Origin of the sequence: Streptomyces gelaticus (assembly GCF_014649535.1) — a bacterium.
In the GTDB taxonomy this organism is placed as follows: Bacteria; Actinomycetota; Actinomycetes; order Streptomycetales; family Streptomycetaceae; genus Streptomyces; species Streptomyces gelaticus.
The window spans coordinates 310,407-366,448 of sequence record NZ_BMTF01000001.1 but is presented as its reverse complement, the minus strand read 5'-3'; the positions used below and the strand labels follow the sequence as shown (position 1 = coordinate 366,448).

At 71.4% G+C, this 56,042-nt stretch carries 49 protein-coding genes, 1 tRNA gene and 3 pseudogenes (1 of these 53 only partly in view); 29 read left to right on the top strand and 24 right to left on the bottom strand.

What is annotated here, in order from left to right; genetic code table 11:
* Positions 1-51, bottom strand: the 5' end (the start) of a protein-coding gene (locus IE107_RS01680; RefSeq protein ID WP_189540169.1) for a TetR/AcrR family transcriptional regulator. It extends 546 nt beyond the left edge of the window; 51 of the gene's 597 nt are visible here — the first part of the coding sequence; its start codon is at positions 49-51; its stop codon lies off the left edge, out of view.
* Positions 52-242: 191 nt separating this feature from the next.
* Between IE107_RS01680 and gnd the strand changes: the two genes are divergently transcribed.
* The 4 genes from gnd (at position 243) to IE107_RS01660 (ending at position 5,528) form a co-directional block, all read left to right on the top strand.
* A complete protein-coding gene (gene gnd / locus IE107_RS01675) occupies positions 243-1,685 on the top strand; it encodes an NADP-dependent phosphogluconate dehydrogenase (RefSeq protein ID WP_189540168.1) in 1,443 nt (480 codons plus the stop codon).
* 152 nt (positions 1,686-1,837) lie between these two features.
* Positions 1,838-2,899 (top strand): Dyp-type peroxidase, encoded by a 1,062-nt coding sequence (locus IE107_RS01670; RefSeq protein WP_189540166.1) that lies wholly within the window; start codon positions 1,838-1,840, stop codon positions 2,897-2,899.
* Entirely contained in the window at positions 2,899-3,696 is a 798-nt protein-coding gene (locus IE107_RS01665; protein WP_189540164.1) for a family 1 encapsulin nanocompartment shell protein, read from the top strand. The genes IE107_RS01670 and IE107_RS01665 overlap by 1 nt, the downstream gene beginning before the upstream one ends.
* 455 nt (positions 3,697-4,151) lie before the next feature.
* Positions 4,152-5,528: a helix-turn-helix domain-containing protein gene (locus tag IE107_RS01660; protein WP_189540162.1), complete on the top strand. Its 1,377-nt coding sequence runs from the start codon at positions 4,152-4,154 to the stop codon at positions 5,526-5,528.
* A 452-nt stretch (positions 5,529-5,980) separates the two neighbouring features.
* Here IE107_RS01660 and IE107_RS01655 read toward each other — a convergent pair whose 3' ends face one another.
* The 3 genes and pseudogenes from IE107_RS01655 to panD form a co-directional block, all read right to left on the bottom strand.
* Complete coding sequence (locus IE107_RS01655) at positions 5,981-6,607, bottom strand: arylsulfatase (RefSeq protein WP_189540160.1); 627 nt, start codon at positions 6,605-6,607, stop codon at positions 5,981-5,983.
* 33 nt (positions 6,608-6,640) lie between these two features.
* Positions 6,641-6,794: pseudogene (locus IE107_RS35875) on the bottom strand (GNAT family N-acetyltransferase); the annotation flags it as partial.
* A gap of 27 nt (positions 6,795-6,821) precedes the next feature.
* Complete coding sequence (gene panD, locus IE107_RS01650) at positions 6,822-7,247, bottom strand: aspartate 1-decarboxylase (RefSeq protein WP_189540580.1); 426 nt, start codon at positions 7,245-7,247, stop codon at positions 6,822-6,824.
* Positions 7,248-7,657: 410 nt separating this feature from the next.
* Here panD and IE107_RS01645 point away from each other — a divergent pair, with 410 nt between their 5' ends.
* Complete coding sequence (locus IE107_RS01645; RefSeq protein ID WP_189540159.1) at positions 7,658-8,350, top strand: SDR family oxidoreductase; 693 nt, start codon at positions 7,658-7,660, stop codon at positions 8,348-8,350.
* 416 nt (positions 8,351-8,766) lie between these two features.
* On the opposite strand, the gene IE107_RS01640 is transcribed toward IE107_RS01645, so the two are convergent.
* Positions 8,767-9,042, bottom strand: a complete 276-nt coding sequence (locus IE107_RS01640; protein WP_189540157.1) for a hypothetical protein — start codon at positions 9,040-9,042, stop codon at positions 8,767-8,769.
* 351 nt (positions 9,043-9,393) lie between these two features.
* On the opposite strand from IE107_RS01640, the gene IE107_RS01635 reads away from it, so the two are divergent.
* On the top strand, positions 9,394-10,122 hold the full coding sequence (locus tag IE107_RS01635; protein ID WP_189540155.1) for an SDR family oxidoreductase: 729 nt from the start codon (positions 9,394-9,396) through the stop codon (positions 10,120-10,122).
* 564 nt (positions 10,123-10,686) lie between these two features.
* Positions 10,687-11,145 (top strand): CBS domain-containing protein, encoded by a 459-nt coding sequence (locus IE107_RS01630; protein WP_189540153.1) that lies wholly within the window; start codon positions 10,687-10,689, stop codon positions 11,143-11,145.
* A gap of 338 nt (positions 11,146-11,483) precedes the next feature.
* Here IE107_RS01630 and IE107_RS01625 read toward each other — a convergent pair whose 3' ends face one another.
* Positions 11,484-12,512 carry an alpha/beta hydrolase gene (locus IE107_RS01625; protein ID WP_189540151.1) on the bottom strand — a complete coding sequence of 343 codons (1,029 nt, stop codon included), beginning with the start codon at positions 12,510-12,512 and terminating at the stop codon, positions 11,484-11,486.
* Positions 12,513-12,567: 55 nt separating this feature from the next.
* On the bottom strand, positions 12,568-14,184 hold the full coding sequence (locus tag IE107_RS01620; protein ID WP_189540149.1) for a phosphodiester glycosidase family protein: 1,617 nt from the start codon (positions 14,182-14,184) through the stop codon (positions 12,568-12,570).
* A 514-nt stretch (positions 14,185-14,698) separates the two neighbouring features.
* Between IE107_RS01620 and IE107_RS01615 the strand changes: the two genes are divergently transcribed.
* Entirely contained in the window at positions 14,699-15,262 is a 564-nt protein-coding gene (locus tag IE107_RS01615; protein ID WP_229866637.1) for a fasciclin domain-containing protein, read from the top strand.
* A gap of 525 nt (positions 15,263-15,787) precedes the next feature.
* On the opposite strand, the gene IE107_RS01610 is transcribed toward IE107_RS01615, so the two are convergent.
* Entirely contained in the window at positions 15,788-16,381 is a 594-nt protein-coding gene (locus IE107_RS01610; RefSeq protein ID WP_189540145.1) for a dienelactone hydrolase family protein, read from the bottom strand.
* A gap of 92 nt (positions 16,382-16,473) precedes the next feature.
* On the opposite strand from IE107_RS01610, the pseudogene IE107_RS36030 reads away from it, so the two are divergent.
* Positions 16,474-16,767 (top strand): annotated as a pseudogene (locus tag IE107_RS36030) (diiron oxygenase); the annotation flags it as partial.
* Between the two features lie 234 nt (positions 16,768-17,001).
* Here the strand turns inward: IE107_RS36030 and IE107_RS01600 are convergent.
* On the bottom strand, positions 17,002-17,529 hold the full coding sequence (locus IE107_RS01600; protein ID WP_189540578.1) for a DoxX family protein: 528 nt from the start codon (positions 17,527-17,529) through the stop codon (positions 17,002-17,004).
* A 234-nt stretch (positions 17,530-17,763) separates the two neighbouring features.
* Here IE107_RS01600 and IE107_RS01595 point away from each other — a divergent pair, with 234 nt between their 5' ends.
* The gene (locus IE107_RS01595; RefSeq protein ID WP_189540576.1) at positions 17,764-19,779 is read left to right on the top strand and encodes an NADPH-dependent 2,4-dienoyl-CoA reductase; all 2,016 of its coding nucleotides are present in this window, start codon (positions 17,764-17,766) and stop codon (positions 19,777-19,779) included.
* Between the two features lie 73 nt (positions 19,780-19,852).
* Complete coding sequence (locus IE107_RS01590) at positions 19,853-20,392, top strand: PadR family transcriptional regulator (protein ID WP_189540143.1); 540 nt, start codon at positions 19,853-19,855, stop codon at positions 20,390-20,392.
* Between the two features lie 86 nt (positions 20,393-20,478).
* Here IE107_RS01590 and IE107_RS01585 read toward each other — a convergent pair whose 3' ends face one another.
* Positions 20,479-21,459, bottom strand: a complete 981-nt coding sequence (locus IE107_RS01585) for a DMT family transporter (protein ID WP_189540141.1) — start codon at positions 21,457-21,459, stop codon at positions 20,479-20,481.
* Positions 21,456-22,304: a phosphatase PAP2 family protein gene (locus tag IE107_RS01580; RefSeq protein WP_189540139.1), complete on the bottom strand. Its 849-nt coding sequence runs from the start codon at positions 22,302-22,304 to the stop codon at positions 21,456-21,458. Before IE107_RS01580 ends, IE107_RS01585 begins: the two co-directional genes overlap by 4 nt.
* 162 nt (positions 22,305-22,466) lie before the next feature.
* Between IE107_RS01580 and IE107_RS01575 the strand changes: the two genes are divergently transcribed.
* From IE107_RS01575 to IE107_RS01550, 6 genes are all read left to right on the top strand, one after another.
* On the top strand, positions 22,467-23,090 hold the full coding sequence (locus tag IE107_RS01575) for a TetR/AcrR family transcriptional regulator (RefSeq protein WP_189540137.1): 624 nt from the start codon (positions 22,467-22,469) through the stop codon (positions 23,088-23,090).
* 205 nt (positions 23,091-23,295) lie between these two features.
* Positions 23,296-24,111 carry an SDR family oxidoreductase gene (locus IE107_RS01570; protein ID WP_189540134.1) on the top strand — a complete coding sequence of 272 codons (816 nt, stop codon included), beginning with the start codon at positions 23,296-23,298 and terminating at the stop codon, positions 24,109-24,111.
* Between the two features lie 55 nt (positions 24,112-24,166).
* Positions 24,167-25,180, top strand: a complete 1,014-nt coding sequence (locus IE107_RS01565; protein WP_189540133.1) for an SPFH domain-containing protein — start codon at positions 24,167-24,169, stop codon at positions 25,178-25,180.
* A complete protein-coding gene (locus IE107_RS01560; protein ID WP_189540131.1) occupies positions 25,177-26,076 on the top strand; it encodes a diacylglycerol kinase catalytic domain-containing protein in 900 nt (299 codons plus the stop codon). Before IE107_RS01565 ends, IE107_RS01560 begins: the two co-directional genes overlap by 4 nt.
* Positions 26,077-26,184: 108 nt before the next feature.
* On the top strand, positions 26,185-26,676 hold the full coding sequence (locus IE107_RS01555; RefSeq protein WP_189540128.1) for a nucleotide triphosphate diphosphatase NUDT15: 492 nt from the start codon (positions 26,185-26,187) through the stop codon (positions 26,674-26,676).
* 55 nt (positions 26,677-26,731) lie between these two features.
* Positions 26,732-27,226 (top strand): FBP domain-containing protein, encoded by a 495-nt coding sequence (locus IE107_RS01550; protein ID WP_189540126.1) that lies wholly within the window; start codon positions 26,732-26,734, stop codon positions 27,224-27,226.
* Positions 27,227-27,249: 23 nt separating this feature from the next.
* Here IE107_RS01550 and IE107_RS01545 read toward each other — a convergent pair whose 3' ends face one another.
* From IE107_RS01545 to IE107_RS01535, 3 genes are all read right to left on the bottom strand, one after another.
* Positions 27,250-28,476 (bottom strand): cytochrome P450 family protein, encoded by a 1,227-nt coding sequence (locus tag IE107_RS01545; protein WP_189540124.1) that lies wholly within the window; start codon positions 28,474-28,476, stop codon positions 27,250-27,252.
* Positions 28,477-28,884: 408 nt separating this feature from the next.
* A tRNA-Pro gene (locus IE107_RS01540) sits at positions 28,885-28,958 on the bottom strand.
* A 50-nt stretch (positions 28,959-29,008) separates the two neighbouring features.
* The gene (locus tag IE107_RS01535) at positions 29,009-31,585 is read right to left on the bottom strand and encodes an ATP-binding protein (protein WP_189540122.1); all 2,577 of its coding nucleotides are present in this window, start codon (positions 31,583-31,585) and stop codon (positions 29,009-29,011) included.
* A 107-nt stretch (positions 31,586-31,692) separates the two neighbouring features.
* Between IE107_RS01535 and IE107_RS01530 the strand changes: the two genes are divergently transcribed.
* Complete coding sequence (locus IE107_RS01530) at positions 31,693-32,229, top strand: DUF309 domain-containing protein (RefSeq protein ID WP_189540120.1); 537 nt, start codon at positions 31,693-31,695, stop codon at positions 32,227-32,229.
* A 133-nt stretch (positions 32,230-32,362) separates the two neighbouring features.
* A complete protein-coding gene (locus IE107_RS01525; RefSeq protein ID WP_189540118.1) occupies positions 32,363-32,734 on the top strand; it encodes a hypothetical protein in 372 nt (123 codons plus the stop codon).
* Between the two features lie 7 nt (positions 32,735-32,741).
* Here the strand turns inward: IE107_RS01525 and IE107_RS01520 are convergent, their stop codons facing one another.
* Genes IE107_RS01520 through IE107_RS01510 form a run of 3 tightly spaced genes read right to left on the bottom strand, consistent with a single transcriptional unit; the run spans position 32,742 to position 36,878 of the window.
* Positions 32,742-33,974, bottom strand: a complete 1,233-nt coding sequence (locus tag IE107_RS01520; RefSeq protein WP_189540116.1) for an FAD-dependent oxidoreductase — start codon at positions 33,972-33,974, stop codon at positions 32,742-32,744.
* Entirely contained in the window at positions 33,971-35,425 is a 1,455-nt protein-coding gene (locus tag IE107_RS01515; protein ID WP_189540114.1) for an NAD(P)/FAD-dependent oxidoreductase, read from the bottom strand. Before IE107_RS01515 ends, IE107_RS01520 begins: the two co-directional genes overlap by 4 nt.
* 19 nt (positions 35,426-35,444) lie before the next feature.
* Positions 35,445-36,878, bottom strand: a complete 1,434-nt coding sequence (locus IE107_RS01510; RefSeq protein ID WP_189540111.1) for an FGGY family carbohydrate kinase — start codon at positions 36,876-36,878, stop codon at positions 35,445-35,447.
* A gap of 442 nt (positions 36,879-37,320) precedes the next feature.
* On the opposite strand from IE107_RS01510, the gene IE107_RS01505 reads away from it, so the two are divergent.
* From IE107_RS01505 to IE107_RS01475, 7 genes and pseudogenes are all read left to right on the top strand, one after another.
* On the top strand, positions 37,321-38,328 hold the full coding sequence (locus IE107_RS01505) for a hypothetical protein (RefSeq protein WP_189540110.1): 1,008 nt from the start codon (positions 37,321-37,323) through the stop codon (positions 38,326-38,328).
* Positions 38,329-38,412: 84 nt separating this feature from the next.
* Entirely contained in the window at positions 38,413-39,942 is a 1,530-nt protein-coding gene (locus IE107_RS01500) for an amino acid permease (RefSeq protein ID WP_189540108.1), read from the top strand.
* 400 nt (positions 39,943-40,342) lie between these two features.
* Positions 40,343-41,479 (top strand): substrate-binding domain-containing protein, encoded by a 1,137-nt coding sequence (locus IE107_RS01495; protein WP_189540107.1) that lies wholly within the window; start codon positions 40,343-40,345, stop codon positions 41,477-41,479.
* Positions 41,480-41,581: 102 nt separating this feature from the next.
* The gene (locus tag IE107_RS01490; RefSeq protein ID WP_189540604.1) at positions 41,582-41,839 is read left to right on the top strand and encodes a hypothetical protein; all 258 of its coding nucleotides are present in this window, start codon (positions 41,582-41,584) and stop codon (positions 41,837-41,839) included.
* A pseudogene (locus IE107_RS01485) lies at positions 41,830-41,985 on the top strand (carbohydrate ABC transporter permease); the annotation flags it as partial. The gene IE107_RS01490 and the pseudogene IE107_RS01485, both read left to right, overlap by 10 nt.
* A 35-nt stretch (positions 41,986-42,020) precedes the next feature.
* Positions 42,021-43,070, top strand: coding sequence for a hydroxyacid dehydrogenase (locus tag IE107_RS01480; RefSeq protein WP_189540105.1), 1,050 nt, complete (start codon positions 42,021-42,023; stop codon positions 43,068-43,070).
* The gene (locus tag IE107_RS01475; RefSeq protein WP_189540102.1) at positions 43,067-44,968 is read left to right on the top strand and encodes a DUF2264 domain-containing protein; all 1,902 of its coding nucleotides are present in this window, start codon (positions 43,067-43,069) and stop codon (positions 44,966-44,968) included. Before IE107_RS01480 ends, IE107_RS01475 begins: the two co-directional genes overlap by 4 nt.
* Before the next feature lie 62 nt (positions 44,969-45,030).
* Here the strand turns inward: IE107_RS01475 and IE107_RS01470 are convergent, their stop codons facing one another.
* The 6 genes from IE107_RS01470 to IE107_RS01445 all read right to left on the bottom strand — a co-directional run bounded on the left by IE107_RS01470 (position 45,031) and on the right by IE107_RS01445 (position 50,905).
* A complete protein-coding gene (locus IE107_RS01470) occupies positions 45,031-45,663 on the bottom strand; it encodes a LutC/YkgG family protein (RefSeq protein WP_189540100.1) in 633 nt (210 codons plus the stop codon).
* Positions 45,660-47,213, bottom strand: coding sequence for a lactate utilization protein B (locus tag IE107_RS01465; RefSeq protein ID WP_189540098.1), 1,554 nt, complete (start codon positions 47,211-47,213; stop codon positions 45,660-45,662). Before IE107_RS01465 ends, IE107_RS01470 begins: the two co-directional genes overlap by 4 nt.
* On the bottom strand, positions 47,210-47,977 hold the full coding sequence (locus IE107_RS01460; protein WP_189540096.1) for a (Fe-S)-binding protein: 768 nt from the start codon (positions 47,975-47,977) through the stop codon (positions 47,210-47,212). Before IE107_RS01460 ends, IE107_RS01465 begins: the two co-directional genes overlap by 4 nt.
* Before the next feature lie 157 nt (positions 47,978-48,134).
* A complete protein-coding gene (locus IE107_RS01455) occupies positions 48,135-48,881 on the bottom strand; it encodes a FadR/GntR family transcriptional regulator (protein ID WP_189540094.1) in 747 nt (248 codons plus the stop codon).
* Positions 48,882-49,007: 126 nt separating this feature from the next.
* Positions 49,008-50,054 carry a S66 family peptidase gene (locus tag IE107_RS01450; protein WP_189540092.1) on the bottom strand — a complete coding sequence of 349 codons (1,047 nt, stop codon included), beginning with the start codon at positions 50,052-50,054 and terminating at the stop codon, positions 49,008-49,010.
* Between the two features lie 71 nt (positions 50,055-50,125).
* Positions 50,126-50,905, bottom strand: coding sequence for a crotonase/enoyl-CoA hydratase family protein (locus tag IE107_RS01445; RefSeq protein ID WP_189540090.1), 780 nt, complete (start codon positions 50,903-50,905; stop codon positions 50,126-50,128).
* Positions 50,906-51,013: 108 nt separating this feature from the next.
* On the opposite strand from IE107_RS01445, the gene IE107_RS01440 reads away from it, so the two are divergent.
* Both IE107_RS01440 and IE107_RS01435 read left to right on the top strand, forming a co-directional pair.
* Positions 51,014-51,880: a DUF2510 domain-containing protein gene (locus IE107_RS01440; RefSeq protein ID WP_189540574.1), complete on the top strand. Its 867-nt coding sequence runs from the start codon at positions 51,014-51,016 to the stop codon at positions 51,878-51,880.
* Between the two features lie 121 nt (positions 51,881-52,001).
* Positions 52,002-52,328: a hypothetical protein gene (locus IE107_RS01435; RefSeq protein WP_189540088.1), complete on the top strand. Its 327-nt coding sequence runs from the start codon at positions 52,002-52,004 to the stop codon at positions 52,326-52,328.
* A 19-nt stretch (positions 52,329-52,347) separates the two neighbouring features.
* Here IE107_RS01435 and IE107_RS01430 read toward each other — a convergent pair whose 3' ends face one another.
* The gene (locus IE107_RS01430) at positions 52,348-52,980 is read right to left on the bottom strand and encodes a class I SAM-dependent methyltransferase (protein WP_189540086.1); all 633 of its coding nucleotides are present in this window, start codon (positions 52,978-52,980) and stop codon (positions 52,348-52,350) included.
* Positions 52,981-53,525: 545 nt separating this feature from the next.
* Between IE107_RS01430 and fusA the strand changes: the two genes are divergently transcribed.
* The gene (gene fusA, locus IE107_RS01425; RefSeq protein ID WP_229866636.1) at positions 53,526-55,634 is read left to right on the top strand and encodes an elongation factor G; all 2,109 of its coding nucleotides are present in this window, start codon (positions 53,526-53,528) and stop codon (positions 55,632-55,634) included.
* The last annotated feature ends 408 nt before the right edge of the window (positions 55,635-56,042 follow it).

Here is a 56,042-nt window from a genome sequence, read left to right as displayed (position 1 = left end):
ATCGGCTGCCGCCTCCACCACGCGTTCGGCCGTGAGACCCGCGCGCACCATCCGCCACCTCCATCGAAAAACTTACCTAGACCCCCTAGGCAGGCGCCTAATATACACAGGAGAACCCGTCCGGGCGATGCCGAAGAGACCGTTCCCGCGCCCGTATCCATACTGGAGATCCCGGAATTGCTGTGGATCCCGGCGCTCCGGGACAGCCGGGCATCCCCCGAGACAGATTGCAGAGCACACACATGAGCGGCACTGCACAGATCGGCGTCACAGGGCTCGCGGTCATGGGCCGCAACCTCGCGCGCAACTTCGCCCGCAACGGATTCACGGTAGCGGTGCACAACCGGACGACCGCCAGGACCGACGCCCTGGTGGAGGAGTTCGGCGACGAGGGCACCTTCGTCGCCGCGCACACGCCCGAGGAATTCGTCGCGGCGCTGGAACGTCCGCGCAGGCTCGTCATCATGGTGAAGGCGGGCGGACCCACCGATGCCGTGATCCAGGAGTTCGCCCCGCTCCTCGAAGCGGGCGACGTCGTCATCGACGGCGGCAACGCGCACTTCGAGGACACCCGCCGACGGGAGAGGGAACTGCGCGAGCGGGGGATCCACTTCGTCGGCGTCGGCATCTCGGGCGGCGAGGAGGGCGCGCTGAACGGGCCGAGCATCATGCCGGGCGGTTCGGCCGAGTCGTACGAGTCGCTGGGGCCGCTGCTGGAGAAGATCGCCGCCAAGGCGAAGGACGGCACCCCGTGCACCACCCATATCGGCCCCGACGGGGCCGGCCACTTCGTCAAGATGGTCCACAACGGCATCGAGTACGCGGACATGCAGCTCATCGCCGAGGCGTACGACCTCCTGCGCGCCGTGGCGGGCTATTCCCCCGCGAAGATCGCCGAGACCTTCCGCAGCTGGAACACCGGCCGCCTCGACTCGTACCTGATCGAGATCACGGCGGAGGTCCTCGCCCACACGGACGGGGCCACCGGGAAGCCCTTCGTCGACATCGTGCAGGACCGCGCCGAGCAGAAGGGTACGGGCCGCTGGACGGTGCAGATCGCCCTCGATCTGGGGGTGCCCGTATCAGGCATCGCGGAGGCCGTCTTCGCCCGTTCGCTGTCCGGGCACGCGGATCTGCGCGAGGCGGCCCGGGGCCTGCCCGGCCCGTCGGCGTCCCCGCTCGGCGAGGAGGCGGCCGCGGCCTTCGCCGACCGGGTGGAGCAGGCCCTGTACGCGTCCAAGATCGTCTCGTACACGCAGGGCTTCCATCAGATCCGGGCGGGCAGCGAGGCATACGACTGGAAGATCGGCCTCGGTGCGGTGGCGGCGATCTGGCGGGCCGGCTGCATCATCCGGGCCGCGTTCCTGGACCGTATCCGGGCCGCGTACGACGCCCGCCCCGAGCTGCCGAGCCTGCTGTCCGACCAGAGGTTCGCCGAGGAGATCGGCGCGGCCCAGGACGACTGGCGCGCGGTGGTCGCCGAAGCGGTGCGCCAGGGGGTGCCCACACCGGGATTCGCCGCCGCGCTGACGTACTACGACGGCCTGCGCGCCGACCGGCTGCCCGCGGCGCTCACCCAGGGCCAACGCGACTTCTTCGGCGCGCACACCTACCGCCGCACCGACCGCGAGGGCTCCTTCCACACCCTCTGGGGCGGCGACCGGTCCGAGGTCGCCGCGGGCTGATGCGGAGAGGGCGGTGCGGACCGCCGGACTCGCCCGTCCGGGTGCCCCGGGGTGCGGGGGTTCCCTGCCTGTGCGTAAGTAGCAGCGAGCCCCCTTCGTCCACCCACCGCACGACCCCATTGCCGTCCGTTGCCGCCCCAGGGAGCCCCCGTATGCCCGACACCGCCCCGGAGCCGGTCGCGGTCCAGCCGGTCGTCGCACCGCTGACCAGCGCCGCACTGATCCTGGTCGCCACGATCGAGCCCGGTGGCGAACCCGCCGTGCGCGAGGTGCTGCCGGATCTCGCGGCTTTCGCCCGCTCCATCGGCTTCCGGTTCCCCGAGTCCGGCCCCGTCTGTGTGACCGGCTTCGGTTCCGGGGCCTGGGACCGGCTGTTCGCCGGGCCGCGACCGGCACAGCTGCACCCCTTCCCGGAATTGCACGGCGCCCGGCACCACGCACCCGCCACCCCGGGGGATCTGCTGTTCCACATCCGGGCCGAGCGGATGGATGTGTGTTTCGCATGGGCGACCCGACTGCTCGACCGGCTCGGCGGGGCGGTGAAGTTCGTCGACGAGACGCAGGGGTTCCGCTACTTCGACCACCGGGATCTGCTCGGCTTCGTCGACGGCACGGAGAACCCGGTGGGAGCGGACGCGCGGTCGGCGGCCCTGGTCGGCGCCGAGGATCCCCCGTTCGCGGGCGGCAGCTACGTCATCGTGCAGAAGTACCTGCACGACCTCGCGTCCTGGACCGCACTGAGCACCGAGGAGCAGGAGCGGGTCATCGGCCGCACGAAGCTGGACGACATCGAGTTCGCCGACGACATCAAACCGGCCGACTCGCACATCGCCCTCACCACGATCACCGACCCGGACGGCACGGCGCGCGACATCCTGCGCGCCAACATGCCGTTCGGCAGCTTCGAAGAGGGCGAGTTCGGCACCTACTTCATCGGTTACGCCGCCGATCCGCGGGTGACCGAGCAGATGCTCCGCAACATGTTCCTCGGCAGTCCGCCCGCCACGCACGACCGCATTCTCGACTTCTCCACCGCGGTCACCGGCACGACGTTCTACGCACCCAGCGCCGACTTCCTCCACGCCCCGCCACCCGCCCCCTCGTCGGCCGGGACCGACGCCCTGCCGGAGCCCGTGTCGGCGCCGGCGACGGCCCCGGCCGGTCCGGCCGACGGTTCGCTGCACATCGGCAGCCTGCAAGAAAGCACCCAGTGATGAACAATCTCCACCGCGAACTCGCCCCTGTCACGGAAGCCGCCTGGGACCAGATCGAAGAAGAGGCCCGGCGCACCTTCAGCCGCCATGTGGCGGGCCGCCGCGTCGTCGACGTCACCGGCCCGGAGGGCCCCGAACTGGCCGCGATCGGCGACGGCCATCTGCGCGACATCGATCCGCCCACTCCGGACGTCTTCGCCCGCGCCCGCACATCGGTGCCGGTCATCGAGTGGCGGGCGCCGTTCACCGTGACCCGGTCGGCCGTGGACGATGTCGAGCGCGGCTCGGACGACAGCGACTGGCAGCCCGTCAAGGACGCCGCCCGTACCTGTGCGTTCGCGGAGGACATGTCGATCATCGACGGTTATGCCTCGGCCGGGATCACCGGGCTCCGGGACGGCTCCTCGCACTCGCCGCTGACGCTGCCCGCGGACGCCCGCGACTACCCGACCACGGTCAGCCAGGCACTGACCCAGCTGCGGCTGGCCGGTGTCGACGGCCCCTACCGGCTGTTGCTCGGAGCCGATGCCTTCACCGAGGCCACCGAGACCTCCGACCACGGGTACCCGGTGGCCACCCATCTGGCCCGGCTGCTCGACGACCAGATCCTGTGGGCGCCCGCCGTCAGGGGCGGTGTGCTGCTGTCCACCCGCGGCGGCGACTTCGAGCTGCGCCTGGGCCAGGACCTCTCCATCGGCTATCAGGACCACGACGCGACCAGCATCCGGCTCTACTTCCACCAGGCGTTCACCTTCCGGATGCTGACGCCCGAGGCCGTGGTCCCGATCATCGCCTGAGGCGCTTCCCGCGGTGCCCGCCCTGACGCTCCAGGTCAGGGTGTCGGTGGCCAGGGCGCGGACGGCGGGGACACGGATGACGTCCGTACGGTCGACGGCCTCGGCGGTCACCTCGTGGCCACGGCTACCGGTGCCGGTGGGGCGGCCGACGCCGGTGCGGTGACGACGGTCGCCGCCAGGAGGCCGGCGAGGGCGAGCCCCGCCGTGACTCCTGCCGCTCGGCGCGTGCGGGAGCGTACGAACGTGGACAACTCCTTGACATCCAGGCGGACTTCGCCGGTCGCCCGGGCACGACCATTGCGTAGGCAGTGAGTTGAGTTGGCTCAATGCGATGCTTGGCCTAGCGGCGTCCGCACCGTGAACAAGGCCCGGACGCCGCTTGGTCGAGGCTCACATCCAGGCATCTACGATGCATGGACCGCATTCGAAGCGGGCGAGGCAGAAGGGGCGGCGCGATGAGAGCGAAGCGCACAGCGGGACGGAACGCGGGGCCGGAGGAGGAACCCGGCGACCTCGGCCGCCGCGTCCAAAATCTGCGTAATGAACGCGGTCTGACGCAGCGCCAGCTCGCAGAACCCGCCTGTACCCCCGCGTACATCTCCACGCCGGAGGCGGGCCGGGTACGCCCACCGGAAGCGGCCGTACGCCATCTCGCGGAACGGCTCGGCGTGACGTACGAGGAACTGGCGACCGGGCGCCCCGCCCGTCTCGCGACCGCGCTTCGGCTGGAACTCGTCGAGGCACAGCGGACATTGGCCACCGGAGCCGCCGAGGACGCCGCTGCCGCCTACCTCCGGCTGCTCGCCGAGACCGACCGGGACGGGCTCGAAGAGGAACGCGCCACGGCCCTGCTCGGGCTCGGCCACTGCGCCCTGGAGACAGGCGATCTGCCTGCGGCCCGCGAGCACTTCGAGGCCGCGGAGGGACTGCTCGCCGACGCTCCCCTCCCCCGGCGTGCCCCGGCCGTCCGGGGCAGAGCCGTCGCCCACCTCCTGGCCGGCGAACTCCGGTATGCCTGCTACCTGCTGGAGAGCGCCATCGACGAACTCAACACCTCCGGCCTCCAGGACCCCGGCGCGCTCCTGCTGCTGTACACGGCCGCGATCGCCCCCTATATGGACATGGGCGCCCATGCCCGCGCCGCCCAGGCCGGCGAGCTGGCGCTGGCCCTCGCACCCCGGGTGTCCGATCCGGAACTGGTTGCCGGTCTCCACCGCAGCGTCGCCCGTACCCTCATAGCGGCGGGCCGCACCGCGGAGGCGGACGCCTCACTGGCCAAGGCCGCCGAGATCTACCAGCAGCTCCAGATCCGTACGGAGCTCGCGCACTGCCACTGGATGCGCGGCTACGTACGCGCCCAGGACGGCGACCTGTCCGGCGCCGAGAGCGAACTGTGCGCCGCCCGCGACATGCTGGCGTCCAAGCGGGCCTCCCTGTACACGGCTCAGGTCGAGGTGGAGCTGGCCGACGTACTGCGCCGCCGCGGCGAGACCACCCGGGCCCAGGAGCTGCTGCACAGACTCCTCGGCGAACTGCACCCGGACCGCGGCTCGGTCCACGCGGGCGGCGCACACCGGCTGCTCGGCCTGATCCACGAGGACCGGGGCGAACTGGAATCCGCCGAGGAGCACTACGTCACCGCACTGTCCCTGCTCGAACGGGCCGGTGCCGCCGGAGACCTCGCGGACATCTGCCGGCTGCTGGGCGATCTGTTGCGCCGCGTGGGCCGCACCGAGGCGGCGATGGACGCCTACCGAACCGGCCTCGGCCACCGGGCCTCCCCCGGCACCACCACACTGGGCCCGTCACCGGTCCGGCCACCCACCGCCTGATTCGGGCCGGCCGCATCGGCTCAGCGTCCGGCCCACCAGAACGTCCCACCGTCCGGCATGAGCGACGCGTCCCGGGACGGGCCGGCATTGACTCCCCCGGGCAACACGGACGGCGCGGACATCTAGGAGCGACCGGCCCGCCGGGGCGACGGCTGCGGTTCCGGGACCGGTTCAGGGCGCGGTGGGGGCGGCTGTGGGATCGGGTCCGGGGATGGACCCGGCGGGACGGGGCCGGGTGGCGGAGGTGGAGGTTCCGGCAGCGGCGACGGAGGGCCGGGCATCGGTCCGGGGGTGGGGGCCGGCGGAACCGGGTCGGGGTACGGATCCTTCATCGGGGGCCTCCGAACGGTTCGGGTGGATCTCCTTCCACCGTCTCCCGGAGCGGCTGCCCGCGCCTGGTGAGTCCGTGCGCCCAGGTTCCGGATGATCTGCCGGCGGGAGCCGTGCGGGGGTCAGCGCGAGGCGGCGGCCGCGGCCGCGAGACCCGATCGGGGGCTGGAGAGCACCGGGATGCGGGTGACCGTCCGGGTGACCGCGTCCGCCATGGACGCCTGCGCCAGCACGATCACGTCGCTGTCCGTCACCGCGTCGGCCGCGGCCGCGACGAGGTCCAGGTAGCCCTCCCGGTCACCGGCCTCGAATCGCGCCCAGGCACCGTCCACCACGACGGTACGTACGTCGATGCGCCGGTCCCCCGCCTCTTCGGCGAGCAGGGCGAGGGTCGGCGCCAGAGTGCCGGTGATCGCGGCGAGCACGGCCACGCGCCCCTGCGTCGCGGCGGCGGCCACCATCGGCCGGTCGACCCGCAGCACCGGGACACCGAGCCCCGCCGACTCCGACTCGGCAACGGCACCGATCGTCGAGCAGGTGCAGAGCACGGCGCGCGCACCGTCCGCGACGGCTCCCGCGAGCAGGTCCCGGATCTCGCCCGACACCGCTTCGGGGCCCGATTCCCCGGCCCTGGTGAGCAGGTCCTCGCGCACGAGATGACGCAGGGCGAGTCCAGGGTGGCCGGCGTCCCGGAGCGCGTCGAAAACGGGTATGTGGGCCGGGGAGGTGTGCAGCAGGGCGAGCGTCACCGGCCAAACGGTACAGCCCCCGGCCGACCCGGGTCAGTACAGCTCGGGGCGCGCCTTGGTCTGCACCTTCGCCCGTTCCACCAGCCCGACGGGGGCCTCGGGCGCCCGGTCGGGGTGGCGCGCCGCCCACTGCGCGGCAATACGGACAGAGCGGGACGACGGGGACGCCCTCGCGGCCCGCCATGGCGGGTGCTCCCTGTGTGGTCGAACCGGGTCAGCGCACCGCGGGCACGGCGTGCGGGCTCCGCTCGGTGGCGGCGCCGGGTACGGGCGCGGAGGCGTCGGATCCCAGCGCGACGATACGGTTTCCGGCGTCGACGTGCACGACGCGCGGGGTCAGCTCGCGCGCCTCGACGTCGTCGACCTGCGCGTAACTGATCAGGATGACCAGGTCACCGGGGCGGACGAGGTGGGCGGCGGCACCGTTGATGCCGATGACACCGGAGCCGCGCTCCCCCTCGATGACGTACGTCTCCAGACGGGCGCCGTTGTCGATGTCGACGATGTGCACCAGCTCTCCGGGCAGCAGGTCCGCTGCTTCCATCAGCTCTGCGTCGACGGTGACGGAACCGACGTAGTGCAGGTCGGCCTGGGTCACGGTGGCCCGGTGGATCTTGGACTTGAACATGGTGCGCATCATCGAGGTACTCCTGGACATAGGCTCCCTGCCTGCGTTTTTGCAGGTCAAGGGCGGATTCCTTACCCTACAGCGAGTCGCATGCACGGGCAGCATTCCCCAGGTTCTTCAGAACTCACGCTGACGAACTGCTGACTTTTCTGGCCCGTTGACACCGGCCGCGGGAACGGGATCAACCACGTCTGGCGCCTCGTGATCCCCGGGCCTGTCGGACGACGCCGAGTATCCGACCCGTGTGTGAGCGCCATGGACTGGCTCTGATCTCTGACCCTTCCTGAGCTGCAAAGAACCCGTTCACATGCACAACCACGGCATCCGGTGCAGGCTGGCAGAAAATGACGTGCTCCGCGCCCGGCTTGCATCGCCCGGGGGTGCCCACCAGGTACGGCAGGCACCGGCAGGAAGGATGCGCGATGGAGATCAAGGGATCGGTCGCTCCGGTGACAGGAGCCAATCGTGGCATCGGCCTCGCATTCGCTCGCGCGCTGATCGACCACGGAGCAGCCAAGGTCTACGCCGCCGTCCGCGATCCGGCCGACGTGAGCGATGAAGACCTGACTCCGATGCGTCTGGACGTCACCAGGCCGCAGGAGATTGCCGCGGCAGCAGCCGCCGCAAGGGACGTCACCATTGTTATCAACAACGCAGGCGTCGGAGGATTCAGCACCAAGCTGCTGACAGGCTCCCTCGACGACGCACGCCTGGCGATGGACGTCAACTTCTTCGGCACCTGGGCCGTCTCCCGCGCCTTCGCTCCCGTCCTTGCCCGCAATGGTGGCGACGCATTGGTGAACATGCTGTCGGCCGCCTCCTGGGCCTCGCGGCCGGACTACCCGGGATATGCCGCTTCCAAGGCCGCCCAGTGGTCATTGACGGGCGCCCTGCGAGACGGTCTGCGCGAACAGGGGACGCTCGTGATCGGCGTCCATGCCAGTTTCGTGGAGACGGAACTCAGCTCCTTTACGGACGCGCCGAAGATCGACGCGGCCGACGTCGCGGAGCAGACCATGGAAGCCCTGGCGAATGACCGGGTGGAGGTCCTCACCGACGAGCGGACCAGGCAGGTCAAACACGCCCTGCCGCAACCGCCGGGGAGCGATGGATGAGTCCGGAAGTCTCCGAGGCGCACAATCCGTGAGCCGGCCCTGCTCGGACAGACCCTCAACGACACGGTGCAGCTTCGTAGTTCTTCCAGGAATTGCCCAGGCCGATCGACCACATGATGGTCACGGCCGGACCTCGACCTACGGGCGCCTCCTGGACATGGATCGTGATCAGGCGCGCGGGGCGATCAGCGAGCACATGGTGCTGCGACCCACGACATCGACGGGGGCCAGCAGTTCGTCGGCTGGCAGCACAAAGGAAGGGACAGCGGCCTCCTGGCCGTGCCGTCGGCCGTCGTCCGGGCGCTGTGGCGCCCTTCCCGACCTTGCCCCCGGGGACCTTGGGATCGATGCCGGTGGACCTGCAAGGTTGTCGCCTCCCGGTGGATCTCCCGGCTGGCTGGTGCGCTTTCAGCGAGTCACAGACCGAACATCAGCCACGCCTGGTGGCTGACCCGGTCCGGGTACAGCTGGGCCATGGCCTCGAACAGCTCACGGTCGCTGGATGCAGATTCCTTGCACCGGCCGAAGTCGGTGAAATAGCGCTTCGTCGCCTCGATCGCCGCCGGTGTGTCCGGGGCACCTGGCTGCTTGTGGCCGGCGACGGCGCCCCGGCCGGGGTGGTCAGCGCACCCTCGGGGGCGCGTTTGGTCGCGCAGGGGCTGTATTCCGCCGACAGCCTGGGAGTCGGACATGGAGTACCGGCCGAGCATGGTTGTGGCAGCGGACGGACGAGCAGGGGCGGGCCGTGTCCTCGTCGCGGGCCTCAAAGCCGTCGGTGCGTTTCCTTGACGAGTGAGGCATCAGCGGGAACCGGAGCCGTTTCGAGATCCGCTCAGCCGCTTGTGGGCTCGTGGTCGAGGCGCGGTTCAGAGGGGGTCACCGCAGGCGACGCCCGCACGTGCCGGGCGCCGCCCGACGAGAGGGGCACGTTCATCGGCGGCCTCTGACGCCGCCCCTCAGGCGATCAAGAGGCCGTTTCTTGCCCCGCCCACGTAACCAAACATATGTCATATTCCGCATACAACCTCCACGAAAGGTACGTCATGCAGATCGCAGTCATCGGCGGTACTGGACTGATCGGGTCGCAGGTCGTCAAGAACCTGATCGCCGCCGGGCACGAGGCGGTACCTCACTCGCAGTCCACCGGAGTCGACGTCATCACCGGCCAGGGGCTGGACGAGGCGGTGGCGGGAGCCGACGTCGTCGTCAATCTGACGAACTCCCCGACCTTCGACGAAGCCTCCCCGGCCTTCTTCCAGACCTCGATGGACAACCTTCTGGCGGCGGCCCGCAAGGGCGGCGTCGGCCACTTCGTCATCCTCTCGATCGTCGGCACGGACCAGGTACCCGAGCTGGACTACTACCGCGCCAAGGCGCTTCAGGAGACGCTCCTCGCCGCCGGGACGATCCCCTACTCGATCGTCCGGGCGACACAATTCATGGAGTTCATGGACGCCGTCCTGTCCTGGACCGCCGACGACAGCACCGTCCGGCTGCCCGCCACGCCGATCCAGCCGATCGCCTCCAAGGACGTGGCCGCCGCGGTGGCGGAGGTCGCCGCGGGCGCCCCGCTGAACGGCATCCGCAACATCGCGGGCCCCGAGATCTTCACCCTGGACGAGCTGGGCCGGATCACCCTGTCCCACAAGGGCGACAACCGCACCGTCGTCACCGACCCCACCGCCGGCATGTTCGCCGCCGTCAAGGGCGACGTCCTCACCGACAAGAACGCCCACCTCGCCGCCACCCGCTACGCCGACTGGCTCTCCTGACTTCACCGCCTCCTGCGTATTCCGTCTCAGCCCGGCAGTTGTCCATACCAGGATCCGGCCGCGGTCCTCCGATCCCCGGTCAGGCGCAGCGGGCTCGCGTGCACCCATTCAGCCGCGCCCGCATGAACGGGCCATGGCTCTCGTGGTCGGGGGCTTGTCGCACTTCGCGGTCCCGGAATGCCAATGGGCAGGGGAATGGAGTGGATGAGAGGAAGGTTTCCCAACCGGAGCGTGTACGGACGAGGACGCCGGGTCGGCTTGGAACATTCACAGTCCTTGCAGAAGGACCCCGTACCGCGAGCGAGCTGTCGAGCCACGAAGCAGACCTTCTGAGCGGGAGCCAGGCCGCTGCGCTCAGGTCCCGCAGCGGCGGTCACCGGGTCAGCAAGCCGGGACGCCTCCGCGCACGATCCTTTCCGGTGTCCGCCTCGGCCGCTCGGGGCCAAAGCGGTCGGTGCGACGCTCGGGATCCCTGTATCGCTGACGCTTCCGAGGAGCGGTGTTGAGCCATTCGTGTTGTGATCGATGACGGAGGAGGAACGCCTGTCGGAACGGGAGGAAATCATGGCTGAGAAACTGCGAGCACGAGACATCATGTCCGGCGGCGTGCAGTGCATCGGTGCGCACCAGTCGCTTCTCGACGTGGCGAAGATGATGCGCGATCTGGACGTCGGTTGCCTGCCCATCTGCGGCGACAACAACAAGCTCACAGGCTTGATCACCGACCGTGACATCGTCGTGAAATGCTGCGCCGAGGGAATCGACCCGGCAACCGTGCAGGCCGGATCACTCAAGGCCAAGGTGCACTGGATCGATGCCGAAGCGGACGCCGGCGATGTCCTGACGACCATGGAGGAACACCAGATCAAGCGACTGCCGGTGATCGACGTCCAGGGCGGCCACCGTCTGGTCGGCATGATCACGGAGGCAAATCTTGCGAAGAATCTGAGCGACGAACAGATCGCCGAGTTCGCGAGCCGCGTATACGCGACTGCCGGCACGTCCGGCCGGTCCACGGGCTGAGATCTCGCCGAACCCCACAGAAGCCGGGCCGGGTTGGGCCACGACGCCGAACTGGTGGTACGGGTGCTGAAGATGGCGGATGCCGACGGAGTAGCAGCGGCGGCAGTGTCCCCCGGGTACGCAGATCTCGCCCAAGATCTCCGCAAGGAATCGGCTCCCGATCACCAACTGCCGGAACGGGTCCGCCTGACGCGGCCCGCGTCGACGACGCAACAGCCAGGCAGGGTTCACGTGTTGCCGGGACTCTTACACGCGTTGCCAGGACTCTTCCGCGTTGCCAGGACTTCGGAGGCACTTGAGCAGTGCTGTCGACCGTCGGCGGAGGGGGCCGCCGGCCCTCAGCCGTCGGCCCTCAAGGCCTGGAGCAGCATCGGTAGCGAGGAGTGCAACTCACGCTGCCAGTACGGCCAGCCGTGAGTCCCCGGTCCGTAGAAGTTGGTGATTACGCGCTTCGCGCCCTTGCGTTCGAGTTCGCTCGCAAGGGCCTGGTTCTGCCTGTTGAAGTCCGCCTCGAGCGCACTCGTGCTGCCCGGCGGGTCCAGGGGACCGGTGGTACCGTCACCGCACGACAGGTAGACGGGGATCGGTGTGAGGCGCTTGGCCAGGTGGAACGGGTCGTGGGCCGCCCAGACGTCACGTTGCGCGACCGGGTCGCCCCAGACCCTCAGCGGGTCGTTGCCCTGACCGGCGAAGAATCCCATGATGCGGTTCGTCGACTCGTCGTTGAGCAGCGGGTGCACGGAACCGGAGTACGCCGCGACCGCATCGAACATTCCGGGATGCCGGGCGGCATACAGCAGGGCGCCCTGACCGCCCATCGAAAGTCCCGCCACGACCCGGTTCGTGCTCGCCCCCCAGCCGTGCTCGAGGAGCAGGCGCAGTTCCTTGGTGTGGAAGGTCTCCCACGCCGGGTCACCGCCCCGGCCGTAGTTCCACCAGTCGCTGTACCAGCCGTTCCAGCCGGCCTCCGGCATGACCACGAGGACATCGCGCAGGCTGTCGGTCCGCGCGACGTCGGTCCGGGCGGTCCACGACGTGTAGTCCCCGCAGCAGCCGTGCAGCAGCCAGAGCGTCGGCCAGTGCCGACTCCGGTCGCCCGGGTCCCAGCCATCGGGCGTGAGCAGACGTACGTTCACCGTCCGGCCGCCGAGGGCCGGTGAGCGGACCGACAAGTCGACCTGCCGGTCGGCGACCTGGGCGACCGCGACGACCTCGGCACCCCGGGCCGGGGCCCCTGACCCGCCCGTCTCCCGGGCAGGTGACGCTGTCGAGGCGGTGGCGAGAGCCGACGGCGTCGATGCGAGGGCGAACAGCAGCACGGCAAGGACGAGCAGGAAGCGGGGTCGGCGGATCGGGACAGCGGTCATGACGGCTCCCGGCGGTCGGTGGTCACTGGCTCTGGTGTTCTCGGAACGGGCCGGGTCAGCCCTGGTCCGGCAGGATCAGCAATGCATCCCCGACAGGGCGTTCACCGGCCGTGTCGGACGGGTTGTTGATCACTTCTCCGCCGACCACCATGGTGGTCGACCCGCCGCCGTCGAGATTGACCGCGTCGCGCAGGCCCAGTGCCCTGGCGACGGCGGCGCTCTCGGGGATGCTCAGCCCCAGCGCGTCCGTGCTGCGTCCGTCGGCGGTGACGAACACGGTCCTGCCGGCGGTGTCCACCCCGGCCAGCGTGCGTGGGTTGCGCTTGTGCACCCAGCCGTAGTAAAAGCTCGGGTTGCCGGGCTGCACCATTCCGTCGGTGGCAGGTGTAATGTGCAGCCGCCCGTCGCGGACCAGTTCGGGGCCGCCATTGACGATGCTGGTCGCCGGTGACGGGGAGACCTCGTGACCGCTGCCGTCCCGCAAGGTCCCCTCGACGCGCAGGCGTCGGCCGACCTGCGCCAGAGTGGCCAGCTCGGCGACGCGTGTGCCGGTCGCCTGCACGGAGCTGCCACCGACCGGCAGCGATACGCCGCGCGGTGAACGGAGTTCGAGAACCCGCCCGCGCACGTCCAGTACGGCCTCCAGGCCGTCGCCCTGTGGCGTCCGCCGTCCGTAGTCCGGCGTGAACGCCACGAGTTCGTCCTGGTCGGTGCAGGTCACGTCGTGCAGGGGCAGCCGGGTCGGAGTGTCGTCGGTGGTACCGCCGCAGTTCCTGATCAAGCCCGGTACGCGGTCGACGCCGTCCAGGGATTGCGACGCGTCCCGGCCGACGACCCGTCCCTTCCAGGTGAGCCGGGCAACCCCGTTGTGCCGACCGGAGTCGCGCGTCACCAGGCCGGGGCGCCCGTTCACCGGCTCGCTCAGCAGCCGGCCTCCGTAGACGCCGACGCCGGCCGGATCGCCCGGTGCTCCGGCGCTCGGGTCGAGGACGAAGAACCCGCCGTTGACCGCCGCGGTCGCGCCGGCGGCGGCTGCCAGCTCGCTGGTCTTCTCGCGGTTCTCCAGATCGGACCCGTACGACGCCTTGAGCTCGCCGCGGAACCGGTCCGGGTCGATGGTGAGCACGTCGATCCGCCACGGACCACGGTCCGCCGGGTTCCCGTCCCAGCCGGTGTACACGACGGACCCTGCGTACCCGGACCCTCTCAGCCGGGTGCGCTCCGCCGTCCCGGTGGACTGCGAGTCGAACTGCCCGACCCGGACCCGCCATCCGAGCGTTCCACCGGCGTGGTCGGCGACCGCCTGGGTCGTGACCTCCTCGACCCGGGCGTCGAAGCCGTCCTCCTGCAGGTCGGCAGCCAGCTCGTCGGCGCTCGCCCGGTCCTTCAGCGCCGTCGGCGGCGCGTCGGGGTCCGGAGAGGTGGCGCCGCCGGGTATGGAGACCTCGACCGTCCACGCGAGCGCCGGGGCGTCGGCGCCGCGCACGATCCGGGTGAGGGTGACACCGGGCTGCAACGTCCGCGTGCTGCGGGTCTCGGTCAAGCCGACGGCGCCCAGCGGCAGGGAACGCGTCGGGCCCGGCCGCGGCTCGGAGGAGGCGGGCGCCGGCAAAGCGCCCACCACGGCGAAGAGGGCCAAGACCGTACACGCACCGAGCAACTTGCTGTTCACGTACCCCCCTTGGAAAGAACGGCCCAGCAACGGTGCGGGCGGCAGCGGCCACCCGTCAAGACGTGTGCACGTCCATCTCCTCGAAAGCCGACGCGGTAGGTCCGCGGAGTGCGCAGGGCCCCCTTCCGCGGATGGCCGCGCCTACCCTCGCGCGTATGACCAGCGGGAGATGAACTGCTCGGCCGGGCACGGCGGGCCGAGCAGCACGATGCCCCGGGCGGCCCGAAGCCGCCCCGTGCACACCCGCCGCGAGGACGGCCGGCCGCAGGAGCCGTCCAGGGCCGGGTACGCCGGGTGGTGGTCGGTGAGGGACGACGTTCACCGCCTCCGGGCTTCGAGATGCGGTCACCGGCACCTGCTGGTTACGCTCGCTGGGTGGCCGGGTGATGACGGCCCGAGGCCGGGCGCAGCAGCCGCTCCCACCCAGCCGAGCGAAATCGAAGACTTCCGCAGTCCAAACCTCTGCAGTGTTCACTGCTTCCACGGGAGGAAGGTTGCGATGAGGTTCACTCGCATGCGTACAGCAAGGGTCACCGCGGCAGCTGTGGTCACCGTCCCGCTCGCGCTTGGAGGTCTGGCGTCGCAGAGCCACGCACAGGATGCATCTCCCAGCCCGTCGGGGACGTTCGGTCCTGGCTGTTCGGCACTCTCCCAGAAGGCCGACACCGCCAAGGACAAGGCCGTAGAGGCCGCGGCCGCATATCCACAGCTCAGCCAGCTGGTCTCAGCCGTGGTCAGGGCAAGGCTGAACGGCGACCTCGACGGGAGACCCGACATCACCATCTTCGCTCCCAACCAACAGGCGTTCCAGAAGGTCACCGCGGCGCAGCTCGCCTCACTGCTCAGCGATCAGGGGAAGCTGAAGAAGGTGCTGACCTACCACGTCGTGGACAAGCAGATCACCCCGAACGAACTCCCCATGGGCTCCTTCACGACGGTGGAGGGGAGCAAGCTGACGACGTCGGGCTCGGGTACCGACTTCAAGGTCAATGGCCAGGCGAAGATCGTCTGCGGCAACATCAAGGCCGCGAACGCCACCATCTACGTCATCGACACAGTCCTCCAGCCACCGTCCTGACTCATCGCTCCTGGTCCCGGCGCGGGGCGCCCCGTGCGGGGTCTGGAACGGGAGTTGCCTCACGCAGCTTCCGGCCCTTGGCCGTGGCCTGCTCAACTCGGCGGGCACGACCGTCTACGCCGCGGCCGTCGTCACAACTCCTCTGCGCAGGTCGATGCCTTCATCGTGGATGCCACCGCCCCGATCGGCTCGCGGAGCTCTGGATGCCCGAACTGCCGGACAGGGCCTCCTTGTTGCTGGTCAGCCACAGAACGACGACCGTACGGCTGACACCCATGGCTTCAGGGCCGGTGGACGCACTCCGCGAGTGTCGCGTGCTTCTTCCAGCCCGGCGTCTCGTACAGTGCGCGCCCGGCGTCGGTCGCGCCGAGCACACCCGGGCCATGCGGTGCGACAGGGAACTGCTCGGACTCGGTTTCGCCAAAGCCATCGAAGGCCCGGCCGACGACTCGGAGGCGGCATCGGGACGCTTCGTCGAAGGAACGAACATCGCCGCGGATGCCCCGATCCGCCGCGCGGGCCGTGTCATGCGTCCCGGTGTTCGCTGTCCAGGGAACGGAGGAACGTCAGCGTGCGGTCGAGCAGCAGCGCGGCGGCTTCGGCGTCGTAGGACGACAGCGAGTTGTCGGCGAACAGGTGCTGATCGCCGGGATAGAGGTGCAGCACCGCGTCGGGGGCCTCGTCGACCAGGGCGCGGGCGGCGTCCGCGTCGCCCTCGTCGGTGAACAGACGGTCCTCCTCCATGGCATGGACGCGGACCGGGAGCCGCGACGGCCACCCCCCGAAGGCCGAACTCGGCACGCATGAGTGGACGAACACGGCTCCGCGTGCGCCCGCTCGGGTCTGCGCCAGTTTCTGGGCGGGCAGCACACCGAGGGAGAACCCGATGTGGACCAGCTCCGCCGGTGAATCCGCCACCGCCCGGACACCGCGCTCGAGCAACTCGTCGAAGCCGGCCTTCTCCGCGTACGCCAGTCCCGCGTCCAGGGTGTCGAAGGTGTGGCCGTCGTACAGGTCGGGGGTGTGCACGGTGTGCCCCTCGCCGCGCAGGGCGTCGGCAAAGGCAGTGACCCCGGGGGTCAGGCCCTGGGCGTGATGAAACAGGAATACTTCGGCCACCGTGAGCCTCCAACAGCCTTCGGTAAGGGATCGGTACATGAATCTAGAAGGCCCAAGAGCCGTTGATCAATGACGACTTCACGGACCACAGGATGCGGCCCGGAGGCCAGGCACGTCCGGCGCCCCCTCACTCCTCGGGCGGAGGGCCCCTGCACCATCGCACAGTCGATGTCGGCGTCGAGCGCGCGGCCATGGCAAGCAGCACCGTTCGACCGGAGGACGAGGACCGGCTCGATGAGCACGATGTCGCCCGGCGCCTGCTCGACTCGTCGGCGAAGCTGTCGTACGACCCGGTCACCGAGGTGGACTGGGACACCCCGCTGGACAAGGACTTCCACGGTGCGAGCCCGGAGTGGAGCACGCTCTACGGCACGGCGTACTGGAACGAGTTGACCGACCCCGACCCGCGACAGCCGCGTCCACTCCCCCGGTCGTCCGCTGCGGATCGAGCAGCGCCGTCCGCGGTGTCCGGTACCTGGCGCGGGCCGTCGCCGTCGACGCGTACGGAAACGCCTCCCCGGCCGCGCCGCCCACCTTCCGCAAGCAGCGGAACGGGTCCGGATCCGGGACCGGGCGGCTCCCTCCCTGGGATGCCGCCCGGTCCCTGTCCCGCCGGGTGGTCAGGTCGCGTCGGGGTCGACCGCGACCCGCCCCCTGGCGCGCCGGCCGACCACGGACGCCGCCGCGACCGCACTGCCCGCGAAGGCCAGGGGGACCATCCACGGCTGGTTGAAGAGATGCCGGGTGACATGGTCTACGGAGTAGCGGCCGGGCCCGGTCAGGCCGATCGCCGCGGCGGTGAAGCCGAGGAACGCCGGGTACTCGTAGCCCCCGCCCTGCGCGAAGAAACCGGCGGGTGCGTGCACGGCGACAGCGCCCGCCATCGCCCCGGCCGCAGCCGCGCCGGCTGCCGGGGTGGCGAGGCCGAGGGCCAGCAGCGCTCCGCCGCCCGCCTCACCCAGTCCGGCGGCGACCGCGCTGTACTTCGGCGGGTGGAAGCCCATTGCCTCCATCGCCGCGGTGGTTCCCTGGATGCCTCCGCCACCGAACCAGCCGGCCAACTTCTGGGTGCCGTGCGCGGCCAGTACCGCGCCGGTTCCGACGCGCAGGACGAGCAGGCCGAGGTCACGCCGATCGAGGCAGGCCATGGGTGTCTCCGCAGGGGTTCGGCGACGGGTGAGCGCGAGAGGCATCCGCCACGTCGGACGGATGCCGCAGCTCCACTCTCCGTGGCACGGGACGCCGACGGGTCCTCGTGTTACGCCGTTCGGGGGACGTCCCCGAACGCAGCACTGAGACCCCCGCCATTATGCAACTTGTTGCATAATGGCGTTCCGGTGGTCTACAACTGGCGCAACCGACACTGCGCGAGGAGCCGCCGCATGAGCCCGTACCCGAACCTGCTGACCCCGCTCGACCTGGGGTTCACCACGCTTCCCAACCGGGTTCTGATGGGGTCGATGCACATCGGTCTCGAAGAGGCGGAGCGCGGCTTCGAGCGGATGGCGGCCTTCTACGCGGAGCGCGCCCGGGGCGGCGTCGGCCTGATGGTCACCGGTGGCATCGCCCCCAACTCCAGGGGCTGCTCGTTCCCCGGCGGGGCCAGGATGACCACCCAGGCAGAGGCCGAGGAGCACGCGCGGGTCACTGCCGCCGTTCACGCGGCGGGCGGCCGGATCGCCATGCAGATCCTGCACTTCGGCCGGTACGCGCACCACCCCGATCTGGTGGCACCGAGCGCGATCCAGGCCCCGATCAGCGCCTTCACCCCGCACGCCCTCACCGACGACGAGGTCGAGGAGACCATCGAGGACTTCGCCAGGGCGGCTGGGCTTGCGCGCCGCGCCGGGTACGACGGGGTCGAGATCATGGGCTCCGAGGGCTATCTGATCAATGAGTTCATCGCCGCTGCGACCAATCACCGCACCGACCGCTGGGGCGGCTCGTACGAGAACCGCATCCGGTTCCCGGTCGAGATCGTGCGCCGGGTCCGTGAGCGGGTCGGCAGCGATTTCATCCTGATCTACCGGCTGTCGATGCTGGACCTGGTGCCGGGCGGCTCCTCGCTGGAGGAGGTGGTACGGCTCGCCCGCGAGATCGAGTCGGCCGGTGCGACGATCATCAACACCGGGATCGGCTGGCACGAGGCCCGCATCCCCACCATTGCCACGTCGGTACCGCGCGGCGCCTACACCTGGGTCACGGAGAAGGTGCGCGGGGCCGTCTCCGTGCCGCTGGTGACGAGCAACCGCATCAACACGCCCGAGGTCGCCGAGGAGATCCTCGGCTCGGGCCGGGCTGACATGGTGTCGATGGCCCGGCCGTTCCTCGCCGACCCCGACTTCGTCGCCAAGGCGGCCGAAGGCCGCGCCGACGCGATCAACACCTGCATCGGCTGCAACCAGGCGTGCCTGGACCACATCTTCAGCGGCAAGGTCACCTCCTGCCTGGTCAACCCGCGTGCCTGCCACGAGACCGAGCTGACCCTGTCGCCGACCCGCACCGCGAAGCGGGTGGCGGTCGTGGGCGCCGGGCCCGCCGGCCTCGCGTGCGCCGTCTCGGCCTCCGAGCGCGGGCACCGAGTGACGCTGTTCGACGCGGCCGAGGAGATCGGCGGCCAGCTGAACGTGGCGCGCAGGGTCCCCGGCAAGGAGGAGTTCGACGAGACGCTGCGCTACTTCCGTACCCGGCTGCGGGAGGAGAAGGTCGAACTCCGGCTCGGCACACGGGTCACGGCGGGCACGCTCAGCGGTTTCGACGAGGTCGTCCTCGCCACCGGTGTCACCCCCCGCTCCCCCGCGATACCGGGTCAGGACCACCCCAGTGTGGTCGGTTACCTCGATGTCCTGCGCGACGGGGCGCCGGTCGGCGAACGGGTCGCGATCATCGGGGCGGGCGGCATCGGCTTCGACGTCGCCGAGTTCCTGACCGACCCGGGCGAAGGGGCGAGCCGCGACCCCGAGGTGTTCTTCCGGCGGTGGGGCGTCGACACCGGCTACCGCGAACGCGGCGGGCTCCGCGCCCCGGAGCGCCCGAAGACCCCCCGGACCGTCCACCTGATCCAGCGCAGGTCCGGCAAGGTCGGCGCGGGGCTGGGGAAGACGACCGGCTGGATCCACCGCACCGAGCTGCGGCACCGCGGCGTCACGACGATCGCGGGCGCCGCCTACGACCGGATCGACGACGAGGGCCTGCACCTCACCGTCGGCGGCGAGCAGCACGTCCTGCCGGTCGACACGATCGTGGTCTGCGCGGGGCAGGAGCCGCGCCGCGACCTGTACGAGGATCTGCTCGCCGCAGGCCGTACGGCGCATCTCATCGGCGGCGCCGACGTGGCGGCCGAACTGGACGCCAAGCGGGCGATCCGCCAGGGCACGGAGCTCGCGGCCTCGCTGTGACGCACCGGCCTCGTGGCGCGGGACCGTCCCCTGCGCCACGGGGCCGCGGCCGGCCGTCCATAGGATGCACCCCATGTCACTCCCGCATGCGATTCTCACCGCCCTGCTCGAGAAGCCGTCCTCGGGGCTGGAGCTGACCCGCAGGTTCGACCGGTCGATCGGCTACTTCTGGTCCGCCACGCACCAGCAGATCTACCGGGAGCTGGGGAAGCTGGAGCAGGCCGGGCAGATCCGGGCGCTGCCGACGGAGCAGCGCGCCCGTGGCCGGAAGAAGGAGTACGAGGTGCTGCCGGCGGGCCGTGAGGCGCTCTCCGCATGGGTGGCCCGCTCCGAGGACCCCAAGCAGGTCCGGGATCCGCTGCTGCTGCGCATGCGGGCCGCGGCGGTCGTCGGAGCGCCCGGTCTGGATGCCGAGCTCCGCCGTCACCTGGGGCTGCATCGCCGGCAGCTGGCGGAGTACCTGGAGATCGAGGAGCGGGACTTCCCTCCCGGGCGGAACTCCGAGGAGGACCGGCTGCGCCACCTGGTGCTGCGCGGTGGCATCGATCTGGAGAACTTCTGGATCGGCTGGCTGACACGGGCCCTGGACCGGGACGAGAAGCCGGGTCGGTAGCAGATGGGGTGTTTCTGAACGTGCTGGTCGGGCGGGTGACGTCACGCCCCGCTGCACACCACAGGTCGGCCGGCATTTTCCGCGCGTTACGAGCCGCCCACCGGCGCCCGGCCCAGTTCGGGTCGCAGCGCCGTCGGGTCCATCGGTCCACGGCTCGCGATGACGACCCGTGACGACGATCCGGCCCCGGGCCCAGGCTCTCCCCCGGCCCGGCCGGCGGTGACCGGACCGGCGGCGGCCGAGGCCTCCGCCTGGGCACGGCTGAGCAGGATCACGCCCCGTACCGCCGCCGCCGTCCCGAGCAGGGCCAGGAACAGGCTGGTCGTCCCGCCCCGGAGGTGTTCGCCGAGCAGGGCCAGGCCGATGGCCGCCGCGGCCACGGGATTGGCGAGCGTGACGACCGCCAGCGGTGCGCCCAGGCCGCCCCGGTAGGCGGTCTGGGCGAGCAGCAGCCCGCTCATCGCGAACGCGGACACCAGCACCGCGACGACGACCAGGCGCCAGCTGAACAGCGGATGGGTGTGGTCGGTGACGGAGACGGTCAGGGTCTGGGTGAGGGCGGACGCGACTCCGGAAGTGATGCCCGACGCGGCGGCGTGCCGCAGTCCAGGACGTGCTCCCGGCCTGCTGAGTCCGGCGACGACGGCCATGGTCCCGGCCCCGACGGCCAGAGCCTCGGGCAGGCTGAGCGTCTCGTGCGGGGCGGCGCCGCCGACGGTCAACAGCAGGGCACCGAGACCGAGCAGGGTGAGGAACGTGCCGCGCCATTCGGTCCTGGTGACCCGGCGGCCGGCGGCCCTGGCGCCCAGCGGGACGGCGGCCACCAGGGTGAGGGCGCCGAGCGGCTGGACGAGGGTGAGCGGGCCGTACTTGAGCGCCGCGACATGCAGCAGCGCACCACCGGCGTTCAACGCGACCGCCGACCACCAGGCGCCTCGCCCGAGCAGCCGCAGCACCCCGGCATCCGGCTCGGTCCGCCCCGCGAGCCGGGCCTGCGCCACCGCCGCCGAGGCATAGGCCGCGGCGGAGACCAGCGACAGCACGACGGCGATCACGGTGGTATTCATCGCCGCGCTCCGGTCGGGGTGTACGTGGCCGGGGCTCCGGGCGCGGCGGCGTACGGCACGGCCGAAGGCGCGGCTTCGCCCGTCGTGGACGGCCACGGGAGACGGGATCGCACCGGATCCGCGCGCGGCAGCCGCAGTGCCGCGAAGGCCACCGCGAGCAGCGCCGAGACCACGATCGAGTCGAGCCAGTAGTGGTTGGCCGTGCCGACTATCACCAGCAGGGTGATGAGTGGATGAAGCAGCCACAGCCGGCGCCACCGCGTCCGGGTCGCCGCGATCAGCCCGACGGCGACCATCACCGCCCAGCCGAAGTGCAGCGAGGGCATCGCGGCGAACTGGTTCGCCATCGAGTCGGTCGCCGGAGTCTCCCCGTACACCGACGGTCCGTACACCTGGGCGGTGTCGACCAGTCCGGCGGCGGCGAGCAGCCGCGGCGGGGCGAGCGGGAAGAGCAGGTGGAGGGCGAGCGCCGCGCCGGTGAGTGCGGCGAGGATGCGGCGCGACCAGACGTAGTGACGCGGGCGGCGCCAGTACAGCCACACGAGGAAGAGCAGCGTGGCCGGGAAGTGCACGGTCGCGTAGTAGGTGTTCGCGAGACGGATCAGCGTCTCGTTGTGCAGCAGCAGGCTCTGCACGGCGCCCTCGCCGGGCAGGTGCACGGAGCGCTCGAAGTCCCAGACGTGTCCGGCGTTGCGATACGCCTCGTCCACATGACCGTTCGCGACCTGGCGGCCGAGCTTGTAGATCACGAAGAGTCCGACGACCAGAAGCAGTTCGCGGACGAGGGGCGGTCGGGCAGAACCGTCCGGCTCCCGATCTGCCGGCTCGCTACCGGCGTGCATCACCCGGTGCCCCTTTGCTGACGAAGCGGTGTTTCGGCGGCATGGTCCAGCCCACGCCGTATCGATACGCCAGTGTACCGATACGCGAACGTATCGGTACACACTCGTATCGGTACACTGGCGTATCGAAGGACCTCGTCGCCATTCCGCCGAGAGGGAAGCCCGATGTCGCCGCAGGAAGTCACCCAGGAACCGGCGCCCACGCCGCGCCGCTCGAAGATCACACCGGAGCGGGCCCAGGAGTTCTACGCGGCCGTGCTCGACATACTGAGAGAGTCCGGTTACGAGGCCCTCACCATGGAGGGCGTCGCCTCGCGGACCCGCTGCGGCAAGTCCACGCTCTACCGGCAGTGGGGCTCCAAGCCCGAACTGGTGGTCGCCGCACTCCACGGCACCCGGCAGGCCCTGCTTCCGTACATCGACACCGGCACCCTCGCGGGCGATCTGCACGAGGCGGCGCGGGCGATCGGTGCGGGCTCGGGACGCGACACCCCGCTGATGCACGCACTCGGCCATGCCGCGCTGCAGAGCCCCGAACTGCTGTGCGCGCTGCGTGAGGCACTGATCGCGCCGGCACTGGCGGCGATCGACGCCATGGTCCGGCGCGGCGCGGAGCGCGGCGAGATCCGGCCGGACAACCCGGCGGCGGAGTTCGTCTCCGCACAGCTCCTGGGCGTCGTGCGCGCCCGGCCGCTGGTGGAGGGAGAGAACGCGGACGAGGCCTATCTCACCCGCTTCGTGGACCACGCGATCCTGCCCTCACTCGGGCTGAGCGCCCCCGCGCAGTAGTCCCGCCAGTCGTGGGCCGTTGTCCGAGCGGATGGCGACGGCCCGCCGGCGCCGCACCGTGGGGACGGGGGCGGCGCACCATCCGGGCGGCCGGTGACCCCTCGGGGAGCCACCGGCCGCCCGCAGTTCTTCGCACCTGTTCCACCAAACAAACAGTTGGTAGATTGATCCGACCGTGCACGACGGAAGACGACGGGACGGACACATGAACATCGGCAATCCCATCGACTTCGCGGGGCGGGCCGTGATCGTCACCGGTGGCACGAAGGGCATCGGCGCCGTGATCGCCGAGGCGTTTCTCGCCGCCGGGGCGGACGTACTCGTCTGCGGTCGCGGCGATGCGCCCGAGCCTCCCGGGAGCGGCACCCGCCGGGCACACTTCCGCCCGGCCGACGTCCGCGACCCGGCGGCCGCCACAGCTCTGGTCGACGCGGCGATGGAACACTTCGGGCGACTGGACGTGCTCGTCAACAACGCGGGCGGCTCCCCGGACGCCGACGCGGCCACCGTGTCACCGCGTTTCGTCGAGAAGATCGTCGCCCTCAACCTCCTGGCCCCGTTCTATGTGTCACAGGCCGCCAACCGGGTCATGCGGGAGCAGAGCACCGGGGGCTCGATCGTCAACATAGGCAGCGTCTCGGCATACACCCCGCAGCCGGGCACGGCCGCGTACACGGCCGCCAAGGCCGGACTGCTCGCACTGACCCGGGCCCTGGCCCTGGAGTGGGCACCGAAGGTGCGCGTCAACCACATCACGACCGGACTCGTCCGCACGGAGAGTGCCACATCGGTCTACGGCGAGGACGGCGAAGCCGCACTGGCCGGCGTCATCCCGATGCGACGGATGGCGACGCCGGACGACGTGGCCCGCGCCTGCCTGTATCTGGCGGGCGACCTGGCCCCCTACGTCAACGGCGCCGATCTGGCGGTGCACGGCGGGGGCGAGGTGCCGGCCAGATTCCTCGCGACGGCGCGGGGCGCGTCGACGGAGGCGGGCGACCCCCCTTTCTCGTCGTCTTGAAGATAAACACGCCTCCCTTTATCGTCTTTGCGACGAGAAGAAGAGAGGGGCCTACATGGCCGACATCACCCGGCGCTTCGGCTGGCGCCATCTGCGCTCCGCACCCACCGCACACATCCGCCACCACAAGCGTGGCCGACTGGCCCACGACGGACCGGGGCTGAGCTTCTGGTACCGCTCACTGAGTGCCGCACTCTCGGAAGTCCCCGTGAACGACCGGGAGTTGGCCATGGCGTTCCACGCCCGTACGTCCGACTTCCAGGACGTCACCGTGCAGGCCACCGTGACGTACCGGATCAGCGACCCGGCCGAGGCCGCCGCCCGACTGGACTTCTCGATCGACCCGGACACCGGGGTCTGGCGCGGCGCCCCGCTGGAGCAGATAGCCACCCTGCTGACCGAGACCGCCCAGCAGCACACCCTCGACGTACTGGCCAGAACGGCACTGGCCGAAGCACTGGTCGACGGTGTCGCATCGGTACGCGACCGGGTCGCCGCAGGACTCGCCGCCGAACCGCGGCTGCCCGCCACCGGCATCGACGTGGTCGCGGTACGGGTGGTGGCCATCCGCCCCGAGGCCGAGGTGGAGCGCGCCCTGCGCACCCCCGCCCGCGAGCAGATCCAGCAGGAGGCCGACCGGGCCACCTACGAACGCCGCGCCGTGGCCGTGGAGCGGGAACGGGCCATCGCCGAGAACGAGCTCGCCAGCCAGATCGAACTGGCCCGCAGGGAGGAGCAACTGGTCGAGCAGCGCGGCACCAACACCCGCCGCGAGGCCGAGGAGCACGCGGCGGCCGACGGGGTACGCGCCGAGGCCGAGGCGGCACGCAAGGTGCGGCTGGCCCGCGCCGAGGCCGAAGCCGCCCGTGAGGTCGGCGCCGCGCGGGCCGAGTCCCAGGCGGCCTGGCTGCGGGTGCACGGCGAAGTGGGCGACGCGACCCTGCACGCCCTCGCGGCGACCAGGCTCGCCGAGAACCTGCCGCGCATCGACAGCCTCACCCTCTCCCCCGACGTGCTCACCGGCCTGCTCAGCAAGCTCGGCAGCACCGGCCCGGAGACCCGGGCATGAGCCTCGCCCCGCGCGCGGTCCTGGTCCACCGCACCACCGAGTACGAGGAGTTGCTGGCCCGGCACGGCACGCACGGACAGGCCGCCTTCTTCCTCTCCAGCCGCGGCCGGTCCATCGACGAGGTGGTCCGGCGGCACCGCCGGACCCAGCAGGCGCTCGCCGATGTCGCGGCAGCCGTGCCGCTCCAGTGGCGGCAGTCGCGGGTGGAGCGCGCGGACCTCGACCGCTTCCTGTTCGGGCCGGAGGACGTGGTGGCCGTCGTCGGACAGGACGGGCTGGTCGCCAACGCCGCCAAGTACCTCTCCGGCCAGCCCGTCGTGGGCATCGACACCGACCCCGGGCGCAATCCCGGCGTACTCGTCCGCCACCGGCCCCGCGACGCGGCCGCCCTGCTCCGGGCGGCCGCGTCTCCCGGCGGCACGGCGGACGAACTCACCATGGTCGAGGCGGTGGCCGACGACACCCAGCGCCTCCTCGCCCTCAACGAGATCTACCTCGGACCGCCCGGCCATCAGACCGCCCGCTACCGGCTCGGCCCGGACGCACCCGACGCCGCCGCCGAGCCGCAGGCCTCTTCCGGCGTCCTCGTCGGCACCGGCACCGGCGCCACGGGCTGGCTCCGCTCGCTGTGGCAGGAGCGCCGCAGCGAGCTCCGCCTCCCGGCGCCCACCGACCCGCGCCTCCTCTGGTTCGTCCGCGAGGCATGGCCCTCCCCCGCCACCGGCACCTCGCTGGTCGCCGGCGAACTGGGGCGCGGGCAGGGGCTGAGGCTCACCGTCGAGTCCGACCGGGTGGTGGTCTTCGGCGACGGAATGGAGACGGACGCCCTGGAACTGACATGGGGTCAGACGGTACGCCTCGGCATCTCGGCCACATCGCTGCGGCTGACCCTCTGACGCCCGGCCGACCCGTACGCGGGACGGCGGCTCGGTGGTCCGTAGGCTGCCCCGTACGACCGGAGTGCCTGCCTCACTCCCCCACCTTCGAGAAGTACAGGGAACACCATGAAGACCACGCCCACGGACACCTCTTCCCGCAACACCCGCCCACCCCAGGCACAGGCGGCACTCGGTGTGGGGGTGATCGTGCAGAACGACCGGGGACATGTCCTCCTCGGCAGGCACCACGGCGGGACCTGGGAGCTGCCGGGCGGCAAGGTCGACCCGAACCACGAGTCCATCGCCGAGGCCGCCGTCCGTGAGCTCCGGGAGGAAACGGGGCTGGAGGTCGACGCGGCGGACGTCCGCGTCTTCGCCATGCTCCACGACGTGGTCGGGGGGATCAACCGGGTGTCGATGGGCGCCGCGGTGAGCGTACGGTCGGCGAGCCCGCGGGTGACCGAGCCCCATCTGATCAGCACCTGGCAGTGGACCGGGCTCGATGCCCTGCCGGAACCGTTGTTCGGTCCCTCCGCCCAGGTGCTCGCGGCCTGGCGCCCCGATCTCTCGATCGAGCATCCGCCCGCGCACCGGCTGGCCATCGCGGGCGGCGCATAACCTTGCCCCATTAACCATTTGCCTAGCCGTTATAGGCAGAGTTAGCGTCCCGCGCATGAAGGCCGTGAGTGAGCAGGACATCCGCGCATCGTTCATCAACTGTTCCAAGGGGGAGGCCAAGCGCCTGCCGCTGCCGCGTGACCTCGAAGAGCAGCCCTGGGAGGATCTGGACTTCCTGGGCTGGCGAGATCTCTCCGCCCCCGGACGCAGCTACCTCGTCACCGAACACGCCGACGAGCTCATCGGCGTGACGCTCCGCTTCCCCTCCCGGCAGCGCGGCTTCCTCCATCGAAGCCTGTGCTCGCTGTGCCTCACCACACACCCGGGGAACGGCGTCTCGCTGATGACCGCCCGGAAGACCGGCGCCGCCGGACGCGAGGGCAATTCGGTCGGTCTGTACATCTGCACCGACCTCGCCTGTTCGCTGTACGTCCGGGGCAAGAAAGCCGCGGCGCCCGGCAGTCGGTTCAAGGAAAGCCTGACGCTGGAGGAACAGGTGGAGCGGACCATGACCAATCTCGACGCGTTCCTGGCCAAGCTCCGCGGCTGAGCCGGCCGGCTCGGTGCCGGCCTTCAGGCCGGGGCCTCGACGGTGAAGGTGACGGGCAGCCGTTCGGGGCCGCGCAGTGCTCCCGGTCGCCACCGCAGCTCCTCGGGCGGCACGGCCAGGGCGAGGTGGTGGAGGCGGCGCAGTGCGGTGCCGATGGCGATCTGCCCCTCCAGGCGGGCCAGCGGCGCCCCGAGGCAGTAGTGGATGCCGTGCCCGAACGCGAGGTGGGCATTGTGCTGACGGGAGATGTCCAGGCGTTCGGGGTCGGCGAAGTGGTCCGGGTCGCGGTCGGCGATGGCGGATGCGACGAGCACCGTCGCACCGCGCGGGATGTCCACGCCCGCGATGGTGACGTCCTCGCGCGCGAACCGGGCGATGCCGGGGTTGACCGGTCCGTCGTAGCGCAGGAACTCCTCGATGGCGCCCGGCAGCAGCGCCGGGTCCTCCCGCAGCATCCGCAGCTGGTCGGGGTGGGCGAGCAGCGCCGCGATGCCGCTGCCGATCAGGTTGACCGTGGTGACGTATCCGGCCACCAGCAGCAGGAAGGTCATGGCGATCAGCTCGTCCTCGTCCAGGCTCTGCTCCTCGTCCCGGGCGGTCACCAGTCCGCTGAGCAGGTCGTCCCCGGGCTGGTCCCGCTTGGCCCCGATGAGCCCGGTCAGGTACCCGCGCATGTGCCGCCAGGCCTCGTCCATCCGGGCCGGGTCCGGTGGCTCGGCCCCTCGCAGGACCAGGTCGTCGGTCCACCGCTGGAAATCGTGCCGGTCGGTGACGGGCACGCCGAGCAGTTCGCTGATCACAGTGACCGGGAGCGGCAGCGCGTAGCTTTCGACGAGGTCGGCGCGGCCGTCCGGCCCGATCCCGTCGAGCAGCCGGTCGGCGATCTCCTGGACGCGGGGCCGCAGCCCGGCCACCCTGTGAGCGGTGAACGCCTTGGACACCAGCCGGCGCAGCCGGGTGTGATCGGGGGGATCGGTGCGGAGCATGCTGCGCAGTGCGGACTCACGGTCCGTGGCGGGCAGCCGCTCGATGAGCCGGGGATCCGAAGCATCGCGGACGTCGCTGCTCAGCCGTGGGTCGGACAGCGCCGCGAGGCCGTCCTCGTACCGTGTGACCAGCCATGCTTCCAGGCCGCCGGCGATGATGGCACGCCGTACCGGGCCGTCCTCGCGCAGTTGCCGGTAGACGGGAAAGGGGTCCGCCACGAAGGCCGGATCGGCGTAGGGAAGAAGGACCGGCTGCTGGCTCATCGTGCCTCCCGGAGACCACCGCACGTCTTCGCGCGGTTTCGCACTCTCGGAACCATTTGTGCATGGTTCCGTTCCAGCGTAGTGCTCCCGGAGGCCCGAGGCGGCCTTGACCCGCGCGGTCAGGGCGCCGGTTCGCCTGGCCCGTGGCGCCGGGTCTGCAGCAGTACCGCCGCCTCTTCGCCTCCCGGGCAAGGAACTCGTCCGCGGTGCGCCGGAAGCCGGTCGATCGCACCACGGCGGCACTCGGGGCGTTTCCGGCCTCGACCGCCGTCGGCAACTCGGTGCGGGAAGAGACAGGTTGGACTGCGTCGGTACGGTGGGGGGAAGTTGTCCCTCGGTTCCGGGAAACGAACAAGAGGCCGTATCGGAGAATTTCCGATACGGCCTCTTGTTCACGACTCTCACGAGTCGGGACGACAGGATTTGAACCTGCGACCCCTTGACCCCCAGTCAAGTGCGCTACCAAGCTGCGCCACGTCCCGATGCGCTTCCTCCCGGTGTTGCCGGGCGGCTTCGCGGGACAAACATTACCTCACTCCGAGGCCCGGATCGACGCCCGTGCCTGGTGGGCGCGGTTCGCCAGGGATTCCGCACCGCATGCGGTGGCCAGTTTGTGTGCCCTGGCGAGTTCGCGCGGGGAGCCGATCGCGATGCCGTAGTCGACGAGGGCCAGCGCGTGTTCGTACGCGGACGGGGACGCCTCCAGGTGGCGGACCGACTCGGCCAGCAGGTGGACGGCGTCCTCGGGAGCGGCGAAGAGGGAGACGCACCGCAGGGCCTCGCCGATCGCGGTGTCCGTACCGAGGCGCTCGGCGTGCACCCGGGCGGAGATGGCGAGTTGTTCGGCGCGGGCCGGGTCCTCCTCGGCCAGGGCGCGGGCGAGGTCCCCGGCCCAGGGAGCCCACACCCCGTTGAACCTGCCGCGGGGTTCGAGGGACTGGCCCGCCGCTTCGAGTTCGGCGATCGCTTCCTTCGTACGGCCTTCGGCCAGGAGCAGTCGGCCGCGTACGCACGGGCCGTCGGGCAGCACCATCGCGCTGGGGTAGGGCGCGCCGAAGGCGTAGCGGTCGGCGATCTCGCGGGCCTCGGTGACACGTCCGCTGCCGACCCGGTCGGCGAGGCGCAGCCCTTCGCGCAGGAAGCCCTCGGCCTCGGCCAGCCGGCCGCGACGGCGGTGCACCAGTCCGAGCAGGGTGTGCGCGAACGCGAGGTGCGCGCCGCTCCAGCCGGAGATCTCGAAGGCACGGACGGCCTCGCCGAAGAGTTCCTCGGCCCGGTCGAGCTGGTCGGTGAAGGCGTAGGTGATGCCGACGAGGGTCGGCAGCTCGAAGCCCCACTCCGTATCGGTCCAGCCGAGCCCCCGGGCGGGGTGGCCGTCGACCAGGGCTCGTTCGCAGAGGTCGACGACGAGCTGGGAGTTCTCGCCGCGCAGCATGGCGTCGAAGGCGCGGAGCGTGAGCAGGGCGCGCTCGGCGTTGTCACGGCCGTGCAGATGGTCGGCGTTCCGTGCGAGGCGGGCTGAGCGCCCCGGGCCGTCCTCCTCGCCGGCCTGCATGCCCTCCCAGAGGAAGTGGGCGGCCTGGAGCCGCATCAGGCCGGGGCCGGGAGCGGTGCGTGCGACCTCCGCGGCGAGGGCGCTCGCCGCTTCCTTGAGCTGGTTGTTGTGTGAATGCGCGGCCGCGAGCCGGTAGGTGGCGTCGACCCGCTGGTCGCCGTCGAGTCCGGGCATGTCGAGGGCGTCGCGCAGATGCTGGACGGTGGTCGCCGGGGAGCTGAGCAGGGTGGCGCAGCCCAGTTCGTACAGCAGGGTGGCCTTCACGCGCTGGCGCGGTGGTTCCTGCAGGGCGCGCTCGAGGCAGCGGCGGGCGGCCTCCGGGGCACCGACGGCGAGGTGCTGTTTGGCCGCCTCGCGGAGCTGCTCGACCAGTTCCTGGTCGTCGTCCGGGTGCACTTCGAGCAGGTGCCGGGAGGCCGCGGCGGGGCCGAGTCCGGCGCGGGTGATCGCCCAGGCCGCCCGGCCGTGCATCGCCGTGCGGGTGGCCGGCGGGATGGACCGGTAGACCGCGCTCGCGATGAGCGGGTGGACGAATTCCAGCGGGTCGAAGCCGGTGACGATGCGGGCTTCGCGCAACCGTGCCGTACAGTCGGCGGCCTCGGCCGGGCTCATTCCGGCCAGTGTGGCCGCGAGGTCCTGGGAGATGTCCGTACCGAGGACGGCGGCGGCCCAGGCGAAGCGGGTGGCGTTGGTGCCGAGCCGTTCGAGGCGGGCGACGAGGCCGCTGCCGCGCGCCGAGGCGCCGAGTTCGCGCAGCAGCCCGGCCGACTCCTCCAGCGGCGCCAGCTCGCGGTCCTGCACCTTGGCGACGAGCTCGACCGCCTCGTAGGGGTTGCCGCCGGTGACGGCCCACACCTCGCGGCAGAACGGGTCGTCGGCGTGTTCGCCGAGGGCCGCGCGGACCAGTTCGGCGGTGGCGTCCGGGGTGAGTGCGCGCAGCGCGACCCGGACCTGGGACGGGTGGGCGCTGCCCGGCCCGCTCTCCTTCTGGCGCGCGGCCAGTTCCTCCGGGCGGTGCGCCTGCACGACCAGGACGGGGAGTTCGCCGAGGCGGGCGGTGAACGAGGCGAGCCAGGCCAGGGATTCGCCGTCCGCCCAGTGCGCGTCGTCGATGATGAGCAGCAGCGGACGGTGGCTCAGCCGGGACGCGATCCGGGCGACGACGAAGTCGAGACCGTCGCGCACACCTTGCGGGTCCGGCTGCGGGCCCGTCGGTTCGGCCAGCCCGAGGGCCGGCGCGGCGATCTCGTACCAGGACCCGAACAGGGCCCGCACCTCGTCGGGCGGGAATCGGTCGAGCGCGGGCTGCAGCAGCTGGCGTACGACGTGGAACGGCACCGATGTGACCGTCTCGCCGCCCCGTGCGGACCAGATCGTGCAGCGGTCGGCGGCGATCGACTGGATCTCGCCGAGCAGTGCTGTCTTGCCGATGCCTGCCTCGCCGCTGAAGATCAGCAGCCCGCCGACGGCCTGGGCGCCGCAAAGGGCGTCCACGGCTTGTGTGGCGGCAGCGAGTTCCGGTTCGCGCTCGTACAGCGGCCGGGACGGCTTCATGCCTACCCTCCCCAGGGTGGTGCGGATGGCTTCGACACTAGTCGTGTCCAGGGGTCCACGGACAGTGCTTCGGACAGTTCACCGCAGGTGCGGGGCACAATCGTGGAGTGGACGAGACGCGCAGGGACCGCGACACCGAGGGCAGGGCACGCAACGCACGCCCGCGTGACGGGCTGGGGCGTCCCCTGCCGTACGGGGCTCCGGGGGTCGAGCGCCAGCCGGAGGGGGTGGTCCGCACCCCCGAGGAGACCGTGCGGGAGGCGCAGCGGCTGCTGGATGCAGGGATGCCGTTCCACGCGCACGAGGTGTTCGAGGACGCGTGGAAGTCCGGGCCGGTGGCGGAGCGGGAGTTGTGGCGCGGGCTCGCGCAGCTGGCCGTGGGGCTGACCCACGCGGCCCGGGGCAACGCGACGGGCGGGGCGCGGCTGTTGCGGCGCGGCGCGGCGGCGCTCGCCGCCTCCGCCGGTCTGCGGCCGTACGGGATCGGCGTCGACGGACTGATCGGCTGGGCCGAGGAGCTGGCCGGACGGGTGGCGGCGGGGCAGGCCGCGGACGCCAGGGTTGCGGCCGGTGGACGGACGGCAGGGGCCGAGCCCGTCGACGCGGCCGCCGAGGCACCGTGTCTGCGGCCCCCGGGTCCGTGACCCGGACCGGTCCCCGGGCGGTCCGGTGCGGGGGTCGGGATGTGGCCGGGCACGCGTCGGACCCGCGCCACATTCGCCGCCCATCACCCGGAGCGGTGAACAGGGCGGTCCGCAGCCATTACGATCGCGCGTCATGAGCACTTCTGACCAGGACCAGGCCGTGGACACCCCGATACCCGTCCCGGAGGCCGGCCCCGAGGCCGTGGCGGGGACGGACTCCGAGGCGGCCGACGGTGCTGCCGGGGCCCGGAAGCTGACACCGCGCCAGGCGAGACGGCTGCGCGTGGTCCTCTCGTCGGTCGGCATGGCGGCGATGGCGGTGGTCCTCGCGCTGCGGATCGCCAGCCGGTCCTCCGTCCTGGTGGTCGGGGTGTACGGGCTCGCGCTCATCCTGTGCGGGATCGTGATCGAGCTCAGCCGCAACGGCCGTACCCGGCTCGGCAGTTGGCTGCTGGCCTTCGGCCTGGTCGCGGCGATCGGATCGGACTGGCTGCTCATTCCCTGACGTACGGTCAGCTCACCGTGACCCGTACGGTCCCGCCGCGTGGATCGACCCGGTCCACCCAGCCGGCGCGCAGATGGAACGCGTGGCCCGGCACCGCGGGCAGCAGCAGTCGCTGCCGGTGGAGCTCCCGGCCGTCCTGTCGGACGAGGAGCAGCGGCGAGAGGAGCCTCCGGTCGGTGCGCAGGGTGAAACGGCCACCGAGCGGGAGGCCGCCGTCGGGGCCGATGAGGTTGGGTGCGATCCACCGCAGGGGGGATTCGACCGCGATGGCCGGCCGCCCGATGGGCCAGGACCCCGTTGCCAGGTGATGCAGTACGGGTGCGGCGACGGCCCGGCCTTCGGCGAGCGCGACGCCCGCGCTCTCCACGCCGTGCAGCAGATTGCCGACGGCGAAGACTCCGGTCCCGGTCGTGCGGTGGTCGGCGTCGTACGCGGGGCCGCGGGTGCCGCGGTCGAGAAGGACGCCGCCGCGGCGGGCCAGTTCGTGGTCGGGGATCCAGTCGCCGGTGAACACGACGGTGTCGCAGCGCAGGGTCGCGGTCCGGCCGTCGTGGTGGCGTACCCGGACGCCGGTGAGCCGTTCCCGGCCGGTCAGCGCGGCGACGGTGGTGCGGCCGAGGACCGGGGTGCGGTCGCCGGGCCGGGTCAGGGCCGTGAGCCGGGGAACCGGCTGGTCGGTGACCATGGCGACGACGTCCAGGCCGGCGACGCGCAGGGTGTCGGCCGCGGCACGGCTGACGGGTTCGTTGCCGATGACGACCGCACGGCTGCCGATCCGCTGCCGGTACAGGTGGACGGCCTGCTGGAGTTCGCCGGTGGTGTAGACGCCGGGTGGGCGGCTGCCGGGGACCAGGCGTGCGCTGCGGGGGCGTTCGCGGGCGCCGGTGGCGAGGACGACCGCGCGGGCAGTGATCCGTTCGAGGCCGGTGGGCGCGGTGGTGTCCACGGTCAGCCCTCCGGCCCAGCCGGTGACGGTGACGCCGGTGCGCAGGGTGGCTCCGGCGCGCACGGCGGCGGCCACGCAGCCGCGGGCGTACGCGGGTCCGGTCGTCCCTCCCCCGATGGCACGGCCGCCGAATCCGCCGTGATGACAGTGGCGGGGAATGCCGCCCGCGGTCTGTTCGCGTTCCAGGATCTCGACCCGGCCCGCCCCGGACGCGGCGAGTTCGGCCCCGGCGCCGAGGCCGGCCGGGCCGCCCCCGACGATCAGCACGTCGACGGTGCGCTCGCGGCGGGTCATGAGCGGGCCTCCTCGAACAGCGCGCGGACCGCGGCCCCGCAGTAGAAGCCCTGGCACCTGCCGTTCCCGGCTCTCGTCCTGCGCCGCAGGCCGTCCGGGGAGTGCGGCGGCACCGTACCGGCCAGGGCGTCCCTGATCTCGCCGGCGGAGACCCGTTCGCAGTGGCAGACCAGCGTGCCGTATGCGGGGTCCGCCGCGATGCGTCCGGCGTCCTGGTACGGGCGCGGGCGCGGGAAGGCCTCGCCGAGGTTGGGCATGGTGACGGGCGGCAGTTCGGACGGTGTGCCGAGGTCGAGGCCCGAGTCGCCGAGCAGTTCCGTGACATGGGCGGCGATGGCCATGGAGGCGGTGAGCCCGGTGGAGCGGATGCCGCCGACGGCGACGTACCGCTTCTCGGGCCGGGACCGGATGCGGTAGTCCTCCTGGCCGGTCGCGGCGCGCAGTCCGGCGTAGACGGCGGTGACTTCCTCGTCGAGCAGTTCCGGCAGGATGCGACGGCCCTTCTCGCGCAGCAGGGCGATCGCGTCGGCGGTCGATCCGGTGGCGGTCTTGTCGTCGAGGTCCTCGGCGGTGGGGCCGAGCAGCACATTGCCGAAGACGGTCGGTGCGACCAGTACGCCCTTGCCCGCGGCGGTGGGCACCGGGAGCAGGATGTGGCCCACGAGGTCGCGGGCGAGCTTGTCGAAGACGATGAGCTGGCCGCGGCGCGGGGTGACGGTGAAGTCGTCGTGGCCGAGTTCCCGGTCGAGTTCGTCGGCGTACAGCCCGGCGGCGTTGATGAGATGGCGGGTGTGCAGCGTTCCCCGGGTGGTGGTGAGGGTGTGGACGTCGTCGCCGCTGTCGATGTGCCGCACGCGGCAGTTGAGGTGCAGATGGACTCCGGCGCGCACGGCCTGGGTGGCGTAGGCCAGCGGCGTCGTCCAGGGGCAGATGATGCTCTCGTCGGGGATTTCGAGCGCGCCGAGGGCGCCGGGGCCCAAATGGGGTTCACGGGCGCGCAGTTCACCGGCGTCCAGGAGGCGTGCCGCGTGGTATTCGTTCCGTTCGGCCTTGGCCAGCAGGGCGGGGAGTGCGGCCAGTTGCTCTTCGTCCCAGGCGACGAGCAGGGCTCCGACGCGTTCGACGGGGATTCCGGTCTCGGCCGCATAGGCGCGGAGTCTGTGCTGCCCTTCACGTACCAGCCGGGCTTCCAGCGAGCCGGGTACGGCGTCGAAACCGGTGTGCAGGATGGCGGTGTTGGCCTTCGAGGTGCCGTTGCCGATGTCGTCGGAGGCGTCGAGGAGCGCGGTGCGCAGCCGATAACGGGCCAGTTCGCGGGCGATGGCGGCGCCGACGACGCCCGCGCCGACGACGGTCACGTCGTAGACCGGGGCGCCGGTCCCGTCGCCCGGCCGGGTCCCGGACAGGCCGACGGCCGTCAGTGCGCCGGATGTGGTGATCGTGGGGTGCATCGTGTGGCTCTCGTACGTCTCAGGCCTGGTCCAGCAGGGTCTGCACGGCGGTCCGGAATCCGGCGCGCCGTTCGGCGGCCTCGTCGGCGCCGATCCGTGGTTCGTACACGGCGGTGGGTTTCCAGTCGGGCACGGCCTGCCGGAGCGGGAGCCGCGCGTCGAGGCCGAGCCGGGCGACTGCTCCGACGCCGAGCGCGGTGACATCGGGCAGGGCGGACACCTCGACGGGCCGTTGCAGCAGGTCGGCCTGGGTCTGCATGAGCAGTGCCGAGCGGGTCAGGCCGCCGTCGACGCGGAGCGCGGTCAACGGCGAGCCGAGGTCGGTCGCGGCGGCTTCGGTGAGCTCGACGACCTGTGCGGCGATGCCTTCGCACAGCGCGCGCACCAGATGGCCCGCGGTGGTGCCGAGGCCGAGACCGGTCACCGATCCGCGCAGATCGCCGCGCCACCAGGGTGCGGCGAGTCCGGCGAGTGCCGGTACGAAGGTGACGCCTCCGGAATCGGGGACGGTCGCGCCGACGGGGTCGAGGTCCGCCGCGCCGGAGATCACTCCCAGGCCGGCCAGCCAGTCGACGGCGGACGCCGCGGTGTAGACCTGCCCGTCGAGGCAGTAGCTGGTACGGCCGCCGAGCCGCCAGGCGACGCAGCTGACCAGTCCGGTGGAGCCGCGGCGCGGGGCGGGCCCGGTCTGGGCGAGCAGGAAGGCGCCCGTCCCGTAGGTGCATTTGGCGTTTCCGGGGTCCAGTGCGTTCTGCGCGAGCAGGGCGGCCTGCTGGTCCACGAGCAGCCCGGTCAGCGGGAGTTCACCGCCGAAGGCGGTCGTCGTACCGACCGTGCTGTCGCAGTCGACAACATCCGGCAGCCGTTCGCCACCCAGGCCGAAGACCTCCAGGGCCCGCGGTGACCAGCCTGCCCGGTCCAGGTCGAGCAGCTGGGTACGTCCGGCCGTCGCGGCGTCCGTGACGAAGGCCCCGGTCAGCTGGTGCACGAGCCAGGAGTCGGTGGTGGTGACGACGCCTTCGCGGGTCAGTTCCCGGCGGATCCAGGCCATCTTCGGCGCGGCGAAGTACGGATCGAGGGGAAGCCCGGTGAGGTGTTTCAACTCTTCGTCGTACGGAGCGAGTTCGGCGCAGATCGGGGAGGAGCGGCGGTCCTGCCAGACGATCGCATCGGTGAGCGGCCGACCGGTGTCCGGGTCCCAGGCGAGCACGGTCTCGCCCTGGTTGGCGAGGCCGACCGCCGAAACCGGTTCGGCGGCTTCCCGCAGGGCTCGGCGGCCCGCTTCGAGAACCGAGCCGAGCAGTTCGGCGGGGTCCGCCTCGACCGCGCCCCCGGCTTCGTGCCGGGTCTTCACCGGAACGGAAGCGGAGCCGATCACGCCGCGCTCGGGGCAGATCACCAGCGCCTTCGTCCCCGACGTACCCTGGTCCACGGCGAGTACCGGGCCTGTCATCGACTCTCCAGCGGTGCGGAAGCTCTGCGGCTTGAACGGAATCGTGATCACTGAACTCGCCGCCCAGAGTGGTGCAGACCACCGCGTACGTCAAGGGCCGCCTCGGACACGACCGGAACAACCGGTACATCCTTCAACGTCCGGGTGAATCATCGGACTTGAGTAAGATCCGCGAATCGGTCCGGAGTTCGGAGTGACTGGCCTTACACTCACCGCCGAGCAACAACCGGACGCTTTCGAGCAGTTCGTCTTTCAACAGCTGCTTCACCCCCCACGTCCTTGAGGATTGATGAGACCGAAACCCTGCCCCGAACCCCGACTCACCGGATACCCGGCCGTCCGCATCTGCACCGGTTCCATGTCACCACCGGGTTGCGTGCCGTGCTGAGAAGAACTTCCGACTGTCGCATGCCGGCCTGTGACACGGGGGCAGGGCGAGTTCATGGCCAACAGTGATTTCCGGCCGGTCTATCACCCGGCCGGCCATGACAACGACCTCCGGGTCGCGTTACAGGACCTGCGCACCGGACGCTGGATGTCCATGCGGACTCTGCTGGAGAGCACACCGGACTGGACCCTGTGGACCCAGCGCACCCAGGTGCTGGGGGCCGTTGCCGCCGGTTCGGACGCCGTGCAGGCCTGGCTGGCCGAGGACCCCCGGAGCATCGCGGCCACGGTGATGCAGGCGCGCGTCGTCGTCGAGCGGGCGGTGCGCGCCCACCGCGAGGGCCATCACCGGGCACAGGAGTTGTGGCAGGAGGCCTGGCAGGCCTGCCGCACGGCCGCGAACGCCTCGCCCTCGGACCCGGTGCCCTGGGTCTGCCTGCTGGCCCTGTCCCAACTGGACGAGCGCCAGCAACTGGAGGAGCACCGCTTGCACCCGCCGGGGCCGATGCTCTTCCCCGGTCCGTGGGGACTGCTCGCCGAGGCCGACAGACGCGATCCGTGCAATCGCGAGGCCTATCACCGGATGCTCCAGTTCGTCTATGCACGAAAAGCCGGCGGATCCCTCTCCGAGGCGTTCAACTTCGTGCAGTGGGCGGCGTCTTCGGCTCCGGACGGCTCCGCGCTGCACGTACTGCCCCTGTACGTACGGGTCGAGCGCTACCGCCGCGAGCAGGGCCACGAGAAGGCCCTGGACCTGCACTGGGTCACCGAGGACGCGGAACGGGACGCGGCCCGTGCGCTGGAGCTCTGGTTCCGCCGTACGGCACCGGTCTCGCACTCCCTGCTCGATCTCAACCACCTGGCCCACGCCCTGTGGGGAGCCCTCCAATTCGCTGAGGCCGCAGCGGTGTTCGAGGAACTCGGCCCGTACTTCACCTCGGTTCCATGGGTGTACCGCACGCGCGGCCGCAAGGGCCCGGGAGACGCCGAGGACGTCTTCCTGCGCGCCCGCAGCCGCTGCCTCTCGGCACCCCGCACCCCCGGACGGGGGCCGCACCGCTGAGCGAGGGCCGCGCCGCCGTGCCTCCTCCCGTCCCGAACCGATCCCGACCGTCCCTTTTCCATCCCGCTCACGGAGGTTTTCCCGATGTCCATATCCACCCCGACCCAGTCGGGTGCGGAGGCAACCCCGCCGAAGGACGAGGAGGAGCGGCTGCGCGAACTCGGCTACCAGCCGGTGCTCGCCCGCCGCATGGGGGGCTTCGGCAACTTCGCCATCAGCTTCTCCGTCATCTCGATCCTGTCCGGCTGCATGACCCTGTACGGCTTCGGCATGTCGACCGGTGGTCCGGCCGTGATGCTCTGGGGCTGGGCCGGTGTCGGGCTCTTCGTGCTCTGTGTCGGCATGGCGCTCGCCGAGGTGACCAGCGCCTACCCGACCTCGGGAGCGCTGTACTACATGGCCGACCGGCTCGGTGGCCGCAAGTGGGGCTGGTACACCGGCTGGCTGAATCTGCTGGGTCTGCTGGGCGCGATCGCGGGCATCGACTACGGTGCGGCACTGTTCACCGGTGCGCTGATGAATCTGCAGTGGGGATTCACTCCCACACCGGGCAAGACAATGATCATCTTTGTCTGCATCCTGCTGCTGCACGCCGTGCTGAACCTCTTCGGTGTCCGCCTCGTCAGCGTGCTCAACTCGATCAGTGTGTGGTGGCACCTCGCCGGTGTCGCGGTGATCGTCGCCGTGCTCGCGATCGTCCCCTCACACCACCAGTCGCCGTCGTTCGTCTTCACCGAGTTCGTCAATGACACGGGCTGGCACAACCCGTTGTATGTGGCGGCGATCGGCCTGCTCCTCGCGCAATACACCTTCTGCGGCTACGACGCCTCCGCGCATCTTTCGGAGGAGACGTCCAATGCCTCGGTGACGGCCGCCAAGGGCATCGTCCGCGCGATCTGGGCCTCCTGGGTCGCCGGTTTCGTACTGCTCGCCGGGCTGACCTTCGCGATCCAGGACTACGCGGGCGCCCAGAACAGCGCCACCGGTGTGCCACCGGCCCAGATCATGATCGACGCGCTGGGCACCTCCGGAGCCACTGCCCTGCTCCTGATCGTCATCGCGGCGCAGCTGTTCTGCGGCAACGCCGAGGTCGCCGCCGCCAGCCGGATGGTGTTCGCGTTCAGCCGTGACAACGCACTGCCGGGCTCGGCGCTGTGGCACAAGGTGAGCGCGCGCACCCAGACACCCGTCAACGCGGTGTGGCTGTCGGTCGTCGTCGCGGGAGCGCTCGCGCTGCCGTCGCTGTACTCCGCCACCGCATACGGTGCGGTGACCGCGATCAATGTCATCGGCATCACGCCCGCGTATGCGATCCCGATCTTCCTGAAGCTGCGCTCCGGCAGCCGGTTCGAGCGCGGGCCCTGGCACCTGGGCCGCTGGAGCAAGCCGATCGGCTGGATCGCCGTCGTGTGGGTCGCCTTCGTGACCGTGCTGTTCCTGCTCCCGCAGTCGTCCCCGGTGACGGTCGACTCGATGAACTACGCGTCGATCGCGCTGATCGCAGTGCTGGTCCTGGCCACCGTGTGGTGGTTCGTCGCCCGGCGTTCGTACAGCACGCCCTCGGCGTACGGCAACGCGCGCGAGCAGGCCGAGATCGAGGAAGGCATCGTCTGACCCGGCTCGTCCCCCCGGCCCTCTCGGAACGGCCCTGGTGCCAGGGCCGTTCCGGGAGGGCCGAGTGCGTGAAAAGCCCCCTCACGACCACCAGAGGCCAACTGCCGAGGGGAGAGCTGGAGTTCGCCGGTTGCGTAGAGCACGAAGAGCGCGTCGGCGACCCCGCTGAGGGCTGCCGCCAGGGATACGGAGGCGAAGACGAGAACCTGAAGAACGGTGAGGAGCTCGGTCGGGGCGCGCAGCCGTGCCCGGTCGACCGGCACGCCGGCGAACGGGCCGCGCAGCGCGCCCGGGAGGTAGCCCGTGGACATCCGGGGCCTATCGCTATGCTGCGACCCGAACGCTCACCGGAAGCGTTCAAACGAACAACGCGCGGCGGTACGGCGAGGGGGCCAGCAGCATGCGGGAGCCGGTGGAACTCAGGCGTCAGCGAATCCTGTCGGTGGTGGAATCGCGCGGCGCCGTCAAGGTGAGCGTGCTCGCGGCCGAGCTGGACGTCTCGGTGGTCACGGTCCGCCGGGACGTCGAGGAGCTGGCCCGGGTCGGGCGGCTGCGCCGCGGGCACGGGGTGGCCCGGCCGATACGGGACCCGGTGCCGCCCTCCGCCGTCCCGGTACCCCGCGGCGAGGAGGCGGCCGAGGACGCCGGCGCGGTCGCCCTGGTCGTCCCGGAGCGGCATTCGTACCTGTACGAGACGCTGCACGGCGCCCGGTCCGTCCTGGAGGATTCCGGGATACGGATCGCCCTGCACATCGCGCCCCCGTCACCCGGCGCCGAACGTCCGCTGGTGGAGCGGGCGCTGGCGGACGGGGCGCGCGGGCTGCTGATCGCGCCGCGCTGGCCCAGCGCCCGCTCGGAGGAGCTGGACTACGGCTGGCTCGCCGACGTGGGGGTGCCGACCGTACTGATGGAGCGGCGGCCCCGGCCGGGCAGCGCACTGCACGCACTGGACTCCGTCTGTTCCGATCACTGGTACGGGACACATCTCGCCGTGGACCATCTGGTGTCGCTGGGACACCGCCGCATCGTGCTGGCCGCCCGGGACGACAGCCCGACGGCGCGCAGCATCCGTGCGGCGTTCGCCGAGATCGCGGCGGCCCGTCCGGAGGTGGAGGACTGGACGGTGGTGCTGAGCTCGCCGGAGGCCGCGGCGGAACCTCGCGGATCCGCTCCGGCGGCCGACGGCCGGGCGGCTCTCGACCTCGCCGCGCTGCTGCGGGAACGGGGCGCCACGGGGGCCGTGCTGCACGGCGACGTGGATGCGCTGATGCTGGTACAGCGACTGGCGGAGAGCGGTGTCGAGGTTCCCCGGGACTGCTCGGTGGTGGCGTACGACGATGTGGTCGCGGCCCTCGGCAGCACGCCGCTGACGGCGGTGGCACCGCCGAAGGCGGAGATCGGCCGGGCCGCCGCCGAGCTGCTGCTCCGCCGGCTGTCCGCGGCCTTCGGGGACGGCGGTCCGGTGCGCCGGACCGAGCTGCTGCCCACGCTCGAGGTGCGCGGATCGGCACAGGGGCCACCACTCCCCAGGAATTGATCGTTTGACCGCTTTGATTTTCTTCCGAGCGATCTATTGACCAGTGTCGATCAGCCGATCAGGATTCCCCGTGAGCCGATTGAGAAGCCGCGGGAGGAGCACATGGCCGGTCGACAGAGCCGTCGGTCCGTGCCGGCCCCGATCGCCGCCCTACCGTCGGCCGGTGCGCTCGGCGCCCGCGCCCGCGCCCGCGTCGGCGTCGGCCACGGACCGTCCGGGCCGTGCCGACCGAGCCGCCGCTTCGCCTCGTACTGGCAGCGGATGATCGACCGGGACCTGGTCGTGGTGAGCACGGTCGGCAGCCGGCGGTACGACGTCCGGCTCGGCACCCGCGGCGGATCCGCCTTCGCGGTCGCCTGACATGGAACAGCGCCGCCACCGTCTCACCCGCGTACTGCCCCGTCGTGATCACCGGTTCGCTGCTCGCGGTCCTGCCGTTGGTCCTCGCTCTCGCCCTGCTCCGGCGCTTCTGGACGTCGGGGCTCACCGCAGGCGCCGTGAAGTGACCGGTCCACCGCCCCCGTTCCCCACCAGGAGACAGATGCCCAGCACAGACCCCTCCTCCGCCGCCGCCCCCGCCGCCCGGAAGCGGCCACGCGCCGCCGTCGCCATGAAACCGGCCGCCGCGGACGCGCTCCTCGACGCCCGGTCCCGGGCCGCGCTCGACGCCGTGTGCGATCTCGCGCCGCTGCCCGCGATCGACGACTTCGGCACCGACCGGGCCAGCGCCGTACTGGCCGACGTCGAACTCCTGGTCACCGGCTGGGGCTGTCCCCCGCTCGACGCGGCCGCCCTGGATGCGACGCCGCACCTGCGCGCCGTCGTCCACACCGCGGGCAGCATCCGCGGACACATCACCGAGGCCTGCTGGGAACGCGGCATCGAGGTGTCGTCGGCGGCCGCCGCCAACGCGCTGCCGGTGGCCGAGTACACCGTCGCGATGATCCTGCTCTCCGGCAAACAAGTCCTGGAGCGGGCCCACGCCTACCGGACGCAGCGCCGCCGCGACAATTGGCTCGCCACCCCCGACCGGGTCGGGAACTACGGCCGCACCGTGGGCATTCTGTCCGCCTCCATGATCGGCCGACGCGTCATCGAGCTGCTGCGCCCCTACGCCCTGCCCGTACTGCTGCACGATCCGTACGTCGGTGACGAGGAGGCCGCCGCGCTCGGCGTCCGGCCCGTCGGCCTCGGTGAACTGTTCGCACAGAGCGATGTGGTGAGCGTCCACACCCCGCTGCTGCCGGCCACCCGCGGGCTGGTCAGCCGTGAACTGCTCACCTCGATGCGCCCGGACGGCGTGCTCATCAACACCGCGCGGGGCGCCGTCGTCGACCAGGACGCGCTCATCGACGTACTCCGGCAGAACCGGATCCGGGCGATCCTCGACGTCACCGATCCCGACACACTGCCCGCCGCACACCCCCTGTGGGACTGCGAGAACGCCCTGATCACCCCGCACCTCGCCGGGTCGCAGGGCAACGAGTTGCGGCGACTGGTCGATCTGGCGGCAGGCGAGGCAGGCCGCTGGGCCGCGGGCGACGGTTTCGCCCATCCCGTACGACGCGAAAGGCTGGCATTTCTCGCATGACCGCTCCCCACCCGAGCTCTCCGATCGAACTCCCCGCCGAGGACCGGGCGTTGAGCCCGCACACCGGCTACACCCGCGCGCACTGGGAGGCCGCTGCCGACGGGCTGCTCCGGGCCGCCTGGGAGTGGGCCACCCCGGGCGGCGCGCTGCTGGATCTGCCGGGCAGGCCGTCCGCGTCCGGAGTGCGCTCCGACGGTCTGGAGGGGTACGCGCGCACCTTCCTCGCCGCCGCCTTCAGGGTCGCGGGCGCGGACGGCAAGGACCCGCACGGCTGGCTCGACCGGTACGCCGACGGGCTCGCGGCCGGCACCCGCACCCCCGGCCGCGAGGACGCCGAGTCCTGGCCGCTGATCCGCGACCACTCCGTCTTCGGCCAGCCCATGGTCGAGTCCGCCTCGGTCGCCATCGGTCTGCGGCTGACCCGGCCGTGGCTCTGGGACCGGCTGGACGCCGGGGTGCAGGACCGTACCGAGGAGTGGCTGCGCGACGCGCTGACGCACGTCCCCTCCCCCAACAACTGGTACCTCTTCCCCTACTCCGTGGCCGGGTTCCTGGAGTCCGTGGGCCGTGGTGACGCCCGGACCGCACGGGCGAAGCAGCGGGCCCTGGAACTGCTGGAGGGCTGGTACCGGGGCGACGGCTGGTACGCGGACGGCGACGGCCGCGCCTTCGACCACTACAACGGCTGGGCGCTGCACCTCTACCCGATGCTGGACGCGCATCTGTCGGGCGACGCGGAACTGTCCGCGCACTACGGCGCCCGGCTGCGCGAGCATCTGGCGGGGTTCTCGCTGCTGTTCGGCGGTGACGGTGCGCCGATCCACTTCGGCCGCTCGCTGACCTACCGCTTCGCAGCCGCCTCCTCGGTCGCGCTCGGCGCGATCAGCGGGCACACCCCGCTCACGCCCGGCGCCTCGCGACGGGTGATCAGCGGATCGTTGCGCTACTTCCTGGACCGGGGCGCGACCGGTACGGACGGACTGCTGAACCTGGGCTGGCACGGCCCGCACGAGGCGTCGCTGCAGAACTACTCGGCGCCCGCGTCGCCGTACTGGGCGTCCAAGGCCTTCGTATCGCTGCTCGCCCCGGAGAGCCATCCGCTGTGGGCCGCGACCGAGGAGCGCGCGCCGAGCGAGGGCCCCGACCGGGTGCTCGCGCTGCCCGCCCCGGGACTGCTCGTCCAGTCCACCCGCGCGGACGGGATCGTACGGCTGCACAACCACGGCAGCGACCATGTGCGGCCGCACGAGGGCGAGTCGGGTGTCCAGGACGATCCGCTGTACAGCCGCCAGTCGTACTCCACGGTGACCGGGCCCACGTCCGCGGCGAACGCGGCGGACAACCATCTGGCCGTGGTGGTCGCCGGGGTGCGCAGCGGTCGCCGGGTCGTCCGTGCGCTGGGTGCCGGTGGGGGCGACGGCTGGGGCTGGGCCGCCTCCTGGCACCGTCCGGTGTTCACGTCGGGTTCGCCGATGGTGCCGGGGATGCGGGTGGAGAGCGTCACGGTGGCGCGCGGCCGGTACGAGCTGCGGGTGCACCGGGTCGTCGGCGCACCGGACGGGGCCCGGGTGGAGCAGACGGGCTGGGCGACCGGGCGGGACGACGCCCTGACCTCCGCCCTGCACGGCCTGCACGGCTGGGAGTCCCGGGACGAGGTCCGGGCTCCGCAGGGCACCGCGTACACGCCCTGGGCGGTGGTGCCCCGGCTGGCCGCGCCCGCCGAGGGCACGGTGGTGCTGGTCGCGCTCGCCTCGCTCACCGCGGAGTACGACGCGCCGCTGCTCGACGCGGTGGTGAGCGGTGTGACGGTGGACGGGGACACGGTGGAGGTCCGCTGGTCCCAGGATGCGGCGACGACCCGTATCCGCTTCGAGCCGATGACGGTCACGCACGGGTGAGTGCCAGGGTGCGCGGCCTTCGCACCGCGCACCCCGCCCGCCGGCAAGGCTCTGCCTGTCCGTCACCTGTCCGTTCTGATCACCACGGCCAGGGTGCGCGGACCGTGCACGCCCTCCACCCGCTCCAGCTCGATGTCGGACGTGGCCGAGGGGCCGCTGATCAGCGTCGTGGGCCGCCGGGGCTCCAGCCGCGCCACCGCCTCCGGCACACCGGCCTCGACCGTGGACAGATCGACGACGCACACATGGAGATCGGGGACGAGGGACAGCGCCCGCCGTCCCTGGTCGGGCGAACCGTCCAGGAAGACCGTGCCCGTCTCGGCGCAGCCGACGGCCGAGGCGGTGAGGACCCCGTCCAGGGCGTCGAGCCGGGGCGCCGGGATGTCGCCGGAGTCCTGCTGGACCTCGCCGTCGTACGCGTCGAGCCACCGCGGGTCGAGTCCGGCCGGCACACCGATCCGCCGCGCCCCGTGCTCCCGCAGCACCTCGGCGACGACCTGGGCGGTGCGGTCGGCGGTGCAGGTGTGCACCGTCGCCCGGTAGTCGACGAGCCGGTCGGTGAAGAGGGCCAGGCGTTCGTCGTCGGGGAGGGTGCGGCCGGTGCGGTAAGCGCGCGGGACGGTGGTGTCCGGGGCGGGGGCGAGGGCCAGGGCGTCCTTGATCCTGCCCAGCACCGTTTCGCGAGCGGTCGTCACTTCTCCTCCTCCTCCTTCTTCTGCTGCTTCCGGTTCTTCTCGTACTCGCCCGCGGCGGCCCGCATCGTCGCGGCGCCCTCCGCCGATGCCAGCCAGGAGCGGAAGGTCTGCTTCGGCGGCGCCGCGGTGTCCCGGCTCTCGCTCCAGCCGTTGAACGGCGGCGGCAGATGCGAGATCCTGCCGTCCCGCCCGCCGATGACACGGCCGATCCCCGCGCCCTTCTGCGCGGCTGTGAAGAGCTTCGGGTGCTTCATGACGGCGGCAGCGGCCTTCATGGCCAGCTTCTCCGCCGTCGTCCCGGACTGTTCGGTGTTCTGGTGGCGCAGCTCGACCAGGAGCGACGGGATGTCGATCTTGACGGGGCAGGCGTCGAAACAGGCGCCGCAGAGGCTGGAGGCGTACGGCAACGAGCTGTTGGGGTCGTCCTTGGCCGCGTGCATCCCCGCGAGCTGCGGGGTGAGGACCGCGCCGATCGGTCCGGGGTACGTCGATCCGTAGGCGTGACCGCCGGCCCGTTCGTACACCGGGCAGACGTTGAGGCAGGCCGAGCAGCGGATGCAGTTGAGGGCCTCGCGCCCGATCCGGTCGGCGAGCGCCGCGGTGCGTCCGTTGTCGAGCAGGACCAGATGGAAGTCCTGCGGGCCGTCGCCCGGTGTCACCCCGGTCCACATCGAGGTGTACGGGTTCATCCGCTCGCCGGTGGAGGAGCGCGGCAGCAGCTGGAGGAAGACTTCGAGGTCGCGGTAGCGCGGCAGCACCTTCTCGATGCCCATGACGGTGATCAGGGTGTCGGGCAGGGTCAGGCACATGCGGCCGTTGCCCTCGGACTCCACGACGGCGAGGGTCCCGGTCTCGGCGATGCCGAAGTTGGCGCCGGAGACCGCCACCTTGGTCGTCATGAACTTCTCACGCAGATAGGCGCGGGCGGCGGCGGCCAGATGCGCGGGCACGTTGTCCAGGCCCGGGTCGACGCCCGGGATCTCCTTGAGGAAGATCTGCCGGATCTCGTCGCGGTTGCGGTGGATCGCGGGGACCAGGATGTGCGACGGCTTGTCGTGCGCGAGCTGGACGATCAGTTCGGCGAGGTCCGTCTCGTACGGGGTGATGCCTGCCGATTCGAGGTGTTCGTTGAGGCCGATCTCCTGGGTGGCCATCGACTTCACCTTGATGACGTCGCTGCTGCCCGTCGCCTTGACCAGCCGGGTGACGATCTCGTTGGCCTCGACGCCGTCGCGCGCCCAGTGGACGGTGCCGCCGCGCTCGGTGACCTTCTGCTCCAGCTGCTCCAGGAGTTCGGGGAGGCGGTTCATGGTGTCGGTCTTGATGGCAGAACCCGCCTCGCGCAGTGCTTCCCAGTCGGGCAGCTCGCCGGTGACGTCGAGGCGTTTGGCGCGGATGGTGCGGGTGGCCCGGCCGAGATTGCGGCGCAGTTGTTCGTTGCGCAGTTCGTCGTGGGCGGCCTCGGGGAACTTCCGGTCGCCGCGCAGATTTCCGGTCCCGTACGGGGAGCGGGGCGGGGTCGCGGGCATGCCGAGGAAGGTGCTGCTCATCGGACGGCCTCCGTGGGGACGTACGGCGAGGTGCGGGTGGCGGAGAGGATCTGGGCGAGGTGCAGGGTGCGGGTGCCCGACCTGATCCGGGAGAGTCCGCCGCCGATGTGCATCAGACAGGACGAGTCTCCCGCGGTGCAGACCTCGGCCCCTGTGGTCGCGATGTTGCGCATCTTGTCCTGGAGCATCGCGGTCGACGTCTCGGCGTTCTTGACGGCGAAGGTGCCGCCGAATCCGCAGCAGGACTCGGCTTCGGGGAGCTCGACGAGATCGATGGAGTCGACGGCGCGGAGCAGCTTCAGGGGCTTGTCACCGACGCGGAGCATGCGCAGGGAGTGGCAGGTGGGATGGTATGTCACCCGGTGCGGGAAGTAAGCGCCGACGTCCTCGACGTCCAGGACGTCCACGAGGAGCTCCGACAGCTCGTACGTCTTGGCCTTGACGGTGGCGACACCCGCGCGCAGCGCCGCGTCCCCGTACCGCTCGGCGACGATCTCGTGCTGGTGACGGACCGAGCCCGCACACGATCCGGACGGCATGACGACGGCGTCGATCGAGGCGTCGCCGAACTGGTCGGCGAAGTTCCGCACCAGCGGGACGGGTTCGCGCTGGTAGCCGGTGTTGACATGCATCTGACCGCAGCAGGTCTGCCCCGGCGGAAACACCACGTCGTGCCCCAGACGGGCGAGCAGGACCGCGGTCGATTTCACCGCCTCGGGGAAGAGCGTGTCTCCCAGACAGGTGGCGAAGAGTCCGATGCGCATGGGTCTCTCCGATCGTTCGCTTCTGGATTTTTATGGTCCGACCATACTAGCCTCGGTCCGGAACATGAAGGTCGCGGCGCGCACCACGGGCATCGACCGCCATGCACCTGACAATAAGCGAGCGCTCGGGCCGGAGGCCCGAGTCCGCGTCCATGCGTCAGGAATCCCCGCGCGCCCGGTCGGACTTCTCGTCGACCAGCGTGCCGTGAAGGCTGCGGATGTGCCGCTCGACCAGGTCGGCGGCATTGGCGCCCTTGCCGGCGCGCACCAGCCCCAGCAACTCGGCGTGCTCCGCGTTGAGCGCGGCGGCCGTGGCCGGCCAGTCCTTCGCCTCCTCCAGCGCCCGCAGAATCAGCGGGCGCACCGACTCGCGAACGGCGGAGGTCAGGGTGGAGGTCAGTTCATTGCCGGAGCTGCGGGCGATGTGCACATGGAACCGGGTGTCCAGATCGTTGAACTCCGGCACCCCGACGTCCGGCTCCCCCATGCGCACGACCAGCGCCTCCGCCTCGTCGAGGTCGTCGGGGGAGGCGTGTCGCGCGGCCGCCTCGAAACTGGACCTCTCCAGCACGACGCGCGCCTCCAGCACGTCCTCCAGGCTGTAGCTGCCCAGCGCGAAGTGGAGCCGCAGCAGCCGCCCGAGTGCGTCATCGGGGTTGCGTACGATCCGCGCCCCGGCGTCCGGTCCCCGGCCCGGCTGCGCGACCAGCACACCGATGGTCTCCAGTACCCTCAGTGCCTCGCGCAGCGCGGACCGGCTGACCCCGAGCACCGGCGCGAGCTCACGCTCGGGCGGCAGCCGGTCGCCCGCCCGCAGCTCACCGGCGAAGACCCGCTCCTCGATGCTCTGGAGCACGAGCTCGTGCGTACGGGACTGCCGTACGGGTTGCCATTCGACGGGCATCCGTCACCCCCTGCCTCGGCCGGAATCGTCCGGTTGCCGTCGCTGCTGTTGCCCGATCTTCAACTATGTCACACACCGCATATGGTCGGACCAAAGATCGGGCGGCGCCCGCTCCCCCGCTCCGGCTCAGTAGGTGACGACGATGCGGCGGCCCACTCCGTCCACCTCGATCTGCCCGCCGTACGGAATGACCAGCTGCGGATCGGTGTGGCCGAGGTCGACATCGAGCACGGCCATGGTCCCGGGGGCGTACTCGCCCAACGCCCGCAGGACCGCCTGCCGTTGCTCCTCGCGGTACCGCTCCCCCGCCTCGGCGTCGAGCGGCTGCTCGAACGACCAGTTCCTGGCCCGGCCCAGGAGGAGGGCGGGGAACTGGGCGAGCAGGCCCCGCTCCCCCATGTTCCGCAGAATCCGGTAGACCTCCTCCGCCGAAGGCATCTCCTCGCACGTTTCGAGGAACAGCACCCGTCCCGCGTAGCTGTCCACCGGCCGGATCTCGCGGTCGGCCATCAGCAGCCAGGACAGGATCGACAGTTCTCCGCCCCAGCTCGCGCCCTTCACGGTCCGGCCGTCGGCGTTGTGCCATGTCCAGCCGTCACACGGGCGCATTTCGGGTTCGGATTCGAAGGTGCGCGGATTCTCCCACCGGCCGCTCGCGCCGTTGGTCTCCTTGGACGGGGTGAGCTCGAAGGCGCCGTGGGTGAGGAGCGCGGCCCGCAGGGAGTCGGCGGTCAGCGGGTGCATCGCGCCGGGCCGCCCCATCTCGCACATCACCGTGCCGCCGTGGTAGCCGACGATGCCCAGGTTGTCGAGGAACACCAGCAGGTTGGTGTTGTCGCTGTACCCGAAGAAGGGCTTGGGGTTGGCACGCAGCAGGTCGCGGTCCAGATGCGGCAGCACGGTGATCTGGTCGTCGCCGCCGATGCTGGCGATCACGGCCTTGATGTCGGGGTCGGCGAACGCCGCGTGGATGTCGGCGGCCCGTTCCTGCGGAGTGGAGCCCATCTTCCGCGTCGTCGGATATTCCACGGGTTCGAGCCCGAATTCCTCGCGCAGCCTGCGCAGCCCCAGCTCATGGGGCAGAGGCAGGAGGCCGGGGAGGCCGGAGGAGGGGGACAGCACGGCGACACGGTCACCGGGCCGGGGCTTGGCGGGGTACTGGGTGGTCGGCATCCGATGAGCGTAAGTGGCACGCGGGGCGGCGTCGTCGGAATTTACGTCCCGGCCACGGCCGTCGGTCCCGGTCATTCGTCGAAGGATCCGTGGCGGCCCGCACCGCTCCCGAACCGTTCGGCCCCGGCCTGCGTCTCCCCCACGGTCAGCGGCACCAGACCGTGCCGGTACTCCGCGGCCAGCGCTTCCGGTTCGCTCAGGCCGTGCTGCTCGCGCATCGACAACCGGTCGTGGCGCAGGCACAGTTGCGGGAACGCAGCAATCTCCCGGGCCAGCCGCTCCGCCGCGTCGCGTGCCTGACCGGGCGGCACGATCCGGTTGGCGAGCCCCATGGCGTACGCCTCGGCGGCCGGGACGGGCCGGCCCGTGAGAATCATGTCCATGGCCCGGCTCTCACCGATCAGACGCGGCAGCCGCACGGTTCCGCCGTCCACCAGCGGCACACCCCAGCGACGGCAGAACACCCCGAACACCGCGTCCTCCTCGACCACCCGGAGGTCGCACCAGACGGCCAGCTCCAGGCCCCCGGCCACCGCGTGGCCGGAGACCGCCGCGATGACCGGCTTGCCCAGCCGCATACGGGTCGGCCCCATCGGCCCGTCGCCGTCGGCCAGGACCTTGTTGCTCCGCTCGGTACCGATGCCCTTCAGGTCGGCTCCCGCGCAGAACGTACCGCCCTCGCCCCACAGCACGGCAACGGCAGCGCCCGGATCGGCTTCGAACTCACGGAAGGCGTCCGCCAGTTGGCTCGCGGTCGGCCCGTCCACGGCGTTGCGGACGCCGGGCCGGCTCAGGATCACCGTGAACACGGCGCCGTCGCGCTCGATCCGCACGGCTTGTTGTTCACTCATCGTTCGGCCTCCCACAGTGGCTGACGCGGGGACGGCAGAGATCCCCGTCGGCACAGTTGACTCATGCGATTCTCACGCAACCGTTCTACGGTGGGGCGCGTGACCCAGATGAGCCCGCCCGGCTGGCACCCAGACCCCGGGCATACAGGAATCGGCCCCCTCCACGAGCGCTGGTGGGACGGCACCCGTTGGACCGACCAGCTCCGCGTACCGCCCGCCGTGGTCCGGCGCCGCCGGATGCGCATCGGACTGGGCATCACCGCCGGTGTGGTGGTCCTCGCCGCCGTCGGAGGCGGCCTCTTCCTGCTGTCGGACGGCTCCGGCGACACCGACGGACGCGCGGCCCCGAATCCGTCCACCGCGCCGTCGGAGAACCCCGGTCCCGGCGGAGGCGGCGGCGAGAACAGCGGGCCCGAGCGGCAGATGCCACAGACCGAGGACGGCTACGCCACGGACCTGGCCAGCGGGATCAGCCTGCCGGTGCCCGACGGCTGGAAGGGCACCTCCGGGATCGCCGGTGCGGGAGTGACCACGGGAGAGTACCCCTGCCCCGGTGACACGTCCGAGCAGTGCGTGCGCGGCGGGGTGTCCTCCATGCCGGCAAAGGGCCTGAAGCTCAACACCACCACGGCGAAGGACACGGCGCTGAAGGACATTTCCGCCAATGCCACGGAGTCGTACGGCGAGAAGGTCTACGGCGGCATCACCTCGCACCAGGAGCTGAAGTCCGAGCCGGTCACCGTCGCCGGCGAGCAGGGCTATGTGGTGCGCTGGAAAGTGGTGACGAAGAACGGTGACGACGGGTACGTCCAGTCGTTGGCGTTCCCGTCCCCCCGCTCCGAGGACCTGCTGATCGTGGTCCGGTCCGGCTTCGACATCAACTCCGAGGCGCCCGCGCTCTCGGTGATGGACGACATCACCAAGGGCATCAAGGCCGCCTCCGGAACGGGCTCCGGCCCGGGCACCGACGCGTAGAAGCCTCCGCCGTACGAGCACGGCGGCCCGTCCTCGTACATCCGGGCGTGAGTACGAGGGCGGGCCGGGCTGAGTACGTCGTCCGATCCGGCGGCGGGCCGCCGCTGGTCGAATGACGGTCATGCTTCCTGACGCACCGCTCCGCCCCCGCATCCGGCAGGTCACCACCGCCGGCACGACCCTGGCGCTGTCCCTGGCCCCGCTGGTGATCGGCGTGCTGCTGGCCAAGACCATGGCGACGGATCCGATGACTCCGGTGAACGCCCTGGTCACGCGGGGCGGGCAGACCGTACCCGTCTCGCCCGCGCAGTGGCGCGGATGCGGCAGGCAGGCGCTGCGCCGCTGGAGGGGACCGCTGCGTGCGGGCGGGCGCCCCGGCGCCCTTGTCCGGCGGCGGGCCGGGGTCCGGCCCCCGCGCCGCCCGGGACGGCTGCCGGTGGCGCGCTGAAGAACCGGCGGGCCCGGTGTCAGGCCCGCCGGCAATGCAGGAACAAATGGGGCTCGGCCACCGCCGCTTCGTACTCCGGGGTGAAGAGGGCACTCTGCTCCCACTGCACCGTGAACCCGGCCTCGGCGACCAGCTCGGTGAACTCCTCCGGCCCGAAGCTCGTCGCCCGCACCTTGTGCCCCATGAAGACGACCCCGAAGTCCTCGACGTCCAGCGGCACGGTGGCCACGACCAGATGGCCGCCGGGCACCAGCAGACGGGCGATTCTCCGCAGGAGCCGGGACTGGTCCTCGCGGGACATATGAAGCAGTGAGAAGTACGCGCAGGCCGCGTCGAAACTGCCTTCATCCAGGGGGAGTTCGTGGATGTCGGCGTATTCGAAGTCCGCGCCGGGCACCTGCCGGGCCGCCAGCTCGACCATGACGGGCGAGACGTCGACCCCCAGCACGTCGTGCCCGGCCTCGGTCAGGGTCAGTGCGGTCGGCCGCCCCGTTCCACTGCCGACGTCCAGGATCCGGCTGCGCGGTGCGAGGTCGCCCAGCAGCCGGTGCAACGAGGCGTGGTGGGCGGCGGATCCGCCGAACGCCCGCTCGTAGTCAGCGCCCAGTGCGTCGAACACCGTGGCGGCGGAGAGGCCGTGGTCCTCGTCCATCGATGCGGTTCCTTCCCTAGCCCCCTGTGGTACCCGGGATCGTTTCATCATTCACCGCGGTTCTTCAACGCCCCTTTCCGCAAAGGCACATGGGCCCAAGTCTGCCCTGCGCGAATGGGTAGTGGCCACGGGGATCCGAGGCGCGGCACGTACCGCTCCCCCATGAACGGCGGCCTCGAAATCCGGTTCCCCGCCCGTACCCGGGTTCACTACACTCGCCACGCATCGCACGCCGCGGCAGCTCCGCGGCGGGCACCGTGACGAGTGAGGGGAGACCGGCCGTGCGCCACCGCACCACTGCCGTCGTCCCCCTGTCGCGGTACGAGGTGATCCTGGTGTCCAGGTACGCCCGGTGCAGGCTGCGCGGCCCGCACCGGTCCCCCGCGACGAACAACTGACCCCGCACCGAGCGGCGTCGGCACGACCGTGCGGCAGCCGACCGGTGTGCCGCACCGCTTCGGGGGGCCTCTCCCGGCCTGATGACAGGCCGGTTCGTCCGGGAATCGCGCCGTCCCGCTCCGGATCGTTCCGAAAGGCCATGGGCCGTGCGTACCGAACTCCACCGTCAACCCGCCAGTCCGCTCACCACCGTCCGCAACCTGGGCATCCTCGCCCACGTCGACGCGGGCAAGACCACCGTCACCGAGCGGATCCTCTACCTCACCGGCGCCGTCCACAAGCGGGGCGAGGTCCATGAGGGGACGACCGTCTCCGACTTCGACTCCCAGGAACGCGACCGCGGCATCACCATCTTCGCCGCTGCGGTGAGTTGCGCCTGGGCCGGTCACCGGATCAACCTCATCGACACCCCGGGCCATGTCGACTTCTCCGACGAGGTGGAGCGCTCGCTGCGGGTGCTGGACGGCGCGATCGCGGTGTTCGACGCCGTCGCGGGTGTCGAGCCGCAGAGCGAGTCGGTGTGGCGGCAGGCCGACCGGCACGGCGTGCCGCGGATCGCCTTCGTCAACAAGCTGGACCGTGCCGGGGCCGACCTCGACACCGCGGTCGCGTCGATCAGGGACCGGCTGCACACGGTCCCGCTGGTGGTCCAGCTGCCGATCGGGAGCGAGGACGGTTTCACCGGAGTGGTCGATCTGCTGCGCATGCGGGCGTATGTCTGGGCCGACGGCCGCGACACCTGCGAGGAGGGTCGGGTGCCGGCCGAGCTGTACGAAGAGGCGCGGCACCGCAGGCGGCTGCTCGAAGAGACGGTGGCGGAGCTCCATCCGGCCGCGCTGGAGGAGTTCTGCGCGGATTCCTCGGTCTCCGAGCGGACGCTGAGGGCCGCGCTGCGCGACCTGACCCGTACCGGTGAGGCCGTCGTCGTGCTGTGCGGTTCGGCCTATCGCAACCGGGGGATCGAGCCGCTGCTGGAGGCCGTCGTGGCCTTCCTGCCCTCGCCGCTGGACGTGCCGCCGGTACGCGGCGTGCTGGACGGCTCGGTGCAGGAGCGGGCGGCCGATCCGGCGGCACCGTTCGCCGCGCTGGTGTTCAAGGTGAACTCGACGGCCACGGGGCGGCAGACCTGTCTGCGGGTGTACTCGGGAACGATCCGGAAGGGGGACACGGTGCTGGACGCGGGGACGCGGCGCCACGAACGCATCGGGCGGATTCTGCGGGTGCAGGCCGGCCGGCACTCGGACGTGGACACGGCGGTGGCCGGGGACATCGTCGCGGTGATCGGGCTGAAGACGGCCCGCGCCGGAGCCACGCTGTGCGCCCCCGCGGCGCCCCTGGTCCTCGAACCGCCGGCCTCGGCCACCCCGGTCGTCTCCGTGGCGGTGGAGGCCCGCCGCAGCACCGACACCGAACGGCTGGTGACGGCGCTGGCGCGACTGGTCGAGGAGGACCCCTCGCTGACGGTCCGCACCGACCCCGAGACGGGTCAGACGGTGCTCTCGGGAATGGGGGAACTCCATCTGGAGGTCGCGGTGGAGAAGATCCGGCGTGCCCAGGAGCTGGAGATCGGCGTCGGCAGGCCGCAGGTGGCGTACCGGGAAACGGTCGCCCGCGGAGTGTCCGGGCTGGTGTACCGGCACGTGAAGCAGGACGGGGGCGCCGGCCAGTTCGCCCATGTCGTCCTCGACACGGAGCCGTTGGAGGCCGGAGGCGACCCGGACGCCGCAAGCGGCGGCGATGCCGGTTTCGTCTTCCGGTCGACCGTCGTCGGCGGACGGGTGCCGCAGGAGTACGTCCGGGCGGTGGAGGCCGGCTGCCGGGACGCGCTGGCCGAGGGCCCCCTCGGCGGACACCCGGTGACCGGGCTGCGGGTCACGCTGACCGACGGGGCGACCCACTCCAAGGACTCCTCGGAGATGGCGTTCCGCGCGGCGGGCCGGTTCGCGCTCCGCGAGGCGTTGCGCGCGAGCGCGATGGTGCTGCTGGAGCCGGTGGCGGAGGTCACCGTCACCGTGCCCGACGACGCCGTGGGCGGGGTCCTCGGCGATCTGGCGGCACGGCGCGGCCGGGTCTCGGGCTCCACCACCCGGGCAGGCACGGCGGTGATCACGGCGACCGTGCCGCTGGCGGAGTTGTTCGGCTACGCGACCCGATTGCGCAGCCGGAGCCAGGGCCGGGGAACGTTCACCTCCCGCCCCACCGGCTACGCCCCGGCACCGAAGCCGGTCTCCCCGGGGGCTCCGGCGGCCCGGTGACGGCCGTGTCGGTCCCGCCCGTCCACGGGCGGGACCGGCCCGGCCGGGCCGTCGCCGCGACCTCCCGCTTCCTCGGGCCGGGCTACGGGTCACCGATGGCTCCGCCCTGTTCGGTGACGCCCTTGCGCACTGTCCACCGCGTCCTGGCCCTCCCTGAGGCACAGCGGTGGCTGCTGCAGGAACAGCGATTCCAGTAGGCCGTGGTCAGTTTGTCGACGAAGAGCTTGTGACGGGCGCGCGACCGGCGAAGTAGACGAGATGCGCGTCGGAGCGGCCTCACCGGGGCAGGTCACGGCCACTGTCCGGCCAGCCCGGCCGGACAGTGGCCGTGACCGGCACACCCCCGGACGCACGAAAGGCCGCCCTCTCACGAATGAGAGAACGACCTCCGACCTGCGTTTCCACATG

What these genes read in the sequence shown, in the direction of transcription:
- gnd (WP_189540168.1), top strand. Translation starts at nt 243, where the DNA reads ATGAGCGGCACTGCACAGATCGGCGTCACAGGGCTCGCGGTCATGGGC.
- IE107_RS01670 (WP_189540166.1), top strand. Translation starts at nt 1,838, where the DNA reads ATGCCCGACACCGCCCCGGAGCCGGTCGCGGTCCAGCCGGTCGTCGCA.
- IE107_RS01665 (WP_189540164.1), top strand. Translation starts at nt 2,899, where the DNA reads ATGAACAATCTCCACCGCGAACTCGCCCCTGTCACGGAAGCCGCCTGG.
- IE107_RS01660 (WP_189540162.1), top strand. Translation starts at nt 4,152, where the DNA reads ATGAGAGCGAAGCGCACAGCGGGACGGAACGCGGGGCCGGAGGAGGAA.
- panD (WP_189540580.1), bottom strand. Translation starts at nt 7,247, where the DNA reads ATGATGCGCACCATGTTCAAGTCCAAGATCCACCGGGCCACCGTGACC.
- IE107_RS01645 (WP_189540159.1), top strand. Translation starts at nt 7,658, where the DNA reads ATGGAGATCAAGGGATCGGTCGCTCCGGTGACAGGAGCCAATCGTGGC.
- IE107_RS01640 (WP_189540157.1), bottom strand. Translation starts at nt 9,042, where the DNA reads ATGTCCGACTCCCAGGCTGTCGGCGGAATACAGCCCCTGCGCGACCAA.
- IE107_RS01635 (WP_189540155.1), top strand. Translation starts at nt 9,394, where the DNA reads ATGCAGATCGCAGTCATCGGCGGTACTGGACTGATCGGGTCGCAGGTC.
- IE107_RS01630 (WP_189540153.1), top strand. Translation starts at nt 10,687, where the DNA reads ATGGCTGAGAAACTGCGAGCACGAGACATCATGTCCGGCGGCGTGCAG.
- IE107_RS01625 (WP_189540151.1), bottom strand. Translation starts at nt 12,512, where the DNA reads ATGACCGCTGTCCCGATCCGCCGACCCCGCTTCCTGCTCGTCCTTGCC.
- IE107_RS01615 (WP_229866637.1), top strand. Translation starts at nt 14,699, where the DNA reads ATGCGTACAGCAAGGGTCACCGCGGCAGCTGTGGTCACCGTCCCGCTC.
- IE107_RS01600 (WP_189540578.1), bottom strand. Translation starts at nt 17,529, where the DNA reads ATGGCCTGCCTCGATCGGCGTGACCTCGGCCTGCTCGTCCTGCGCGTC.
- IE107_RS01595 (WP_189540576.1), top strand. Translation starts at nt 17,764, where the DNA reads ATGAGCCCGTACCCGAACCTGCTGACCCCGCTCGACCTGGGGTTCACC.
- IE107_RS01590 (WP_189540143.1), top strand. Translation starts at nt 19,853, where the DNA reads ATGTCACTCCCGCATGCGATTCTCACCGCCCTGCTCGAGAAGCCGTCC.
- IE107_RS01585 (WP_189540141.1), bottom strand. Translation starts at nt 21,459, where the DNA reads ATGAATACCACCGTGATCGCCGTCGTGCTGTCGCTGGTCTCCGCCGCG.
- IE107_RS01575 (WP_189540137.1), top strand. Translation starts at nt 22,467, where the DNA reads ATGTCGCCGCAGGAAGTCACCCAGGAACCGGCGCCCACGCCGCGCCGC.
- IE107_RS01570 (WP_189540134.1), top strand. Translation starts at nt 23,296, where the DNA reads ATGAACATCGGCAATCCCATCGACTTCGCGGGGCGGGCCGTGATCGTC.
- IE107_RS01565 (WP_189540133.1), top strand. Translation starts at nt 24,167, where the DNA reads ATGGCCGACATCACCCGGCGCTTCGGCTGGCGCCATCTGCGCTCCGCA.
- IE107_RS01560 (WP_189540131.1), top strand. Translation starts at nt 25,177, where the DNA reads ATGAGCCTCGCCCCGCGCGCGGTCCTGGTCCACCGCACCACCGAGTAC.
- IE107_RS01555 (WP_189540128.1), top strand. Translation starts at nt 26,185, where the DNA reads ATGAAGACCACGCCCACGGACACCTCTTCCCGCAACACCCGCCCACCC.
- IE107_RS01550 (WP_189540126.1), top strand. Translation starts at nt 26,732, where the DNA reads ATGAAGGCCGTGAGTGAGCAGGACATCCGCGCATCGTTCATCAACTGT.
- IE107_RS01545 (WP_189540124.1), bottom strand. Translation starts at nt 28,476, where the DNA reads ATGAGCCAGCAGCCGGTCCTTCTTCCCTACGCCGATCCGGCCTTCGTG.
- IE107_RS01535 (WP_189540122.1), bottom strand. Translation starts at nt 31,585, where the DNA reads ATGAAGCCGTCCCGGCCGCTGTACGAGCGCGAACCGGAACTCGCTGCC.
- IE107_RS01525 (WP_189540118.1), top strand. Translation starts at nt 32,363, where the DNA reads ATGAGCACTTCTGACCAGGACCAGGCCGTGGACACCCCGATACCCGTC.
- IE107_RS01520 (WP_189540116.1), bottom strand. Translation starts at nt 33,974, where the DNA reads ATGACCCGCCGCGAGCGCACCGTCGACGTGCTGATCGTCGGGGGCGGC.
- IE107_RS01515 (WP_189540114.1), bottom strand. Translation starts at nt 35,425, where the DNA reads ATGCACCCCACGATCACCACATCCGGCGCACTGACGGCCGTCGGCCTG.
- IE107_RS01510 (WP_189540111.1), bottom strand. Translation starts at nt 36,878, where the DNA reads ATGACAGGCCCGGTACTCGCCGTGGACCAGGGTACGTCGGGGACGAAG.
- IE107_RS01505 (WP_189540110.1), top strand. Translation starts at nt 37,321, where the DNA reads ATGGCCAACAGTGATTTCCGGCCGGTCTATCACCCGGCCGGCCATGAC.
- IE107_RS01500 (WP_189540108.1), top strand. Translation starts at nt 38,413, where the DNA reads ATGTCCATATCCACCCCGACCCAGTCGGGTGCGGAGGCAACCCCGCCG.
- IE107_RS01495 (WP_189540107.1), top strand. Translation starts at nt 40,343, where the DNA reads ATGCGGGAGCCGGTGGAACTCAGGCGTCAGCGAATCCTGTCGGTGGTG.
- IE107_RS01490 (WP_189540604.1), top strand. Translation starts at nt 41,582, where the DNA reads ATGGCCGGTCGACAGAGCCGTCGGTCCGTGCCGGCCCCGATCGCCGCC.
- IE107_RS01480 (WP_189540105.1), top strand. Translation starts at nt 42,021, where the DNA reads ATGCCCAGCACAGACCCCTCCTCCGCCGCCGCCCCCGCCGCCCGGAAG.
- IE107_RS01475 (WP_189540102.1), top strand. Translation starts at nt 43,067, where the DNA reads ATGACCGCTCCCCACCCGAGCTCTCCGATCGAACTCCCCGCCGAGGAC.
- IE107_RS01465 (WP_189540098.1), bottom strand. Translation starts at nt 47,213, where the DNA reads ATGAGCAGCACCTTCCTCGGCATGCCCGCGACCCCGCCCCGCTCCCCG.
- IE107_RS01460 (WP_189540096.1), bottom strand. Translation starts at nt 47,977, where the DNA reads ATGCGCATCGGACTCTTCGCCACCTGTCTGGGAGACACGCTCTTCCCC.
- IE107_RS01455 (WP_189540094.1), bottom strand. Translation starts at nt 48,881, where the DNA reads ATGCCCGTCGAATGGCAACCCGTACGGCAGTCCCGTACGCACGAGCTC.
- IE107_RS01450 (WP_189540092.1), bottom strand. Translation starts at nt 50,054, where the DNA reads ATGCCGACCACCCAGTACCCCGCCAAGCCCCGGCCCGGTGACCGTGTC.
- IE107_RS01445 (WP_189540090.1), bottom strand. Translation starts at nt 50,905, where the DNA reads ATGAGTGAACAACAAGCCGTGCGGATCGAGCGCGACGGCGCCGTGTTC.
- IE107_RS01440 (WP_189540574.1), top strand. Translation starts at nt 51,014, where the DNA reads ATGAGCCCGCCCGGCTGGCACCCAGACCCCGGGCATACAGGAATCGGC.
- IE107_RS01435 (WP_189540088.1), top strand. Translation starts at nt 52,002, where the DNA reads ATGCTTCCTGACGCACCGCTCCGCCCCCGCATCCGGCAGGTCACCACC.
- IE107_RS01430 (WP_189540086.1), bottom strand. Translation starts at nt 52,980, where the DNA reads ATGGACGAGGACCACGGCCTCTCCGCCGCCACGGTGTTCGACGCACTG.